General features: G+C 68.4%; 62 protein-coding genes and 1 pseudogene (1 of these 63 only partly in view). 13 read left to right on the top strand and 50 right to left on the bottom strand.

Annotated elements, in window-relative coordinates; all coding sequences use genetic code 11:
• The 4 genes from msrP to ABD927_RS16265 all read right to left on the bottom strand — a co-directional run.
• On the bottom strand, nucleotides 1-269 hold the beginning of the coding sequence (gene msrP, locus ABD927_RS16280; RefSeq protein WP_345250888.1) for a protein-methionine-sulfoxide reductase catalytic subunit MsrP. 712 nt of this gene lie to the left of the window's left edge; the window shows 269 of its 981 coding nt (coding positions 1-269); its start codon is at nucleotides 267-269; its stop codon lies off the left edge, out of view.
• Between the two features lie 137 nt (nucleotides 270-406).
• Nucleotides 407-1,738 carry a c-type cytochrome biogenesis protein CcsB gene (gene ccsB / locus ABD927_RS16275; protein ID WP_425570276.1) on the bottom strand — a complete coding sequence of 444 codons (1,332 nt, stop codon included), beginning with the start codon at nucleotides 1,736-1,738 and terminating at the stop codon, nucleotides 407-409.
• On the bottom strand, nucleotides 1,738-3,870 hold the full coding sequence (locus ABD927_RS16270; RefSeq protein ID WP_425570275.1) for a cytochrome c biogenesis protein ResB: 2,133 nt from the start codon (nucleotides 3,868-3,870) through the stop codon (nucleotides 1,738-1,740). Before ABD927_RS16270 ends, ccsB begins: the two co-directional genes overlap by 1 nt.
• Nucleotides 3,871-4,012: 142 nt before the next feature.
• Nucleotides 4,013-4,699, bottom strand: coding sequence for a c-type cytochrome (locus ABD927_RS16265; protein ID WP_345250887.1), 687 nt, complete (start codon nucleotides 4,697-4,699; stop codon nucleotides 4,013-4,015).
• Nucleotides 4,700-4,862: 163 nt separating this feature from the next.
• Here ABD927_RS16265 and ABD927_RS16260 point away from each other — a divergent pair, with 163 nt between their 5' ends.
• The gene (locus tag ABD927_RS16260; protein WP_345250886.1) at nucleotides 4,863-5,387 is read left to right on the top strand and encodes a gamma carbonic anhydrase family protein; all 525 of its coding nucleotides are present in this window, start codon (nucleotides 4,863-4,865) and stop codon (nucleotides 5,385-5,387) included.
• A 79-nt stretch (nucleotides 5,388-5,466) separates the two neighbouring features.
• Here ABD927_RS16260 and azu read toward each other — a convergent pair whose 3' ends face one another.
• The 4 genes from azu to ABD927_RS16240 all read right to left on the bottom strand — a co-directional run bounded on the left by azu (nucleotide 5,467) and on the right by ABD927_RS16240 (nucleotide 8,611).
• Nucleotides 5,467-5,922, bottom strand: a complete 456-nt coding sequence (gene azu, locus ABD927_RS16255; RefSeq protein WP_345250885.1) for an azurin — start codon at nucleotides 5,920-5,922, stop codon at nucleotides 5,467-5,469.
• Between the two features lie 54 nt (nucleotides 5,923-5,976).
• Entirely contained in the window at nucleotides 5,977-6,558 is a 582-nt protein-coding gene (locus tag ABD927_RS16250) for a c-type cytochrome (protein ID WP_345250884.1), read from the bottom strand.
• Nucleotides 6,545-7,876, bottom strand: coding sequence for a sulfite dehydrogenase (gene soxC, locus ABD927_RS16245; RefSeq protein ID WP_425570280.1), 1,332 nt, complete (start codon nucleotides 7,874-7,876; stop codon nucleotides 6,545-6,547). Before soxC ends, ABD927_RS16250 begins: the two co-directional genes overlap by 14 nt.
• A 144-nt stretch (nucleotides 7,877-8,020) precedes the next feature.
• Complete coding sequence (locus ABD927_RS16240) at nucleotides 8,021-8,611, bottom strand: TetR/AcrR family transcriptional regulator (RefSeq protein WP_345250882.1); 591 nt, start codon at nucleotides 8,609-8,611, stop codon at nucleotides 8,021-8,023.
• Nucleotides 8,612-8,752: 141 nt separating this feature from the next.
• Here ABD927_RS16240 and yihA point away from each other — a divergent pair, with 141 nt between their 5' ends.
• Genes yihA through ABD927_RS16225 form a run of 3 tightly spaced genes read left to right on the top strand, consistent with a single transcriptional unit; the run spans nucleotide 8,753 to nucleotide 11,650 of the window.
• Entirely contained in the window at nucleotides 8,753-9,376 is a 624-nt protein-coding gene (yihA, locus tag ABD927_RS16235; protein WP_345250881.1) for a ribosome biogenesis GTP-binding protein YihA/YsxC, read from the top strand.
• A 34-nt stretch (nucleotides 9,377-9,410) separates the two neighbouring features.
• Nucleotides 9,411-10,424, top strand: coding sequence for a porphobilinogen synthase (hemB, locus tag ABD927_RS16230; protein ID WP_345250880.1), 1,014 nt, complete (start codon nucleotides 9,411-9,413; stop codon nucleotides 10,422-10,424).
• Nucleotides 10,425-10,459: 35 nt separating this feature from the next.
• Complete coding sequence (locus tag ABD927_RS16225; RefSeq protein ID WP_345250879.1) at nucleotides 10,460-11,650, top strand: magnesium transporter CorA family protein; 1,191 nt, start codon at nucleotides 10,460-10,462, stop codon at nucleotides 11,648-11,650.
• A 166-nt stretch (nucleotides 11,651-11,816) separates the two neighbouring features.
• Here the strand turns inward: ABD927_RS16225 and dsbD are convergent, their stop codons facing one another.
• The 4 genes from dsbD to nodI are packed head-to-tail and all read right to left on the bottom strand — an operon-like array spanning nucleotide 11,817 to nucleotide 16,067.
• Nucleotides 11,817-13,955, bottom strand: coding sequence for a protein-disulfide reductase DsbD (gene dsbD / locus ABD927_RS16220; RefSeq protein WP_345250878.1), 2,139 nt, complete (start codon nucleotides 13,953-13,955; stop codon nucleotides 11,817-11,819).
• Nucleotides 13,952-14,281 carry a divalent-cation tolerance protein CutA gene (gene cutA / locus ABD927_RS16215; RefSeq protein WP_345250944.1) on the bottom strand — a complete coding sequence of 110 codons (330 nt, stop codon included), beginning with the start codon at nucleotides 14,279-14,281 and terminating at the stop codon, nucleotides 13,952-13,954. Before cutA ends, dsbD begins: the two co-directional genes overlap by 4 nt.
• A gap of 11 nt (nucleotides 14,282-14,292) precedes the next feature.
• Nucleotides 14,293-15,096, bottom strand: coding sequence for an ABC transporter permease (locus ABD927_RS16210; protein WP_345250877.1), 804 nt, complete (start codon nucleotides 15,094-15,096; stop codon nucleotides 14,293-14,295).
• Entirely contained in the window at nucleotides 15,096-16,067 is a 972-nt protein-coding gene (nodI, locus tag ABD927_RS16205) for a nodulation factor ABC transporter ATP-binding protein NodI (protein ID WP_345250876.1), read from the bottom strand. The genes ABD927_RS16210 and nodI overlap by 1 nt, the downstream gene beginning before the upstream one ends.
• Before the next feature lie 123 nt (nucleotides 16,068-16,190).
• On the opposite strand from nodI, the gene vapB reads away from it, so the two are divergent.
• Nucleotides 16,191-16,424 (top strand): type II toxin-antitoxin system VapB family antitoxin, encoded by a 234-nt coding sequence (gene vapB / locus ABD927_RS16200; protein ID WP_345250875.1) that lies wholly within the window; start codon nucleotides 16,191-16,193, stop codon nucleotides 16,422-16,424.
• Nucleotides 16,425-16,433: 9 nt separating this feature from the next.
• Nucleotides 16,434-16,841: a type II toxin-antitoxin system tRNA(fMet)-specific endonuclease VapC gene (gene vapC, locus ABD927_RS16195; RefSeq protein ID WP_345250874.1), complete on the top strand. Its 408-nt coding sequence runs from the start codon at nucleotides 16,434-16,436 to the stop codon at nucleotides 16,839-16,841.
• 52 nt (nucleotides 16,842-16,893) lie between these two features.
• Here vapC and rplQ read toward each other — a convergent pair whose 3' ends face one another.
• The 34 genes and pseudogenes from rplQ to ABD927_RS16025 all read right to left on the bottom strand — a co-directional run.
• Nucleotides 16,894-17,280: a 50S ribosomal protein L17 gene (gene rplQ / locus ABD927_RS16190; RefSeq protein WP_345250873.1), complete on the bottom strand. Its 387-nt coding sequence runs from the start codon at nucleotides 17,278-17,280 to the stop codon at nucleotides 16,894-16,896.
• Between the two features lie 229 nt (nucleotides 17,281-17,509).
• Nucleotides 17,510-18,496, bottom strand: coding sequence for a DNA-directed RNA polymerase subunit alpha (locus ABD927_RS16185; protein WP_345250872.1), 987 nt, complete (start codon nucleotides 18,494-18,496; stop codon nucleotides 17,510-17,512).
• A gap of 243 nt (nucleotides 18,497-18,739) precedes the next feature.
• On the bottom strand, nucleotides 18,740-19,363 hold the full coding sequence (gene rpsD / locus ABD927_RS16180) for a 30S ribosomal protein S4 (RefSeq protein WP_345250871.1): 624 nt from the start codon (nucleotides 19,361-19,363) through the stop codon (nucleotides 18,740-18,742).
• 236 nt (nucleotides 19,364-19,599) lie between these two features.
• Nucleotides 19,600-20,004, bottom strand: a complete 405-nt coding sequence (gene rpsK / locus ABD927_RS16175) for a 30S ribosomal protein S11 (RefSeq protein ID WP_345250870.1) — start codon at nucleotides 20,002-20,004, stop codon at nucleotides 19,600-19,602.
• A gap of 29 nt (nucleotides 20,005-20,033) precedes the next feature.
• Complete coding sequence (gene rpsM, locus ABD927_RS16170; protein ID WP_345250869.1) at nucleotides 20,034-20,399, bottom strand: 30S ribosomal protein S13; 366 nt, start codon at nucleotides 20,397-20,399, stop codon at nucleotides 20,034-20,036.
• A gap of 38 nt (nucleotides 20,400-20,437) precedes the next feature.
• Nucleotides 20,438-20,551, bottom strand: a complete 114-nt coding sequence (gene rpmJ, locus ABD927_RS16165; RefSeq protein WP_345250868.1) for a 50S ribosomal protein L36 — start codon at nucleotides 20,549-20,551, stop codon at nucleotides 20,438-20,440.
• A gap of 35 nt (nucleotides 20,552-20,586) precedes the next feature.
• A complete protein-coding gene (gene infA, locus ABD927_RS16160; RefSeq protein WP_345250867.1) occupies nucleotides 20,587-20,805 on the bottom strand; it encodes a translation initiation factor IF-1 in 219 nt (72 codons plus the stop codon).
• A gap of 9 nt (nucleotides 20,806-20,814) precedes the next feature.
• The gene (secY, locus tag ABD927_RS16155) at nucleotides 20,815-22,143 is read right to left on the bottom strand and encodes a preprotein translocase subunit SecY (RefSeq protein WP_345250866.1); all 1,329 of its coding nucleotides are present in this window, start codon (nucleotides 22,141-22,143) and stop codon (nucleotides 20,815-20,817) included.
• 14 nt (nucleotides 22,144-22,157) lie between these two features.
• Nucleotides 22,158-22,589, bottom strand: coding sequence for a 50S ribosomal protein L15 (gene rplO, locus ABD927_RS16150; protein WP_345250865.1), 432 nt, complete (start codon nucleotides 22,587-22,589; stop codon nucleotides 22,158-22,160).
• Between the two features lie 9 nt (nucleotides 22,590-22,598).
• Nucleotides 22,599-22,790, bottom strand: a complete 192-nt coding sequence (gene rpmD, locus ABD927_RS16145; protein WP_345250864.1) for a 50S ribosomal protein L30 — start codon at nucleotides 22,788-22,790, stop codon at nucleotides 22,599-22,601.
• A 3-nt stretch (nucleotides 22,791-22,793) separates the two neighbouring features.
• A complete protein-coding gene (gene rpsE, locus ABD927_RS16140) occupies nucleotides 22,794-23,315 on the bottom strand; it encodes a 30S ribosomal protein S5 (protein WP_345250863.1) in 522 nt (173 codons plus the stop codon).
• Nucleotides 23,316-23,326: 11 nt separating this feature from the next.
• Nucleotides 23,327-23,692 (bottom strand): 50S ribosomal protein L18, encoded by a 366-nt coding sequence (gene rplR / locus ABD927_RS16135; RefSeq protein WP_345250862.1) that lies wholly within the window; start codon nucleotides 23,690-23,692, stop codon nucleotides 23,327-23,329.
• Nucleotides 23,693-23,713: 21 nt separating this feature from the next.
• Complete coding sequence (gene rplF / locus ABD927_RS16130) at nucleotides 23,714-24,247, bottom strand: 50S ribosomal protein L6 (RefSeq protein WP_345250861.1); 534 nt, start codon at nucleotides 24,245-24,247, stop codon at nucleotides 23,714-23,716.
• Between the two features lie 10 nt (nucleotides 24,248-24,257).
• Nucleotides 24,258-24,653 (bottom strand): 30S ribosomal protein S8, encoded by a 396-nt coding sequence (gene rpsH / locus ABD927_RS16125; RefSeq protein WP_345250860.1) that lies wholly within the window; start codon nucleotides 24,651-24,653, stop codon nucleotides 24,258-24,260.
• An 11-nt stretch (nucleotides 24,654-24,664) separates the two neighbouring features.
• Nucleotides 24,665-24,970: a 30S ribosomal protein S14 gene (rpsN, locus tag ABD927_RS16120; protein ID WP_345250859.1), complete on the bottom strand. Its 306-nt coding sequence runs from the start codon at nucleotides 24,968-24,970 to the stop codon at nucleotides 24,665-24,667.
• A gap of 11 nt (nucleotides 24,971-24,981) precedes the next feature.
• Complete coding sequence (rplE, locus tag ABD927_RS16115; RefSeq protein WP_345250858.1) at nucleotides 24,982-25,521, bottom strand: 50S ribosomal protein L5; 540 nt, start codon at nucleotides 25,519-25,521, stop codon at nucleotides 24,982-24,984.
• A 15-nt stretch (nucleotides 25,522-25,536) separates the two neighbouring features.
• Entirely contained in the window at nucleotides 25,537-25,857 is a 321-nt protein-coding gene (gene rplX / locus ABD927_RS16110; RefSeq protein WP_345250857.1) for a 50S ribosomal protein L24, read from the bottom strand.
• A gap of 10 nt (nucleotides 25,858-25,867) precedes the next feature.
• Nucleotides 25,868-26,236: a 50S ribosomal protein L14 gene (gene rplN, locus ABD927_RS16105; protein WP_345250856.1), complete on the bottom strand. Its 369-nt coding sequence runs from the start codon at nucleotides 26,234-26,236 to the stop codon at nucleotides 25,868-25,870.
• Nucleotides 26,237-26,448: 212 nt separating this feature from the next.
• Nucleotides 26,449-26,721 (bottom strand): 30S ribosomal protein S17, encoded by a 273-nt coding sequence (gene rpsQ, locus ABD927_RS16100; protein WP_345250855.1) that lies wholly within the window; start codon nucleotides 26,719-26,721, stop codon nucleotides 26,449-26,451.
• Nucleotides 26,722-26,724: 3 nt separating this feature from the next.
• Nucleotides 26,725-26,916, bottom strand: a complete 192-nt coding sequence (gene rpmC, locus ABD927_RS16095; protein ID WP_345250854.1) for a 50S ribosomal protein L29 — start codon at nucleotides 26,914-26,916, stop codon at nucleotides 26,725-26,727.
• An 11-nt stretch (nucleotides 26,917-26,927) separates the two neighbouring features.
• Entirely contained in the window at nucleotides 26,928-27,344 is a 417-nt protein-coding gene (rplP, locus tag ABD927_RS16090) for a 50S ribosomal protein L16 (protein ID WP_345250853.1), read from the bottom strand.
• Nucleotides 27,345-27,346: 2 nt separating this feature from the next.
• Nucleotides 27,347-28,222, bottom strand: a complete 876-nt coding sequence (gene rpsC, locus ABD927_RS16085; protein ID WP_345250852.1) for a 30S ribosomal protein S3 — start codon at nucleotides 28,220-28,222, stop codon at nucleotides 27,347-27,349.
• 9 nt (nucleotides 28,223-28,231) lie between these two features.
• Complete coding sequence (gene rplV, locus ABD927_RS16080) at nucleotides 28,232-28,561, bottom strand: 50S ribosomal protein L22 (RefSeq protein ID WP_345250851.1); 330 nt, start codon at nucleotides 28,559-28,561, stop codon at nucleotides 28,232-28,234.
• A gap of 3 nt (nucleotides 28,562-28,564) precedes the next feature.
• Nucleotides 28,565-28,840 (bottom strand): 30S ribosomal protein S19, encoded by a 276-nt coding sequence (rpsS, locus tag ABD927_RS16075; RefSeq protein WP_345250850.1) that lies wholly within the window; start codon nucleotides 28,838-28,840, stop codon nucleotides 28,565-28,567.
• 12 nt (nucleotides 28,841-28,852) lie between these two features.
• On the bottom strand, nucleotides 28,853-29,680 hold the full coding sequence (rplB, locus tag ABD927_RS16070; protein ID WP_345250849.1) for a 50S ribosomal protein L2: 828 nt from the start codon (nucleotides 29,678-29,680) through the stop codon (nucleotides 28,853-28,855).
• Nucleotides 29,681-29,980, bottom strand: coding sequence for a 50S ribosomal protein L23 (gene rplW, locus ABD927_RS16065; protein WP_345250848.1), 300 nt, complete (start codon nucleotides 29,978-29,980; stop codon nucleotides 29,681-29,683).
• Nucleotides 29,977-30,597 carry a 50S ribosomal protein L4 gene (gene rplD, locus ABD927_RS16060; protein WP_345250847.1) on the bottom strand — a complete coding sequence of 207 codons (621 nt, stop codon included), beginning with the start codon at nucleotides 30,595-30,597 and terminating at the stop codon, nucleotides 29,977-29,979. Before rplD ends, rplW begins: the two co-directional genes overlap by 4 nt.
• 2 nt (nucleotides 30,598-30,599) lie before the next feature.
• Complete coding sequence (gene rplC / locus ABD927_RS16055) at nucleotides 30,600-31,280, bottom strand: 50S ribosomal protein L3 (protein ID WP_345250846.1); 681 nt, start codon at nucleotides 31,278-31,280, stop codon at nucleotides 30,600-30,602.
• A 134-nt stretch (nucleotides 31,281-31,414) separates the two neighbouring features.
• Nucleotides 31,415-31,726 carry a 30S ribosomal protein S10 gene (rpsJ, locus tag ABD927_RS16050; protein WP_087779994.1) on the bottom strand — a complete coding sequence of 104 codons (312 nt, stop codon included), beginning with the start codon at nucleotides 31,724-31,726 and terminating at the stop codon, nucleotides 31,415-31,417.
• Between the two features lie 127 nt (nucleotides 31,727-31,853).
• Nucleotides 31,854-33,044: an elongation factor Tu gene (tuf, locus tag ABD927_RS16045; RefSeq protein ID WP_345250845.1), complete on the bottom strand. Its 1,191-nt coding sequence runs from the start codon at nucleotides 33,042-33,044 to the stop codon at nucleotides 31,854-31,856.
• Between the two features lie 57 nt (nucleotides 33,045-33,101).
• Entirely contained in the window at nucleotides 33,102-35,204 is a 2,103-nt protein-coding gene (gene fusA / locus ABD927_RS16040; protein WP_345250844.1) for an elongation factor G, read from the bottom strand.
• Nucleotides 35,205-35,350: 146 nt separating this feature from the next.
• A complete protein-coding gene (rpsG, locus tag ABD927_RS16035; protein ID WP_345250843.1) occupies nucleotides 35,351-35,821 on the bottom strand; it encodes a 30S ribosomal protein S7 in 471 nt (156 codons plus the stop codon).
• Nucleotides 35,822-35,966: 145 nt separating this feature from the next.
• Nucleotides 35,967-36,347 carry a 30S ribosomal protein S12 gene (rpsL, locus tag ABD927_RS16030; protein ID WP_345250842.1) on the bottom strand — a complete coding sequence of 127 codons (381 nt, stop codon included), beginning with the start codon at nucleotides 36,345-36,347 and terminating at the stop codon, nucleotides 35,967-35,969.
• A 416-nt stretch (nucleotides 36,348-36,763) separates the two neighbouring features.
• Nucleotides 36,764-37,498: pseudogene (locus tag ABD927_RS16025) on the bottom strand (class II aldolase/adducin family protein); the annotation flags it as partial.
• Between the two features lie 164 nt (nucleotides 37,499-37,662).
• Between ABD927_RS16025 and ABD927_RS16020 the strand changes: the two are divergent.
• Both ABD927_RS16020 and ABD927_RS16015 read left to right on the top strand, forming a co-directional pair.
• Complete coding sequence (locus ABD927_RS16020) at nucleotides 37,663-39,471, top strand: thiamine pyrophosphate-binding protein (protein ID WP_345250841.1); 1,809 nt, start codon at nucleotides 37,663-37,665, stop codon at nucleotides 39,469-39,471.
• 21 nt (nucleotides 39,472-39,492) lie between these two features.
• The gene (locus tag ABD927_RS16015) at nucleotides 39,493-40,968 is read left to right on the top strand and encodes an aldehyde dehydrogenase family protein (protein WP_345250840.1); all 1,476 of its coding nucleotides are present in this window, start codon (nucleotides 39,493-39,495) and stop codon (nucleotides 40,966-40,968) included.
• Nucleotides 40,969-41,089: 121 nt separating this feature from the next.
• Here the strand turns inward: ABD927_RS16015 and ABD927_RS16010 are convergent, their stop codons facing one another.
• From ABD927_RS16010 to ABD927_RS15995, 4 genes are all read right to left on the bottom strand, one after another.
• A complete protein-coding gene (locus tag ABD927_RS16010) occupies nucleotides 41,090-44,167 on the bottom strand; it encodes a c-type cytochrome (protein ID WP_345250839.1) in 3,078 nt (1,025 codons plus the stop codon).
• Nucleotides 44,164-44,643, bottom strand: coding sequence for a (2Fe-2S)-binding protein (locus ABD927_RS16005; RefSeq protein ID WP_345250838.1), 480 nt, complete (start codon nucleotides 44,641-44,643; stop codon nucleotides 44,164-44,166). Before ABD927_RS16005 ends, ABD927_RS16010 begins: the two co-directional genes overlap by 4 nt.
• Nucleotides 44,644-44,654: 11 nt before the next feature.
• Entirely contained in the window at nucleotides 44,655-46,820 is a 2,166-nt protein-coding gene (locus tag ABD927_RS16000) for a xanthine dehydrogenase family protein molybdopterin-binding subunit (RefSeq protein ID WP_425570279.1), read from the bottom strand.
• 282 nt (nucleotides 46,821-47,102) lie between these two features.
• Nucleotides 47,103-48,005, bottom strand: coding sequence for a polysaccharide deacetylase family protein (locus tag ABD927_RS15995; RefSeq protein ID WP_345250836.1), 903 nt, complete (start codon nucleotides 48,003-48,005; stop codon nucleotides 47,103-47,105).
• Between the two features lie 118 nt (nucleotides 48,006-48,123).
• Between ABD927_RS15995 and ABD927_RS15990 the strand changes: the two genes are divergently transcribed.
• From ABD927_RS15990 to ABD927_RS15970, 5 genes are all read left to right on the top strand, one after another.
• Nucleotides 48,124-48,984 (top strand): FAD binding domain-containing protein, encoded by an 861-nt coding sequence (locus tag ABD927_RS15990; protein WP_345250835.1) that lies wholly within the window; start codon nucleotides 48,124-48,126, stop codon nucleotides 48,982-48,984.
• Between the two features lie 15 nt (nucleotides 48,985-48,999).
• On the top strand, nucleotides 49,000-49,491 hold the full coding sequence (locus ABD927_RS15985; protein WP_345250834.1) for a (2Fe-2S)-binding protein: 492 nt from the start codon (nucleotides 49,000-49,002) through the stop codon (nucleotides 49,489-49,491).
• Nucleotides 49,488-51,860 carry a xanthine dehydrogenase family protein molybdopterin-binding subunit gene (locus ABD927_RS15980; protein WP_345250833.1) on the top strand — a complete coding sequence of 791 codons (2,373 nt, stop codon included), beginning with the start codon at nucleotides 49,488-49,490 and terminating at the stop codon, nucleotides 51,858-51,860. Before ABD927_RS15985 ends, ABD927_RS15980 begins: the two co-directional genes overlap by 4 nt.
• Nucleotides 51,841-53,154, top strand: coding sequence for an amidase (locus tag ABD927_RS15975; protein WP_345250832.1), 1,314 nt, complete (start codon nucleotides 51,841-51,843; stop codon nucleotides 53,152-53,154). The genes ABD927_RS15980 and ABD927_RS15975 overlap by 20 nt, the downstream gene beginning before the upstream one ends.
• Nucleotides 53,155-53,194: 40 nt before the next feature.
• On the top strand, nucleotides 53,195-53,868 hold a 674-nt coding region (locus tag ABD927_RS15970; RefSeq protein WP_345250831.1), incomplete at its 3' end, for an SRPBCC family protein.

The raw sequence follows: 53,868 nt of genomic DNA, 5'->3' as shown, positions 1-53,868 counted from the left end.
AATTCGTAGAAGTTGTTATAGGAAGAGATGTCTTTGAACGGGGTGACCTTGTCCATCACCACGTAGTTGGCATTGCGGGTGGCGGCCAGCTTGACGCCAGTGGTGCGGGGGGCGGCTTCGGCGGCGAACGCGCGGCGCCCGGCCCAGCCGGACATCCCCAGCGCCGAGGCGGCCAGGCCGGCTTGCAGCATGAGCCGGCGGCGGTCGCGGTAGACCGCTTCGGGGGTGATGTCGGACGGCAGCACATCGGACGGCTTGCGGATCAGCATGACAGGCTCCAGTAAGGCACCGGCGGCCGCAAGGCCGGGCGCGGCGGCGCTCCGGATAGACCGGGCCGGCCCGGGCAAGTTTCAGCAGGCCGGCCGCGGCGGAGCGTCAGCGCGCCCGCGCCCTACGGCCGGAGCGATCAGAGCTCGCCGTACGAATGCAGGCCCGACAGGAACATGTTTACGCCGAGGAAGGCAAAACCCGTGACCAGCAGCCCGACCAGCGCCCAGTAGGCCGCCGCGTTGCCGCGCAGGCCCTTGATGAGCCGCATGTGCAGCCACGCGGCGTAGTTGAGCCAGACGATCAGCGCCCAGGTTTCCTTCGGATCCCACTGCCAGTAGGCGCCCCAGGCGTCGGCCGCCCACAGCGCGCCCAGCACGGTGGCCACCGTGAAGAAGGCGAAGCCGACCGCGATGGCCTTGTACATGATGTCGTCGAGCACTTCGAGCGACGGCAGGCGTTCGGCCAGCGCGCGGCGGCCGAGCAGGATGCCGGCCACGATCAGCGCCGCCACGCCGGCGTAGGTGGTCCAGTAGGCGGGCAGGCCGCTCTGGCGGAACACCATGGGCTCGACGGCCAGCAGCACGCCCAGCACGAACAGCGGCGCCAGCGCGGCCGCCGAGCGGGTCTGGCCGTGAGCCTTGACCAGGTAGGCGAAGGCCACCATGGCCGATAGCGAGAACGTGCCGTAGCCGATGAAATTGGCGGGCACGTGCAGCTTCATCCACCAGCTTTGCAGCGCCGGCACCAGCGGCTGGATCTGCTGCGCGTTGCGGTCGAAGGTGTACCAGAGCAGGAAGGCCACGGCCGAGGAAATGACCAGCAGCACGAAGCCGCCCAGCGCGCGGGTGTCGTATTTCTGTTCGAAATACAGGTAGAACAGCGAGGTGATCAGCGAGAACAGCACGAATACTTCGTACAGGTTGCTGACCGGGATGTAGCCGATGTCGGGGCTGAGCAGGTAGCTTTCGTGCCAGCGCACCAGCAGGCCCGTAAGGCCGGCGAATACCGCGCTCCAGCACAGCGCCGTGCCCAGCCAGGCGCCGGTGGCGCTGCGGAACACCAGGCCGATCCAGTAGCAGGCGGTGGCCAGGAAGAACAGCGAGCACATCCACAGGATGGCCGATTGCGACGACAGCAGGTATTTCAGCAGGAAGGCCTGGTCGGCGCGCGCCAGGTCGCCGTGGTAGGACATGACGGCCAGGCCGGCGGCCAGCGCCACCGCCACCATCAGGGCGCGCAGCGGCCGCCACAGCCAGCCCAGCCAGGCCAGCACCGGCACGGCGCCCACCAGGATGGCCTTGTCGTAGTAGGTCATGATGCCGCCGACGCGCATCATCGCGAAGGCGGCCCCGGCCGCCAGCAGCAGCAGGAAGACGGGATCGGTCCAGTCGACCTTGCGGCCGCCGGTTTCGAAGCGCGACAGGCGGGGCGAGAGGCCCTGCGGGGATTCGGTCGAAGTCAGTTCCATTACGTACCACCCTTGGCGGCCCCGAGCAGCGCGGCGACGTCTGCCCTGAGCCGTTCGAATTCGCGGTTGAAGTCCAGCGTGCGGCGCTGGGAGGTCATCGCCATCATCGCATGCGCGCCTGGCTGGCCGTTCGCGGGCCGGACCCAGATCCAGACCCGGCGCTCGCGGATGTAGAACATCGAGAACACCCCGGCGATCAGCAGCAGGCAGCCCAGGTATACCGCATTTTTCCCCGGCGTGCGGCTGACCTGGAACACGCTGGCCTGGACCTGCTTGAAATCGGTCAGCGACAACAGCACCGGCGCCGGGTACACGGTCAGGTCGGACAGCGCGGCGATCGACAGTTGCAGCCAGTTGGCGGCCTGCCGGGCTTCGGGGCCGGTGCGCGGCAGCGGCGGCCGGCCGGTGCGCTCGCGCTCGACGGCGCGGACGTCGTCCATCGCGCCGCCCAGCAGCTTGATGACCACGTCGGCGGCGCGCTGCTGCTCGTCGGCCGCCACGCTGTTTTCCAGGAAGCGGGCGATGGCCTGCAGGCCGCCGCTGGCGAAGGTGTCGAGCGCCCGCCGGGCCGAGGCCTCCAGCTGCGAGACGAGCTCGTCGGAGGCGGCGCCCGAGCCGGTGGCGGCGCGGTTGGCTTGGGCGAAGCGGCGCGCGGCCTCGGCGCGCACGGCCGGATCCTGCAGCGCGGCGCGCAGGGCCAGGAATTCCTTCACCGAATGGTCGGCATCGGCGGGGATCCGCATGTAGCGGAATTCATCGTCGGGGTTGGCGCGCGCGCCGGCCAGGAAGACTTCGTTGCCGTCGATCGCCACCGGCAGCATGTAGTTGTGGAATTCGTAGGCCTGGCCGCTGGCGTCGCGCAGCTTGTACTGCACGCTGGGGCCGACGTTGCGGAAATCCTTGTCGTGCCCGGGCCGCGCCGCGCTGCCGGCCACGGAGGCCACGTGTTCGCGGAAGTTCTGCGGCTGAGCGGCGCCGGGGCTGCCGGCGGCGAAGTTTTCGACGTTGATGGGGCGGAAACCGCTGAATTCGACCGTGAGGTCCTTCAGCTCGGGCGGCGCGCCGTCGGCCTGCAACGCCGCGGTGCCGCCCACCGTCCCATGCACCGGGAAGGCGTAATCCTGGCTTCCGCGCAGCGTATGGCCGACAAGTTGCAGCGAACTGCCGCCATCGTCGAAACTGGACTGGTAGACCGTCACGCCCTTGTAGCGCAGCGGTTCGTTGACCTTGATGGTGGCGGGGAAGACCTTGCCGGTGTCGGGATCGGTGACTTCGACTTCGCTGGCGAACAGGCGCGGCATGCCGGTCGAGTAGTACTCGACGATGAACTTCTTCAGCCGCAGCGTGAACGGCAGCGGCTGCACCATGGCGCCATCGTCCACCATCACGATGGCATTGCGCGTCTGGCCGCCTTCGGGCACCAGCACATTGGCGCGGAAGCTGGGGTTGGCCAGCCCCAGGCGGCCCGACGGCGGCACGTCGGCAATCGCCATGTTGTCGAACAGGGGATGCTTGCCGCCGAACCAGATCTGCAGCCGCACCGGCAGTTCGCTGTCGAGCAGGCCGCCGATGCAGATGATGACGATGGCCGAGTGGGCGAAGATGTAACCCAGCCGGTTGCCGGTGCCCGTCTTGGCGGACAGCAGTGTGGCCTCGCCATCGCTGCGTTCGCGCACGGCGTAGCCGCGGGCCCGCAGCAGGCCGCCCAGGGCCGCCGCGGCCTGCGGGGCGGGTTGGGCGGAATTGAATTCACCGCGGTGGTGGAACGATCTCAAGCTGCTTTCGCGCACATTCTGCCGGAAAGACCGCATATCGCGCAGCATCTTCGGCGAAGTGCGCAGCAGACAGAGCGTGGTGGAAACCACCAGGAAACCCATGATGAGCAGAAACCACCACGCGTTGTAGACGTGGTAAAGCGAGAATTTGTCGAACAATTCGTACCAGAACGGGCCGAACTGGTTGATGTAGTTGTTCGACGGCTGGTTCTGCACCAGCACCGTCCCGACGACGCTGGCCAGGCAGATAAAGCTCAGCAGGCTCACCGCGAACCGCATCGAGCAGAGCAGTTCGACGAAATCGTTGCCGAGCCTTTGCACGGTCAGGGGGCGGCGGTCGGGGATGATGGCTGTCATGGTGGCGGTTGGAGGCCGGTTGCGCTGCAGGCCGATGGCGGCGGCCGGCTACCGTGTTTGCGCCGTGGCGCCGGAAAAATGAAAGGGGCGCGGCTGCGCCCCTTCAAAGACCGTTGCCGGCGGCGGTGGTTCCGGCCGGCGGTCAGCGCAGGCCGGCCACGTAGTCGGACACCGCCTTGATCTCTGCATCGGACAGGCGGCCGGCGATGGTGGCCATCGGCGCGTTGTTGTGGCGCGCGCCGCTGCGGAAGGCCACCAGCTGGGCTTCGGTGTACTCGGGGAATTGGCCGCCGATGTGCGGATATTGCGACGGAATGCCGGCGCCGTTGGCGCCGTGGCACGACGCGCAGGCCGGCACGCCCTTGGCGGCCACGCCGCCGCGGTAGATGCGCTGGCCGAGCTCGACCGTGTCCTTGTTCTTGGCCACGGCAGGCTTCAGCGTTTGCGCGCCCAGGTAGGCGGCGATGTTGCGCTTGTCTTCCTCGGTAAGCGGGGCGGCCAGCGCGCTCATGACGGGGCTGGGCCGGTCGGCCGTCTTGGCGCCCTGCTGGACCTGGAAGTTGGTGAGTTGCTTGTAGATGTATTCGGGATGCTGGCCGGCCAGTTTCGGGTTGGCCGCGGCAGCGCTATTGCCGCCCGGGCCATGGCAGCTCGCACAGGCGATGATGTTGCGAGAAGCATCGCCGTTGTTGAACAGCTGGTCGCCCTTGGCGGCATCGACCTTCGGCCTGGCCGGGGCCGCCGCGTCGGCAGCGAGGGACGGAGTAACGGCCGACGCGCCCAGCATCACACCGCTTGCGACCAGCATCAGGGACAGCACATGCTTCATGAACACCTCGACCTAATTTTTCTCGCGCAGGCGGCAACGCTCGCCCCGCCGATTGCCCCGACGCGCAACCGATCCTCCCCGGCTACGTGTCTTCTACGAGTTTTCAGAAAACCTCTTATTATAGCAAGCCCGGTCCGCCGGGTAACCATCGCAGAGGAACACCATGGCCATATACCAGCTGGACGACCTTGTGCCGACCATTCCCGACAGCGCCTACGTGGCCGAAACCGCCACCGTCATCGGCCGGGTGGTGCTGGGCGAGGACGCCAGCGTATGGCATGGCGCGGCCATCCGCGGCGATAACGAAGAGATCCGCCTCGGCCGCGGCAGCAACGTGCAGGAAAACGCAGTGCTACATACCGACCGCGGCTTCCCGCTGCGGATCGGCGACGGCGTCACCGTGGGCCACCAGGCCATGCTGCACGGCTGTACCATCGGCGACGGCTCGCTGGTCGGCATCCAGGCGGTGGTGCTCAACGGCGCGGTGATCGGCCGCGAAAGCCTGGTCGGCGCCGGCGCGGTGGTGACCGAAGGCAAGACCTTCCCCGACCGCTCGCTGATCCTCGGCGCGCCGGCCCGCGTGGCGCGCCAGCTCACCGACGACGACGTGGCCCGCCTGCGCCAGAGCGCCGAAGGCTACGTGCGCCACCAGCGCCACGCGAAGGCAACGTTGAAGCGCATCGGGTAGTAGAGGCCCAGCCGACGACGAAACCCTGTCCAGCGTGGTCGCCCGGCGGGGCGGCGGAAGAAAGCCGGAAAAGTCCGCTTCAGGGCGCCAGCGTGACGGTGCCCTTCATCAGCGCGACGTGGCCCGGGAACGAGCAGAAGAACGCGTACTGCCCGCCCGCCTGCAGCTTGGCGACGTCGAACTCGACGGTATCGCTCTGGCCGCCGCCGATCACCTTGGTGGCGGCGATCACGCGTGCGTCGCCGGGCTTCAGGTAGTTCTTGTCGAGCCCGGCGGCCATGCCGTCGTTGACGATGGGCTGCATGTCGGCCGCCTTCGACAGCACCCAGTTGTGGCCCATCACGTTGCGCGCCATCGTGCCGCTGTGCTTGAGCGTGACCTTGAAGGTCTTGCAGCTCTTGGGAACGCTGATGTCTTTCTTGTCGAACTGCATCTGGTCGTTGCCGGTGATCGTGGCCGAGCAGTCGGCGGCGAGCGCCGCCGCGGGCGCCACCGCGGCGAATGCGGCGGCCAGCAGGAAAGGCTTGAGTTTCATCGAATCATTACTCCGTTATGCCATTGAAAAGCCGCGAGCGTCCAGCTTCGCGGCTCAGCGCTTCGACGCCGAAAGGCAGTGCTCCATACAGCGCACGTTGCGTGCGTCGGGCCTGTCGTCAAGATAGAAGCCATTGCGATTGGGCATCTTGACCGACATCAGCGTCTTGGCGTTTACCTCGGCGTCCGCCGGCAACAGTCCGTTCATGTGCAGGACGTATCCGGTCACGCTGTAGACCTGCTCATTGGTCAGCGACTGCGGGGCCTGAAACGGCATGGCCCGGCGGATGTAGTCGAACAGCGTGGTCGCATAGGGCCAGTAGCTGCCCACCGTCTTGACCGGCTTGTCGGAGGCGAGCGTACCCTGGCCGCCAACCAGCGCCGGGCCGAGCCCGCCCTCCAGCTTCATGCCGTGACACGACACGCACATCGTCTGGTATATCTTCTGCCCCCCGGCGACCGTGCCGCCGCCCTTGGGCAACGCGGTGCCCGACGGATCGACGTCGATGTTCCATCCCGCGATCTCGGCGGCGGTAGGGGCGCGGCCGAGGCCGTCGTAGCCGGCGTGCGCGGTGCACGACAGCATGCAACCCAACGCAATGCCCGCGTAGCGCGCGGTCGTCTTAGCTGCGTCCATTGGTCACCTCCCCGTTCGAAGCGATGCGCCATGGCTGGATGGCGTTGTTGTGATAGAAGGACACCTTGCCGCGGGCGTCGATCAGCTGCTGCAGGGTGGGCTGCACGTAGCCGGTTTCGTCCACCGCCCGGCTCATGATCATGAGTTCTTCGCCATGCCATTCGAATGGCGCCCGGAATGCCGTCAGGGCCTTGCTGAACACCGGGTCCTGCAGCGCCGCCGGCTTCCAGGTATCCCCGCCATCCACCGAAACATCGACGTGAGTGATCTTTCCCCGGCCGCTCCAGGCGATGCCGCGCATCTCGTGCGTGCCCTTGCGCGTCAGCTTGTGGGTACCCGACGGCGAGGTGATCAGCGACTTGCATTCCATCACGAACGAGAACTGCCGCGCCCGGCCGTCCGCCATCAGATCGGTATATTTGGCCGTTTCCTCCCGGGTATGGCCGGGCGCCTCGGTAACGTGCAGGCGGCGCAGCCATTTGATGTTCATGTTGCCTTCGTAGCCCGGCACAAGAAGGCGCAGCGGATAGCCCTGTTCCGGGCGCAGGCGCTCGCCGTTCTGGCTGTATGCGAGCATCGCGTCATCCAGGCACTTCTCGATCGGAATGCTGCGCGTCATCGACGCGCCATCGGCGCCTTCGGCCACGATCCATTTCGCATTCTTGTGCAGGCCCACGCGCTGCAGGATGGTCTTCAGCGGCACGCCGGTCCATTGCGCGCAGCTCACCAATCCCGCCACCTCGGCCGCGGTCTTGCCGTAGGGCGGCAGGAACGAGGGATTGCCCGAGCATTCCAGGAAGTAGATGTGGGACTCGCTCGGAAACTGGCGGATCTCCTCCATATCGAATATCAGGGGCCGTTCGACGAGGCCGTGCACCATCAGCCGATGCTGGGCGGGATCGATTTGCGGCACGCCGGCATGGTGCCGCTCGTAAAAAAGGCCGTTCGGGGTGATCGAACCGTCGAGTTCCTGCAGGGGGCTGGTACTGTAGGCCGACATCGGCTCCGTCAGCCCCGGGTACAGCCGCCGGATCGCGTCTTTCTCGAACTTCGACGGCATGCCGTAGGGCGACGCCGTCGGCGCGCCGAGCGAACGCTCCCACTCGGGCACGTTGGGCGGCAGGTTCGCGGCGCCGGCCGCAGGCGCCGGCGTATTCTGGGCCGCGGCGCCTTCGCCCGGCACCAGCGATGCCAGTGCAGTCGTCGCCAGGGCGCCGCCCTGGGCCAGGAAGCGCCGGCGGGCCGGCGCCGCGCCGTTAGCGGACCCGCCTGGCCTGGCGGGCAAGGAGGGTTTGCCGAAGTGATCATTGGCACCCATGTTCTTCTCCTGTTGTGGCTGGATTCCGGTGTCGAACCGCCCGGCCCTGACAGACCGAACGGTCGGTCGAGTGTACGACCAACGATCAGTGATGCCTAGTCGACATTGCCCTGCCATCGAATCAAGGGCTCACACCGCAGCGATTCAGCCGGTGATGGTGGCTGCCTTCACGATACCGCGAAAGACTTCCCGGGCGTCGTCGACACAGCCGGGCCGGCTCGGGTCCAGCCACAGGTAGCTGTAATAGTGCATGCCCAGCAGCGCCTTCAGGCGCGCGCGCGAAAACGGCAGAAACACGCCGGCTCGCTGGCCCTCCAGCAGCGTCTCTTTCCAGACGTTCTCATACGCGGCGTGCAGGGCGAGCACTCTTTTCCGCCGTTCGGCGCCCAGCGCATGGGTTTCGCGGAAGCACACGGCCAATTCCGCGCGGCTGGCGGCGATCACATCGATGAGCTCGCTGCCCAGCCGCTCCAGGCGGCGCACCGGGTCGGGCTCTTCGGCCGCCGCAAGGCGAGCCTTCTCGCCCAGATCCGCCATGTAGCGCATGCAGATATCCTCCAGCAGATCCTCCTTGCTGCGGATATGGTGGTACAACGCGCCGCGGCTGACCCCCAGGGCACGGCACAGGTCCTCGATGCCGATGCCGTGATAGCCGCGCTCGGCGAACAGCCGCGCCGCCGCCTTGAGGATTTTCTCCTTTGGCGCGGAAGTGTTCGGGGCGGCCGACGCTGTCATCGATGCTTTTCGGAAGGGAGTCAGGGGAGATCCGGATTCTATCGGACTGCGGCCGATACACAGCGCCGCCCGCGGCCCCCCGCTGGAGCGGAGCCGTACAATAGGCTACTGCCATCCGGCGCCTCCCCTCGCCCGCCTCTTGTGTCGATTCTCCATCAAGTCCGCTTCACCACGTCGGCCGCACGGCTCGACCAGTTGCCGCCGCCCGGCCCGGCCGAAGTCTGCTTCGTCGGCCGCTCCAACGCCGGCAAGTCGTCCGCGATCAACGTGTTGACGCAGCAGCGCCGGCTGGCCTTCTCCAGCAAGACGCCGGGCCGCACGCGGCTGATCAATATGTTCGGCATCCCCGACCGGCTCGACCCCGAGCAGGACATCGGCTACCTGGTCGACCTGCCCGGCTACGGCTACGCGTCGGTCGCGCGCGAAGACCAGAGCAAATGGGCCGACGTGCTGGGCGGCTACCTGCGCAGCCGCGCGTCGCTGGCCGGCGTGGTGCTGCTGATCGACATCCGCCGCGGCGTGACCGAGCTGGACCGCAAGCTGTCCGAATGGCTGGCGCCCACCGGCACGCCGGTGCTGGCCCTGCTGACCAAGGCCGACAAGCTGCCCTACGGCCAGCGGATCAAGGCCCAGGCCGCCGTCAGGAAGGAACTGGCGGCCATCGGCGCGCTGACCACGGTGCCGTTTTCGGCCACGCACCGGATCGGCATCGAAGAAGCCGCGGCGCACATCGAAAACTGGATCCTCCCCAAGGTGGCGCCATGAGCGCGCACGGGGGCGGCCTCTTCCGGAGCCCTTCATGAGCCAACACGAAGTATTCGCCGATTTCCCCGCCGGACGCCCGCGCCGGCTGCGCCGCGACGATTTCACGCGCCGCCTGGTGCGCGAGAACCGCCTGGCGGCCGACGACCTGATCTACCCGGTGTTCGTGGCCGAAGGCAGCGGCCTGCGCCAGCCGGTGCCTTCCATGCCCGGCGTCGAGCGCTACAGCCTGGACACCCTGCTGCCGGTGGCCGAGCAATGCGTGGAGCTGGGCATCCCGGTGCTCGCGCTGTTTCCGGTGATCGACCCGGCGCTGAAAACCCCCGACGGCGTGGCCGCCACGCACGCCGACGGCCTGATCCCGCGCGTGGTGGGAGAGCTCAAGCGGCGCTTCCCGCAACTGGGCGTGATGACCGACGTGGCGCTCGATCCCTACACCAGCCACGGCCAGGACGGCGTGATCGACGACGACGGCTACGTCATCAACGAGATCACGACCGAGATCCTGGTCCGGCAGGCGCTGACCCAGGCCGCGGCCGGCGTCGACATCGTCGCCCCCAGCGACATGATGGACGGCCGCATCGGCGCGATCCGCACCGCGCTCGAAGGCGCGGGCCACATCCACACCCGCATCATGGCCTACTCGGCCAAGTACGCCAGCGCCTTCTACGGCCCGTTCCGCGACGCCGTCGGCTCGGCCGCCAACCTGGGCAAGTCCAACAAGGCGGCCTACCAGATGGACCCGGGCAACATCGACGAGGCGCTGCGCGAGGTCGCGCTCGACCTGCGCGAGGGTGCCGACATGGTCATGGTCAAGCCGGGCATGCCCTATCTGGACGTGCTGCGCCGGGTGAAGGACACCTTCCGCGTGCCGACCTTCGCCTACCAGGTCAGCGGTGAATACGCGATGCTGAAGGCGGCCGCCGCCAACGGCTGGCTCGACCACGACCGGGTGGTGATGGAATCGCTGCTGGCCTTCAAGCGCGCCGGCGCCGACGGCGTGCTCACCTATTTCGCGCTCGACGCCGCCCGCATGCTGCGCGCCGGCTGACGCTCTCTTTCGCTACGCAACGCAGACGCGCGACCATGGACGTATTGTGGATCTCCGAACCGGGCGTGCCGCGCCCGGCCCAGCCCTCGTTCCGCGCCGAGGGCGGCTTCCTGTGGCTGGACAGCCCGGCAGAGGAATTGATCGCCAATCCGGAGGCGTGGCGCGACACGGTGGAGCGGCTGGCCGGCATCCGGCTGCATGACCTGCACCTGCAGGACGCCGCCAACCCGGCCCATCCGTCCTACTTCGACAATACCGTCAGCTACGAGATGATCGTGTTCCGGCGCCTGGTCAACGACCTGCGCGACTTCTCGGCGCCGGGCGCCGGCGCGGCAGGCGGGGCGCTGACCAGCCTCGATACGCAGCCGGTGACGTTCTTCGTGCTGCCGCGCGCGCTGGTTACCGTCCGCCACGGCGCCAGCGCCACCTGCGACGACATGAAGCGCCGGCTGGCGAGCCTGCAGCAGCCCGGGGCGCCGGGCGATGCCGTGGCCGAGCTGCGGGCGCGGGGCATGGGCGGGATCGGCGGCCTGGGCCGCACGCCCGCCGGGCCGGCCGAGCTGATGCTGCGGCTGCTCAACGGCCTGGTGGACCGCTACCTGGCGCTGCGGCAGCCGCTCACGCGCCACCTGGACCGCTGGCAGCGCGAACTGCTGAATCCCAGCGGGCGCTTCCGCAACTGGCTGGCGCTGCTGGACGCGCGCATCGTGCTGCGGCGGCTCGAAGACATCTGCGAAGAGCAATACGACGCGCTGGGCGAGCTGCGCGACGCCACGCTGGACCGCGACGAAGGCTCTGCCGGTTCGGGCGCCTTCGACGTGCGCTCCGACACGCTGCTGCTGCGGCTCAACGACGTGATGGAACATGTGTCGCGGGTGCTGAACCACGCGCGCCGCATGGAATCGTCGGTGGAAACGGCGGTGCAGCTGCATTTCTCCGCCACCGCCCACCGCACCAACGAGATCATGCGGATCCTGACGGTCGTCACCGTCATCTTCATGCCTTTGACGCTGGTAACCGGCATCTTCGGCATGAACTTCGAAGACATGCCCATGCTGCGCGACCGTGGCGCCTTCTGGTGGACCATCGCCGGCATGGTTGCGCTGGCGCTGGCGCTATGGAGCTGGTTCTCGGCCCGGCGCTTCCTGGAAACGCGGCCCTACCGGGTGGCGGAGGCGCTGGCGCGCAAGGCCCTGCTGCGCAACACCCCCGACCGGGAAGAATAACCCCCTACGCGCTTCGCGCGCCCCCCAGGGGGCGACACCGGCGGACCGGAGGGAAAGCCCACCCCCGCGCGCTTCGCGCACCCCCTCAAGGGGGCGACGCTGGCGGACCGGCGGAGCCGGATCCGCGGCGTCCTGGGGATGGCGGTGGGTTCGTGCGGTGTGGGGCTCAGCCGCCTACTAGCACCTTGTCGAGCGTTTCGGCGAAGCGGGCGGGGCCCTGGTAGCCGATCACGCGCGCGCCGGCGATCGGACGGCCGCCCGGCTCGAAAAAGACGATGCCGGGCGGGCCGAACAGGCGAAAGCGCTTCAGCAGCGCGCGGTCATCGGCATTGTTGGCCGTGACGTCGGCCTGCACGAGGCGAAGACGCGCCAGCCGCTGCGCCACCTCCGGCCTGGGGAAGGTCAGCCGCTCCATTTCCTTGCACGACACGCACCAGTCGGCATAGAAGTCGAGCATCACGGGACGGTCGCTGGCGGCCAGCAATGCGTCGAGCTCGGCCACCGTGCGGATGCGCTGGAAGACCGGGCGGCCGTCCGTCGGGGCGCGGGCGGATGGCGCCGACGCCGGGCCGGCATTGCCCGGCATGCCGGGCGCGGAAGACTCGCCTGGCGCCCCCAATGGGTTGGATGCCGCCGGCGCGCCGATCAACGGCGGCGAACCCGGCGCGCCCGGCGGCATGTCGATCCCTCCGGCCGGCTGCGGGCCGCCGAAGCGGGCGGCCAGGTCGGCGGCCGCCGGCGCCGCCGACATTGCCGGCGGCGGCGCGCCCGCATCGGCCTGCCAAGGCGACGCAGCTTCCGCGGCGCCCCCGGACGGCGCTCCGCCGGCTTCGGCCAGTCCGTCCATCCGGCCGCCGGGCGCCAGATGCGCCAGCGGCTGCAGCGGATCGTCGCCGCCGCTGGCCAGCCCGACCGCCTGCAGCACGCCGGCCAGCGCCAGCAACATGCCGAACCCTTTGAGCACCAGCCGGCCGGGGCGGGCATCGCCCGGCAGCGAATCGAAGGCGCGCAGCAGCGCCGCGGCCACCACGGCCAACGCCGCCCAGCCGGCCATCTGCACCCAGCCCGGCAGCACCGGCGCCAGCATCCACCACGCCACCGCGAACAGCAGCATGCCGAAGAAACGCTTGACGCCGTCCATCCACGGCCCGGCCTTGGGCAGCAGCGCGCCGGCCGAGGCGCCCGCCGCCAGCAGCGGCACGCCCATGCCCCAGGCCAGCGCGAACAAGGCCAACGCCCCCAGCGCCACGTCGCCCGTCTGCGAGATGTACAACAGCGCGCCGGCCAGCGGCGCCGCCACGCAGGGGCCGACGATCAAGGCCGACACCGCCCCCATTCCCAGCGCGCCGGCCGCGCGGCCGCCCGGCAGGCGGGCGGCGCGGGCCGACAGCGCGCCCTGCCACGAGGCCGGCAACTGCAGCGTGAAAACGTCGAACATGGCCAGCGCCAGCACCGCCAGCAAGGCCGCGAACAGGCCCAGCACCCACGGCGTCTGCAGCGACGCCGCCAGGCTGACGCCGCTCAGCCCCGCCAGCACGCCGGCGACGGTGTAGACCACCGACATGCCCGCCACGTACAGCGCCGCCAGCCCCAGCCCGCGCAGCCGCGGCCGCGCGGCCGCCGACGTGTCGCCGGCGACGATGGCCGACAGGATCGGCACCATGGGCAGCACGCAAGGCGTGAGCGACAGCAGGATGCCGAGCGCGAAGAAAACCAGCACCGTCTGCGCCACGCTGCCGCCCGACAGCATGTCGGCCAGGCCGACGTCATCGGCCTTGAACAGCCCCGTCCAGCCGCCGGCGCCGCTGTCGACCCGCAGCTCGCCGCCCGCCGCCGACGCCGGCACGATGCGGGCGCGATACTGCGTAGGCGGATAGCACAGCCCCGCATCGGCGCAGCCCTGCCCGGTGGCGATCAGGGCGAACGCCGGCGCGCCGGCCGGCACCGGGATGCGGATGGCGACCGTATCGCGATAGGTCTCGACTTCCTTCTGGAAGGTCTGGTCGAACTTCACATGCCCGGGCGGAATGGCCGGCTCGCCCAGTTCGATGCCCGCCGGCTCGGTGGCGAAGCGGAATTGCTCGCGGTACATGTAGTAGCCGGGCGCGATGCGCCAGTTCAGCTCCACCATGTCGGGCCCGACGGCGTGGGCCTCGAAGTGGAAAGCCTGCTCGGGCGGCAGGAAATCCGGGTCGGCCGCGTGCCCGGCGCGCGGCAGCGCCAGGCAGGCCGCCGCCAGCCACGCGGCCAGCAGCCACGCCAGCCAGCGGCAGGCATTCTGTGATTCGATACGTGCGGACTTCACTCTTTCACTTCCTGTCGGACCCACTCCAGGTAGGCGGGCAACCCGTCTACTGCCGGCAGCGCCAAGGCCTCGGGCACGTCGTACGGATGCAGTTCCGCCAGGGCCTGCATCAACGCCTGCCGGCGGGCCGCGGTGGTCTTGATCCACAGCGGGAACTCCTGCGCCTGCTCGATCGCGCCCTGCCAGCGATACACGGACCACACCGGCGCGCCGACGTTCACGCAGGCCGCCAGCCGGCGTTCGACCAGGGCCTGCGCGATGCGGCGGGCGGTCGCCTCGTCGGGCGCGGTACTGGCCACCAGCAGCACGGCATCGTCTTCCATTATCCGCCTCCGCGTCAACGCAAAAGCCGGCGCCGCATCAGCGCGGTCGCCAGCCAGGCCGCCGCCAGCGCGGTAGCGGCCAGTTGCAGCACATTCAGCCAGGGGTGCTCGGGCAGCCGGCCCAGCACCAGCGGCCGCACCAGTTCGATCGCCGGCGCCAGCGGCAGCCAGCGCAGCGCGCCCACCAGCGCAGCCGGCAGCTGGGTCACCGGAAAGAACACGCCCGACAGGAACACCATCGGCGTCACTACCAGCGTGAAGTAGTACAGGAAGAAATCGAAGCCTTTGGCGATGGCCGTCACCACCAGCGCCAGCGACGCGAACGTGACGGCCAGCAGGACCAGCACCAGCGGCACCCACAGCAGCGTCTGCTCGCGCGACACGCCCAGCAGCGCCACCACCAGCAGGATGGCCAGCCCGCTTTTCATGCTCTTGGCGCCCGCCCACAGGATCTCGGCCGCCACCACGTCATCCAGCGACAGCGGGGTGTTCAGCATCGCATCCCAGGTGCGCTGCAAGTGCAGCCGCGAGAACGCGCTGTAGGTGGCCTCGAAGGTGGCCGCGTACAGCGCGCCCATGCAGATCGAGCCGGCCGACAGGAAGGTGATGTAGGGGGCGCCGTCGATGCCCGGCAGCAGGCTGCCCAGGCCGAAGCCCAGCGCCAGCAGCGCCACCATCGGGTCCATCACGTCGCCCAGCACGGTGGTGATGGCGGTCTTGCGCCAGACCAGGAAGTGGCGGCGCAGGATGGGGATGCTGCCGCGGCCCGGGCGCGGCGGGCCCCAGGGAGAACGGAGCCGGGAAGGGGCGGCGGCCATCACGACTCCTCGCGCAGGTCGCGCCCGGCGATGCGCAGGAACAGGTCTTCCAGGTTGGCCGGCCGGTGTAGGTAGCGCAGCCCGCGGCGGTCGCGCAGGCTGGCGATGACGGGGTCGGGCGTGTCGGTGTAGCAGAACACGGTCTCGCCGCTGACCTCGATGCGGCCGGGCAGCCGCGGCCGGTTCTCGGCCAGCCAGCCGGCCGCGCCGTCGCCGTAGACCTCGACCACCTCGGCCTCCACGTGGCGCGCGATCAGTTCCTGCGGCGAGCCCTCGGCGATCGCGCGGCCGCGGTCGACCACGATCAGCCGGTCGCACAGGCGCTCGGCCTCGTCCATGAAATGCGTGGTCAGCAGGATGGTCTTGCCTTGCGCCAGCAGCGCCTTCAGCCGCTCCCAGATCAGGTGGCGCGCCTGCGGATCGAGCCCGGTGGTGGGCTCGTCCATCACGATCAGGTCGGGGTCGTTGACCAGCGCGCGCGCCAGCGTCAGGCGCCGCTTCATGCCGCCCGACAGCTCGCCGATGCGCGCGCGGCGCTTGGCCGACAGCGACGCGAATTCCAGCAGGCCCGGGATCCGCTGGCGGATCTCGGCGTCGCGCAGGCCGAAATAGCGGCCGAACACCAGCAGGTTCTCTTCCACGGTGAAGTCGGGATCGAGATTGTCCATCTGCGGCACCACGCCGATGCGGGCCCGGGCCTGCGGCGCCTGGGCCGGGATGTCGCGGTCCAGCACGCGGATCCGTCCGCCGTCGATCGGCGTCAGCCCGAGCAGCGCGCGCAGCGTGGTGGTCTTGCCCGCGCCGTTGGGCCCCAGCAGGCCGAAACACTCGCCGCGCGCGATCTCGAACGACAGGCCGTCGACGATCTGGCGGTCGCCATAACGTTTGTCGAGCCGTTCTACCCGCAGGGCGGGGCCGGCACCCGGGGGCGCCAAGGGCCGCGGCCCGGTGCGCAGCGAAGTGGTTGTCATGCCGGAATAGTACCCCGGACGGCCCGGCCGCCCGGGGTGCCATGTCAAGCGGGGCGCACGCCTTGCGCACACCCATACGCATGTATATAGTTAATGTATATAGCACCGGCAACGGAGGAAATCATGGCGATCAGCACCGTGTTCACCAACAACCGCACCCAGGCCGTCAGGCTTCCTGCCGAGTCGCGCTTTCCGGCGCATGTGAAAAAGGTAACGGTACGCACCGTGGGCGTGGAGCGCATCATCGCGCCCGCCGAATCGACCTGGGACAGCTTCTTCCTTGGCGAAAACGCCGCCACCGAAGACTTCATGGCGGAACGCGCCAGCCAGCATCAGGACGAGCGCGAAGCCCTGTAGCCAGAAGCCATGCTGCGCTATCTGCTGGATACCAATATCGCCATTTACGTCATCAAGCGCCGGCCTGTCTCGGTGCTGCATAGGTTCAACCAGCAGCACGAACGCATGGCGCTCTCTGTCATCACGCTGGCGGAATTGCTGCACGGGGCCGAGAAAAGCAGCGACCCGCCGCGCAACCTGAGGGTGGTGGAAGATTTCTGCAGCCGCCTCGTAATCCTGCCCTATGACATGGACGCCGCCGCCCACTACGGCGACATCCGCGCCGCGCTCGAAAGGCAGGGCCGGCCCATCGGCGTGAACGATCTGCACATCGCCGGCCATGCCCGCAGCCGCGGGCTGACACTGGTCAGCAACAAGCTGCGCGAGTTCGAGCGGGTGCCCGGCCTGCTGCTCGAGAACTGGATTCCGGATGCCTGAAAAGCAAAGGCCGGCATGAGCCGGCCTTCGTTGCGATACGCGGTGCGATGCCTTATTCGGCGTCGGCGGCCTCGGCCGGATCGGCGCGGTCGACCAGTTCCATGTAGGCCATCGGGGCGTTGTCGCCCTGGCGGAAGCCCATCTTCAGGATGCGGGTGTAGCCGCCGTTGCGGGCGGCGAAGCGGGGGCCGATGTCGCCGAACAGCTTGACCACCACGTCGCGGTCGCGCAGGCGGGCGAAGGCCAGGCGCTTGTTAGCCAGCGTGGGTTCCTTGCCCAGGGTGATCAGCGGCTCGACGATGCGGCGCAGTTCCTTGGCCTTGGGCACGGTGGTCTTGATGGCTTCGTGGGTCAGCAGCGACACGGCCATGTTGCGGAACATGGCGAGGCGGTGGCTGCTGGTGCGGTTCAGTTTACGGAGACCGTGACGGTGACGCATGATGCTTTCCTTTCGAATCTAGGTGCGGGGGATTCCGCGGGTTGTCCAGCTCTTCTATCGGCCTGCCCTCATGGACAGATCGCGGGCCGGTGGAATCAAAATCTCAATCCAAGGCACAGCGGATCCGGCTCCGCCGGTCCGCCAGTGCCGCCCCCTTGAGGGGGCGCGCGAAGCGCGTAGGGGGTGGCCTCCCCCGGGGCGCGCGAAGCGCGTAGGGGGTGGGCTTCCCTCAGGGACGCTCGAGGCCCAGGGGCGGCCAGTTTTCCAGCTTCATGCCGAGCGTGAGGCCGCGCGCGGCCAGGACTTCCTTGATCTCGTTGAGCGACTTGCGGCCCAGGTTCGGGGTCTTGAGCAGTTCGTTCTCGGTACGCTGGATCAGGTCGCCGATGTAGTAGATGTTCTCGGCCTTCAGGCAGTTGGCCGAACGCACCGTCAGTTCCAGATCGTCGACCGGGCGCAGCAGGATCGGATCGATCTGCGGCGTGCCGCGGGCCGGCGCCTCGATGGTTTCGGTCGAGCCTTCCAGCGCGGCGAACACCGACAGCTGGTCCATCAGGATGCGGGCCGACTGGCGCACCGCTTCTTCCGGCGAGATCACGCCGTTGGTTTCGATGTCGAGCACCAGCTTGTCGAGGTCGGTGCGCTGTTCCACGCGGGCGCTCTCGACCGTGTAGCTGACGCGGCGGATCGGGCTGTACGAGGCGTCGAGCACGATGCGGCCCACGGTGCGGGCGTGGTCGTCGGCGAAGCTGCGCAGGTTGCCCGGCACGTAGCCGCGGCCCTTCTCGACCTTGAGCTGCATTTCCAGGCGGCCGTTGTCGGTCAGGTGCGCGATCACGTGGTTCGGGTTGATGATCTCGACGTCGTGCGACAGTTCGATGTCGCCGGCGGTAACCACGCCCGGGCCTTGCTTGCGCAGCGTCAGCGCGACTTCGTCGCGGTTGTGCAGCTTGAACACGACGCCCTTCAGGTTCAGCAGGATGTCGACCACGTCTTCGCGCACGCCGTCGATGGCGGAGTACTCGTGCACGACGCCGGTGATCTGCACTTCGGTCGGCGCGTAGCCGGCCATCGAAGAGAGCAGGATGCGGCGCAGCGCGTTGCCGAGCGTGTGGCCGTAGCCTCGCTCGAAGGGCTCCATGATCACCTTGGCGTGATTGGCCCCGATGCTTTCGACATCGATGTTGCGCGGCTTGAGAAATGCGGCATTAGCCATGATTGATTTCCTTATCAATACCCTCGGCTCGTTACACCGATAAGGCTGGTGGAAAAAGCGCTCTGAAGCGCGGTGCTGCAAGGTACTGCTTCATCCAGGATGCGGCGGATCCGGCTTCGCCGGTCCGCCCGCATCGCCCCCTTGAGGGGGTGCGGCCACAGGCCGCGCGGGGGTGGATCTCCCTTCCGGTCCGCTCGCATCGCCCCCTGGGGGGCGCGCGTAAGCGCGTAGGGGGGCCTTCTATCAGCGGGAATAGAGTTCCACGACCATCGATTCGTTGATGTCGCGGGCGACATCGGCGCGGTCGGGCGCCTGCTTGAAGGTGCCTTCCAGCTTGGTGGTGTCGACGCTGACCCACTGCGGCATGCCCTGGCTGGAGGCCAGTTGCAGCGATTCCTGGATGCGGGCCTGCTTCTTGGCCTTTTCGCGCACCGTGATGATGTCGCCCGCCTTGACCAGAATCGACGGCACGTTGGCGGTGTGGCCGTTCAGCGCCAGCGCCTTGTGGCTGACCAGCTGGCGCGCTTCAGCGCGGGTCGAGCCGAAGCCCATGCGGTACACCACATTGTCGAGGCGCGATTCGAGCAGCTGGATCAGGTTTTCGCCCGTGTTGCCCTTGCGGCGCTCGGCTTCCTCGAAGTACTTGCGGAACTGCTTCTCCAGCACGCCGTACATGCGCTTGAGCTTTTGCTTCTCGCGCAGCTGCAGGCCGTAGTCGGAGGTACGCGAGCCGGAGGTGCGGCCGTGCTGGCCGGGCTTGCTTTCCAGCTTGCACTTGGAATCGAGCGAACGGCGGGCGCTCTTCAGGAAGAGGTCCGTGCCTTCGCGGCGGGACAGCTTGCACTTGGGACCGATATAACGTGCCACGATGAATCCTTTCTCTGTCGGGCCGCACGGCGAATGCCGGCGGCGAGGAGTCTGCCTTTGCTATGACGTTGCCGGATGGCAAACGGGCAGACGCTGATACTTCAATCGAAAACTACGGCAAAACCACAGAACCCAACTCTCCGCATCCCGCCGCCCCATCCAGAGTGCCACCGATCCGGCTCCGCCGGTCGGTCGGCACTGCCCCCTGGGGGGCGCGCGTAAGCGCGTAGGGGGGGTCAAATCCTCCGGCGCTTCGGGGGGCGGCAGCCGTTGTGGGGCACCGGCGTGATGTCCGCGATGCTCGAAATCTTGATGCCCAGCGCATTCAGCGCGCGCACCGACGATTCGCGGCCGGGGCCGGGGCCCTTGATCCGCACTTCGAGCGTCTTGATGCCGTATTCCAGCGCCACCCGGCCGGCCGATTCGGCAGCCACCTGCGCGGCGAACGGCGTGGACTTGCGCGAGCCCTTGAAGCCCGCGCCGCCCGACGTCGCCCACGACAGCGCGTTGCCCTGGCGGTCGGTGATGGTGATGATGGTGTTGTTGAAGGACGCATGGACGTGCGCAATGCCGTCCGACACGCTCTTCTTGACTTTCTTGCGAACACGCTGCGAAGCGTTGTTGTTCGGGGATTTCGCCATTTCTGGATCCTTGAGCGGCGGTCAGCCGTTTATTTCTTGAGCGACGCGGCGGCGCGACGCGGACCCTTGCGGGTACGGGCATTGGTGCGGGTACGCTGGCCGCGCACCGGCAGGCCGCGCTTGTGGCGCAGGCCGCGATAGGAGCCCAGGTCGATCAGGCGCTTGATCGACAGCTGGATTTCGCGGCGCAGGTCGCCTTCGACCGTGAAGACGTTCACGTGCTCGCGAATGCGCTCGAGCTCGGCGTCGTTCAGGTCCTTGACCTTCTTGTCGGCGGGCACACCGGCGGCTTCGCAGATTTTGCGCGCGCGGGTGGAGCCGATGCCGAAGATCGCCGTCAGACCGATCACGGTGTGCTGATGCGGCGGAATGTTGATGCCAGCGATACGGGCCATAACGTTTCCTTGAATACCTTGTTAGGGGTGAGCGCGGCTCAGCCCTGACGTTGCTTGTGGCGCGGATCGGTGCAGATGACGCGCACCACGCCCTTGCGCTTGATGATCTTGCAGTTGCGGCAGATCTGCTTTACTGATGCCATTACTTTCATGTTGGACTCCTAGTCTTTCAGCCGGCGGGCCGGGCTCATTTCGAGCGGAATACGATTCTGGCCCGCGACAGATCGTAGGGCGTCAGTTCGACGGTTACACGATCCCCCGGCAGAATCCGGATGTAATTCATCCGCATCTTTCCCGAGATATGTCCAAGCACGATATGGCCATTCTCGAGCTTTACGCGGAACGTCGCATTGGGCAAGTTTTCCAAGACCTCGCCCTGCATCTGGATAACGTCGTCTTTGGACATACATTCTCGTCAACGCACCGGTAGATTATTGCCCTTGAAGTTGGCCTTCTTGAGCAGCGAATCGTACTGGTGCGACATCACGTAGGCCTGCACCTGAGCCATGAAATCCATCGTGACCACCACGATGATCAGCAGCGACGTACCGCCGAAATAGAACGGCACGTTCCACCGCAGAACCAGGAATTCCGGCAGCAGGCAGACCAGCGTGATGTAGATCGCGCCCGAGAAGGTCAGCCGCATCAGGATCCGGTCGATGTACCGCGCCGTCTGCTCGCCCGGACGGATGCCCGGCACGAACGCTCCGCTCTTCTTCAGGTTGTCGGCGGTCTCGCGGCTGTTGAACACGAGCGCCGTGTAGAAGAAGCAGAAGAAAACGATCGCGATGGCATACAACGTGATGTAGAGCGGCTGCCCCGGCGACAACGCGCCGGCGATGTCGCGCAGCCAGCGCGTGCCTTCCCCGCTCGAGAACCACGTGGCGACCGTGGCCGGGAACAGGATGATCGACGACGCGAAGATCGGCGGGATCACGCCGGCCATGTTCAGCTTCAGCGGCAGGTGCGAGCTTTGCCCGCCGTACACGCGATTGCCGACCTGGCGCTTGGCGTAGTTGACGACGATCTTGCGCTGGCCGCGCTCGACGAACACGACGAAGGCCGTGACCAGCGCCACCAGCACGATGATGAACAGCGCCGTCAGCACCGACATCGCTCCGGTGTTGACCAGCTCGAACAGCCCCGCGATGGCGTGCGGCAGCCCCGCCGCGATGCCCGAGAAGATGATGATCGAGATGCCGTTGCCCAGCCCGCGCTCGGTGATCTGCTCGCCCAGCCACATCAGGAACATGGTGCCGGTGACCAGCGAAATCATCGTCGTGATGCGGAACACGAAGCCCGGGTCGATCACCAGCCCGGGCTGGGATTCCAGCACGGTGGCGATGCTCACCGCCTGCACGATGGCCAGCGCCAGCGTGCCGTAGCGGGTGTACTGCGTGATCTTGCGCCGCCCGGCCTCGCCTTCCTTCTTGATCGCTTCCAGCGACGGCACGATGACCGTCATCAGCTGCATGATGATCGATGCCGAGATGTACGGCATGATCCCCAGCGCGAAGATCGAGAAGCGCGAAAGCGCGCCGCCCGAGAACATGTTGAACAGGCCCAGGATGCCGCCCGAGTTCTGGTTGAACAGGGACGCGAGCTGGACCGGATCGATGCCCGGGACGGGGATGTGCGTACCGATCCGGTACACCACCAGGGCGAGCAGCAGGAAGACCAGCCGGCGCTTCAGGTCGCCGAACTTGCCGCCGGTCTTGCCCAGTGCTGCGTTCGCGGTTGCCAAAGCCTAGCCCCTGCTCAGGCCAGCGAGCCGCCGGCGGCCTCGATCGCCGCCTTGGCGCCCGCCGTGGCGGACAGCCCCTTCAGCGACACCTTGCGCGACAGTTCGCCCGACTTGATCACCTTGACGTAGCGCACCGGCTGGCCGACCACGCCGGCCTGCTTGAGCGCCTGCACGTCGATGTCGTCGACGGGCAGGGCCTGCAGGTCGGACAGGCGGACCTCGGCGTACAGGTGCTGGCCGAGCGGCTTGAAGCCACGCTTGGGCAGGCGGCGCTGCAGCGGCATCTGGCCGCCCTCGAAGCCGACCTTGTGGAAGCCGCCCGAACGCGACTTCTGGCCCTTGTGGCCGCGGCCGGCGGTCTTGCCGAGGCCGGAGCCGATGCCACGGCCCACGCGGCGCTTGGCGTGCTTGCTGCCGGGACCCGGCTTGAGCGTATTGAGTTGCATGTCAGTTCCTCACGCTTCCGCGACCGTGACCAGGTAGGCCACCTTGCGGATCATTCCGCGCACTTCCGGCGTGTCGACCAGGACGCGGCTGCTGTTGACGCCGCGCAGGCCCAGGCCGCGCACCGTGGCGCGATGCGACTCGGGCGTCCCGATGGGGGAGCGCACCAGCGTCACCTTGACGTTCTTGCTTGCGTTTGCCATGGCTTACCCCAGGATCTCTTCGACCGTCTTGCCGCGCTTGGCGGCGATGTCGGCCGGGGTCGAGCTGTTGCGCAGGCCGTTCAGGGTCGCGCGCACCAGGTTGTACGGGTTGGTGGAGCCGAGGCTCTTGGCCACCACGTTGCGCACGCCCAGCACGTCGAAGATCGCGCGCATCGGGCCGCCGGCGATCACGCCGGTACCTTCGACCGCGGGCGAGATCAGCACCGTCGAGGCGCCGTGCTTGCCGACCACCACGTGATGCAGCGTGCCGTTCTTGAGCGGCACCTTGATCATCTTGCGGCGGGCTTCTTCCATCGCCTTCTGCACCGCGACCGGCACTTCGCGCGACTTGCCCTTGCCCATGCCGACGCGGCCATCGCCGTCGCCGACCACCGTCAGCGCCGCGAAACCGAGGATACGGCCGCCCTTGACGACCTTGGTGACGCGGTTGACCGCGATCATCTTTTCGCGAAGACCGTCGTCGCGCTCCTCAGCCGCAGCGTTCTTGCCTTGCATCTTGGCCATATGATCCTCGCTTAAAACTTCAGGCCGGCTTCACGCGCGGCGTCGGCCAGCGCCTTGACGCGGCCGTGATAGCGGAAACCGCTGCGATCGAACGCGACGGTCTCGATGCCGGCAGCCTTGGCCTTCTCGGCCACGCGCTTGCCCACCAGGGTGGCGGCGGCGACGTTGCCGCCCTTGCCCTCGGTGCCCGCCAGCTGCTGGCGCACTTCCGGCTCCAGCGTGGAGGCGCTGACCAGCACCGCGTCGCCTTCCGGCGAAATGATGTTTGCGTAGATGTGCAGATTCGAGCGGAACACCGACAGGCGATGCACGCGCAACTCGGCGATCTTCCGGCGGGTTGGCACCGCGCGACGCAAACGAGCTTGCTTCTTATCCATGATTCGTCCTTGCCAGCGGCCTTATTTCTTCTTGGTCTCTTTGATGACGACCTTCTCGCCGGCGTAGCGCACGCCCTTGCCCTTGTAGGGCTCGGGGGAGCGATAAGCGCGGATCTCGGCCGCCACCTGTCCGACGCGCTGCTTGTCGGACCCCTTGAGAACCACTTCGGTCTGGCTCGGGCACTCGACCTTCACGCCGGCGGGCATCGCGTGCACGATGTCGTGCGAGAAGCCCAGCTGCAGCTTGACCGAGTCGCCCTGCGCCTGCGCGCGGTAACCCACGCCGACCAGCGTCAGGCGGCGCTCGAAGCCCTTGCTGACGCCGGTGACCATGTTGGCCACCAGGGCGCGCACGGTGCCCGACATGGCCTTCGCCTCGCGGCTTTCGTCGGCGGCGGCGAAGGTGAGCTGGTTGGCGCTCTGTTCGATCTTCACGTGGCCGGTCAGCGGCTGCACCAGCGTGCCCAGCGGGCCCTTGACGGTGATCTGCTCGGGCGCGATCGTGGCCTCGACGCCTTTCGGCAGCTCGACCGGATACTTGGCGATGCGTGACATCTCGCGCTCCTTAGGCCACGTAGCAGAGGACTTCGCCGCCCACGCCGGTGGCGCGGGCCTTGCGGTCGGTCATCACGCCACGCGAGGTGGAAACGATCGCCACGCCCAGGCCGTTGAGCACCTGGGGAATGGCGTTGCGGCCCTTGTAGATGCGCAGGCCGGGCTTCGACACGCGTTCGATGCGCTCGATGACCGGGCGGCCGGCGTAGTACTTCAGGTTGATGACGAGTTCGGGCTTGCCGTCGTTGGCCTGCACTTCGAAACCGTCGATATAGCCCTCGTCCTTCAGCACGGTGGCGATGGCCACCTTCAGCTTGGAGGAGGGCATGGTCACGGTCGACTTGTCGACGCGTTGCGCATTGCGGATGCGCGTCAGCATATCGGCGATCGGATCGCTCATGCTCATGTTTGGTTCTCCTACCAGCTGGCCTTGGTCATGCCCGGCACTTCGCCGCGCATGGCCATCTCGCGCAGCTTGTTGCGCGCGAGACCGAACTTGCTGAACACGCCGCGGGGGCGGCCCGTGACCGCGCAGCGGTTGCGCTGGCGGGTGGGGTTGGCGTTGCGGGGCAGCTGCTGAATCTTCAGCCGCGCCTGGTAGCGCTCTTCGTCGGACTTGGAAGCGTCGTCGACGATCGCCTGCAGCGCGGCGCGCTTGGCGGCGAACTTGTTCGCCAGCTTGACGCGCTTGACGTTGCGATTGATGAGTGAAAGCTTGGCCATCTACTCCACCCTTAGTTGCGGAACGGGAAGCGGAACGCCGACAGCAGCGCCTTGGCTTCATCGTCGGTTTTTGCCGTGGTCGTGATGCTGATGTTCAGCCCACGAAGCGTGTCGATCTTGTCGTACTCGATCTCGGGAAAGATGATCTGTTCTTTCACGCCGATGTTGTAGTTGCCGCGGCCGTCGAAGGCGCGGCCCGACACGCCGCGGAAATCGCGCACGCGCGGCAGCGCGACGCTGATCAGGCGATCGAGGAATTCATACATGCGCGCGCCGCGCAGGGTGACCATGCAGCCGATCGGGTAGTCCTGACGGATCTTGAAACCGGCGATGGCCTTGCGCGACTTGGTCACGACGGGCTTCTGGCCGGCGATCTTGGTCAGGTCGCCGGTGGCGTGCTCGATGACCTTCTTGTCGGCGACCGCTTCCGAGACACCCATGTTCAGGGTGATCTTGGTGATGCGCGGCACCTGCATGACGCTCTTGTATTCGAACTTCTTGATCAGGTCGGCAACGACCTGGTCGCGGTAGAAATCTTGGAGACGTGCCATTTTCGTGGTCCCCGCTTACGCCTTGGCGCCGACGGCTTCGCCGTTGGACCGGAAGACGCGAACGTTCTTGCCGTCGACCTGCTTGACGCCCACGCGGTCGGCCTTGCCGGTCGCGGGGTTGTAGATCGCCACGTTGGACACGTGGATAGGCATGGTCTTGTCGATGATGCCGCCCGGCTGGTTGGCCATGGGGTTCGGCTTCACGTTTTTCTTGACGACATTGATGCCCTCGACCACGACGTGGTCGGCGTCGACGCGGCTCAGCACCACGCCACGCTTGGACTTGTCTTTGCCGGTCAGGACGATGACTTCGTCGCCCTTGCGGATCTTGTTCATCGTCGGCTCCTTACAGCACTTCCGGGGCCAGCGACACGATCTTCATGAAGCGCTCCGTGCGCAGTTCGCGCGTGACGGGGCCGAAGATGCGGGTGCCGATGGGCTCGAGCTTGGCGTTCAGCAGCACGGCGGCGTTGCCGCCGAAGCGGATCAGCGAGCCGTCGCGGCGGCGCACGCCCTTGGCGGTGCGGACCACCACGGCGTTGTAGATCTCGCCCTTCTTGACGCGACCGCGCGGCGCGGCGTCCTTGACGCTGACCTTGATCACGTCGCCGATGCCGGCATAGCGGCGCTTGGAGCCGCCGAGCACCTTGATGCACATGACCGAGCGCGCACCGGTGTTGTCGGCCACGCCCAGCGTGGATTGCATTTGAATCATGGGTTTACCCTATTCCAACTTAACCCGAACGACCCGGCAAAAGCCGCCGAGCCTTCCGATCAGTTTTGGTCCCGTCAGGCAACGCGGCTGCTGCCGCCCTGCCCTGGGTTGAAATTCCGAGAGGTGAGCCGGAGATTCTAACCGGCAAACCGACTACATGGCAAGGCCTTTCCCGAAGGAAAGGCCCTGTGGTACCCGTGAGACGCCGTGGATCAGATGATCCGGGCCGCCTCGAGCAGACGGACGACGGACCAGGCCTTGGTCTTGGAAACCGGACGGGTTTCCGCGATCTCGACCAGGTCGCCGGCCTTGTACTGGTTGGTCTCGTCGTGCGCGTGGTACTTGTTGGACCGGACCACGATCTTGCCGTACAGCGGATGCTTGACCCGGCGTTCGACCAGGACCGTCACGGTCTTGTCCATCTTGTCGCTGACCACGCGGCCCGTCAGGGTGCGGGTCAGCTTCGCTTGAGTGGTTTCGCTCATCTGTTACTTCCCGGCCTTCTCGCGCAGCACGGTCCGCACGCGCGCGATATCGCGGCGCACCTTGCCGAGCTGGCTGGTGTTGGAAAGCTGCTGGGTGGCCAGCTGCATGCGCAGGCTGAACTGCGCCTTCAGCAGACCTTCGAGCTCTTTGTTGAGCTCGGCAGCGTCCTTCGAACGGAATTCGCTCGCTTTCATTGCTATTCCCCTTACGCGCCGATGTGACGCGCAACGAAGACGGTCGAGATCGGCAGCTTGGCCGCGGCTAGGCGGAACGCCTCGCGGGCCAGGACTTCGTTGACGCCGTCCATTTCGTACAGGACCTTGCCCGGCTGGATCTCGGCCACCCAGTACTCCGGATTGCCCTTGCCGTTACCCATCCGCACTTCGGCCGGCTTCTGCGAAATCGGCTTGTCGGGGAAGACGCGGATCCAGATCCGGCCGCCACGCTTGATGTGGCGGCTGATCGCGCGGCGCGCGGCCTCGATCTGGCGGGCGGTGAGGCGGCCGCGGCCGGTGGCCTTCAGGCCGAACTCGCCGAACGACACGTTCGCGCCACGCGTGGCCAGGCCCGTGTTGCGGCCTTTCTGTTCCTTGCGGTATTTCCTGCGTGCTGGCTGCAGCATGCTTATTCTCCGTCTTTGGCAGGCGCGGCGCCGGCGGGCGCGGCGTCAGCCGGCTTGCGCGGGGCGCCACGGCGCGCGCCACCCTCGGGGGCGGCAGCGGCCGCCTCGCCTTCGGGGCGGCGGCCGCCGCGGCCACGGCCGGGACCGCCGGGGCGGTTGCCCGGGCGATCGCCACGGTCATTGCGCGGGCCGCGGCGCGGCTTGCGCTCTTCGTCCTTGGTCGCTTCCGGCGCGGCCGCCAGTTCGGCCGAGCCCAGGGTGTCGCCCTTGTAGACCCAGACCTTGATGCCGATCAGGCCGTACGTGGTGCCGGCTTCCGAGGTGCCGTAGTCGATGTTGGCGCGCAGGGTGTGCAGCGGCACGCGGCCCTCGCGATACCATTCTGTCCGGGCGATCTCGATGCCGTTCAGGCGGCCGGCGCTCATGATCTTGATGCCTTGCGCGCCCAGGCGCATCGCGTTCTGCATGGCGCGCTTCATCGCGCGGCGGAACATGATGCGCTTTTCCAGCTGCTGCGAGATCGAATCGGCGATCAGCTGCGCGTCGATTTCCGGCTTGCGGATCTCTTCGATGTTGACGTGCACCGGCACGCCCATCAGGCGCTGCAGGTCGGACTTGAGGATTTCGATGTCCTCGCCCTTCTTGCCGATCACCACGCCCGGCCGCGCCGAGTACACCGTGACGCGCGCGTTCTTGGCCGGCCGTTCGATCACGACGCGGCCCACCGAGGCGCCCTTGAGCTTCTTCTTCAGATACTCGCGGACCTTGATGTCTTCGGCAAGCATGCCGGAGTAGGCCGAGCCGCTCGCGAACCAGCGCGACGCCCAGTTGCGGCTGACCGAGAGACGGAACCCGGTCGGATGAATCTTCTGTCCCATCGTGGCTCCTTAGCTGCCGACCGTGACCACGATGTGGCAGGTCTGCTTCTCGATCTTGACGCCGCGGCCCTTGGCGCGCGCGTCGAAACGCTTCAGCGAGGCGCCCTTGTCGACGGTGATGGCCTTGACCTTCAGTTCGTCGATGTCGGCGCCGTCGTTGTGCTCGGCGTTGGCGATGGCGGACTCGACCGCCTTCTTGATGATGTCGGCGGACTTCTTCGGCGAGAACGTCAGGATGCTGAGCGCCTGGGACACGGGCTTGCCGCGGACCAGATCCGCCACCAGGCGGGCCTTCTGGGCCGAGACGCGCACGCCCCGTACTTTCGCAGTGGTTGCCATCGCTTACCTCTTGGCCTTCTTGTCGGCGGCGTGACCCTTGAACGTGCGGGTCAGCGCGAATTCGCCGAGTTTGTGACCGACCATGTTCTCGTTCACATAAACGGGAACATGCTGGCGACCGTTGTGCACCGCGATCGTCAGCCCGATGAATTCGGGCAGGATCGTGGAACGACGCGACCAGGTCTTGATCGGCCTCTTGTCTTTTCCGGCCGTCGCCGTCTCGACCTTCTTCAGAAGGTGCAGATCGACGAACGGGCCTTTCTTGATCGAACGTGACATGGCTCGCCTCGCTTACTTCTTCTTGCGCCGCTGGACGATCATATTGCTCGTCCGCTTGTTGCGGCGGGTCTTGAATCCCTTGGACGGGGTGCCCCAGGGGCTCACCGGTTCGCGGGCTTCGCCGGTCCGACCTTCACCACCGCCGTGCGGGTGATCGATCGGGTTCATCGCCACGCCGCGCACGGTCGGGCGGATGCCGCGCCAGCGCGTCGCGCCGGCCTTGCCGATCTGGCGCAGGCCATGCTCTTCGTTGCTGACTTCGCCGATGGTGGCGCGGCACTCGATGTGCACCTTGCGGACTTCGCCGGAGCGCAGGCGGACCTGCGCGTAGGTGCCTTCGCGGGCCAGCAGCACCGCCGAGCCGCCGGCCGAGCGCACCATCTGCGCGCCCTTGCCGGGAATCATCTCGACGCAGTGGATCGTGCTGCCCACCGGGATGTTGCGGATCGGCAGCGTGTTGCCGGCGCGGATCGGCGCTTCGCTGCCGGACAGCAGCGTGGCGCCCACCTCGACGCCGCGCGGCGCCACGATGTAGCGGCGCTCGCCGTCGGCATAGCACAGCAGCGCGATGTGGGCGGTGCGGTTCGGGTCGTATTCGATGCGCTCGACCTTGGCCGGGATGCCGTCCTTGTTGCGGCGGAAATCGACGACGCGATAGTGCTGCTTGTGGCCGCCGCCGCGATGGCGGGTGGTCACGTGGCCGTTGTTGTTGCGGCCGGCGTTCTGGATCTGCTTTTCGAGCAGCGGGGCGTACGGGTCGCCTTTGTGCAGGTGGGGGTGCACCACCTTCACCATCGCGCGCCGGCCGGCGGAGGTCGGCTTCAGCTTGACGAGGGGCATTTACTTCACCTCCTGCGCAAAGTCGATTTCCTGGCCCGGCTTGAGCGAGACGTACGCCTTCTTTTCATTGCGGCGACGGCCCACGAAGCGGCCAAAACGCTTGACTTTGCCCTTGGTGTTGAGCATCTGCACGGACTCGACCTGCACCTTGAAGAGCAGTTCGACGGCAGCCTTGACTTCGGGCTTGGTGGCGTCTTGCAGAACGCGGAAGGCCACCTGTTCGTTCTTGTCGGCGATGAACGTGCTCTTTTCGGACACGATCGGCGCCAGCAGAACCTGCATCAGACGTTGGTTGTTCATCCCAGCATCTCCTCGAGCTGAGCGATCGCCGGCTTGGTGATCAGCACTTGCTTGTAGTGGATCAGCGACAGCGGATCGGCGTAGCGGGACTCGACCACGGCCACGTGCGGCAGGTTGCGCGTGGCCAGGTACAGGTTCTCGTCCACCGCATCGGTGATGATCAGCACGGAATCCAGGCCCAGGCTCTTGAGCTTGTCGGCGGCCAGCTTGGTCTTGGGCGAATCGACGGCGAACGCTTCCACGATCGCGATGCGGTCTTCGCGGGCCAGCTGCGACAGGATCGAGCGCATGCCGGCGCGGTACATCTTCTTGTTGACCTTCTGGCTGAAGTTTTCTTCAGGCGAGTTCGGGAAGATGCGGCCGCCGCCACGCCACAGCGGCGACGAGCTCATGCCGGCGCGCGCGCGGCCGGTACCCTTCTGCCGCCAGGGCTTCTTGGTGGTGTGCTTGACTTCGGCACGGTCTTTCTGCGCGCGGTTGCCGCTGCGGGCGTTGGCCTGGTAGGCCACCACGACCTGGTGCACCAGCGCTTCGTTGAATTCGCGGCCGAATACGGTGTCGGGCGCGCTGACGGTGGCCGACGATTGGCCCTGGTCGTTCAGGAGCTTCAGTTCCATCTTCAGGCTCCCTTCACGGCAGGACGCACGATGATGTTGGCGCCGGCGTGGCCCGGAACGGCGCCGCGCACCAGCAGCAGGCCGCGCTCGGCGTCGACGCGGATCACGTCGAGGTTCTGCACCGTGCGCTGGACGTCGCCATAGTGGCCGGCCATCTTCTTGCCGGGGAACACCCGGCCCGGATCCTGCGCCATGCCGATCGAGCCCGCCGAATTGTGCGAGACCGAGTTGCCGTGCGAAGCGCGGTTCGACGAGAAGTTGTGCCGCTTGATGGCGCCCGAGAAGCCCTTGCCGATGGTGGTGCCGGTGACGTCGACCTTCTGGCCGACGGCGAACACCGATTCCACGGCGACCACGGCGCCGGGCGTGAACTCGGCGGCCTTGGCGGGATCGAGACGGAATTCCTTGAGCACGCTGCCGGCTTCGGCACCCGCCTTGGCGAAGTGGCCGGTGAGCGGCTTGGTCACGCGCGAGGCGCGGCGCGTGCCATAGGTGACCTGCACGGCGGCATAGCCGTCGGTTTGCGGGGATTTGACCTGGGTCACGCGGTTGTTCGACACGTCCAGCACGGTCACGGGGATGGATTCGCCTTCATCCGTGAAAATGCGGGTCATGCCAACCTTGCGACCCACCAGGCCGAGCCGGAACGCGGCTGGCGTGGAGGCCGTCGATTGGGTCGACATCGTTTTCTCCGTTCCCGACTACGATTGGTCGGGGTTGTAAATTGGCGCGGCATGAGGTATGTCCATGCCGGCAAGCCAGACAGTATAGCGGGCGCGCAACCGCCATGGCAAGCGGTTGCGCGCGAATACCACAATTACTGCAGAGCGATTTCCACGTCCACGCCGGCCGGCAGGTCGAGGCGCATCAGCGCGTCGACGGTCTTGTCGGTCGGATCGACGATGTCCATCAGGCGCTGGTGGGTGCGGATCTCGAACTGGTCGCGCGACGTCTTGTTGACGTGGGGCGAACGCAGCAGATCGTACCGGCGGATGCGGGTCGGCAGCGGCACGGGGCCGCGCACGACGGCGCCGGTCCGCTTGGCGGTTTCGACGATTTCGGCGGCCGATTGGTCGATCAGCTTGTAGTCGAACGCCTTCAGGCGGATACGGATCTTTTGCTTTTTCATGATGAACAATTCCTAAAGAACGAGTGTCCCGCACGCCGCTGCTCCATCCAGGGTGCCGCGGATCCGGCTTTGCCGGTCCGCCAGCACCGCCCCTGGGGGACGCGCGCAGCGCGTAGGGGGGGCCTTATCAGGCGATGATCTTGGCGACGACGCCGGCGCCGACGGTGCGGCCACCTTCACGGATGGCGAAGCGCAGGCCTTCTTCCATCGCGATCGGGGCCAGCAGCTTGACCGTGATCGACACGTTGTCGCCCGGCAGCACCATTTCCTTGTCCTTCGGCAGCTCAATCGTGCCCGTCACGTCCGTCGTGCGGAAGTAGAACTGCGGACGATAGCCGTTGAAGAACGGAGTATGGCGGCCGCCTTCTTCCTTCGACAGCACGTACACCTCGGCCGTGAATTCCGTATGCGGCTTGATCGAACCCGGCTTGCACAGCACCTGGCCACGCTCGACGTCTTCGCGCTTGGTGCCGCGCAGCAGGATGCCGACGTTGTCGCCCGCCTGGCCCTGGTCCAGCAGCTTGCGGAACATTTCCACGCCCGTGCAGGTCGTCTTGGCCGTGTCCTTGATGCCGACGATTTCGATTTCCTCGCCGACCTTGATCACGCCGCGCTCGATACGGCCCGTCACCACCGTGCCGCGGCCCGAGATCGAGAACACGTCTTCCACCGGCATCAGGAACGCCCCGTCGACCGCGCGCTCCGGCGTCGGGATGTACGTGTCCAGCGCCGCGGCCAGTTGCAGGATGGCCTGCTCACCCAGCTCGCCCTTGTCGCCTTCCAGCGCCATCCGGGCCGAGCCCTTCACGATCGGGGTGTCGTCGCCCGGGAAGTCGTACTTGGAGAGCAGCTCGCGCACTTCCATTTCCACCAGTTCCAGCAGCTCGGCGTCGTCCACCAGGTCGGCCTTGTTCAGGAACACGATGATGTAAGGCACGCCCACCTGGCGCGACAGCAGGATGTGCTCGCGCGTTTGCGGCATCGGGCCGTCGGCGGCCGACACCACCAGGATCGCCCCGTCCATCTGCGCCGCGCCGGTGATCATGTTCTTCACGTAGTCGGCGTGGCCCGGGCAGTCCACGTGCGCGTAGTGCCGCGTTTCGGTCTCGTATTCCACGTGCGCGGTGTTGATCGTGATCCCGCGCGCCTTTTCTTCGGGCGCCGCGTCGATCTGGTCGTAAGCCTTGGCCTCGCCGCCGAACTTGTTCGACAGCACCGTCGTGATCGCCGCCGTCAGCGTCGTCTTGCCGTGGTCGACGTGCCCGATCGTGCCCACGTTCACGTGCGGTTTCGTGCGTTCAAACTTGCCTTTTGCCATGATTCTCTGTTCCTGGAGTCAGTCAAACTGGTTCAGGTTTATCCGTTGCCCGGCCGCTTACTTGGCGCGGGCGCTGATGATCGCGTCGGCGACGTTCTTCGGCGCTTCGGCGTAGTGCTTGAATTCCATCGTGTAGGTGGCGCGGCCCTGGGTGGCCGAACGCAGCGTGGTGGAATAGCCGAACATCTCGGCCAGCGGAACCTCGGCCTTGATGATCTTGCCGCCGCCGACCATGTCGTCCATGCCCTGCACCATGCCGCGCCGCGACGACAGGTCGCCCATCACCGTGCCGGCGTAGTCTTCGGGCGTTTCCACCTCGACCGCCATCATCGGTTCGAGCAGTACCGGGCTCGCCTTGCGCATGCCGTCCTTGAAAGCCATCGAGGCGGCCATCTTGAACGCGTTTTCGTTCGAGTCCACGTCGTGGTACGAACCGAAGAACAGCGTGACCTTGACGTCGACCACCGGGTAGCCGGCCATCACGCCCGCCGACAAGGTGTCGATGCAGCCCTTTTCCACCGCCGGAATGAACTCGCGCGGCACCACGCCGCCCTTGATGGCGTCGACGAACTCGAAGCCCTTGCCGGGCTCCAGCGGTTCGATCTTCAGCACCACGTGGCCGTACTGGCCGCGGCCGCCCGACTGCTTGACGAACTTGCCTTCGGACTCTTCGCAGACCTTGCGGATCGTTTCGCGGTAGGCCACCTGCGGCTTGCCGACGTTGGCCTCGACGCCGAATTCGCGCTTCATGCGGTCGACGATGATTTCCAGGTGCAGCTCGCCCATGCCGGAGATGATGGTCTGGCCCGATTCTTCGTCGGTGCGCACGCGGAACGACGGGTCTTCCTGGGCCAGGCGGCCCAGCGCGATGCCCATCTTTTCCTGGTCGGCCTTGGTCTTGGGCTCCACCGCCTGCGAGATCACGGGCTCGGGGAATTCCATCCGCTCCAGCGTGACGATCGCTTCCGGATCGCACAGCGTTTCGCCGGTGGTGACTTCCTTCAGGCCCACGGCCGCGGCGATGTCGCCGGCCAGCACTTCCTTGATTTCGTCGCGCTGGTTGGCGTGCATCTGCAGCAGGCGGCCGATGCGTTCCTTCTTGCCCTTGACCGGGTTGTAGACGGTATCGCCCGACGACAGCACGCCCGAGTACACGCGGATGAACGTCAGCTGGCCGACGAACGGGTCCGTCATCAGCTTGAACGCCAGGGCCGAGAACTTTTCCTTGTCGTCGGCCTTGCGGGTGACGGGCTGGTCGTCTTCGTCGGTGCCTTCGACCGGCGGGATGTCGGTGGGCGAGGGCAGGAACTCGATGACGGCATCGAGCATGGCCTGCACGCCCTTGTTCTTGAAGGCCGAGCCGCACAGCATCGGCTGGATCTCGCCGGCGATGGTGCGCTGGCGGATCGCGCCCTTGATCTCGTCTTCGGTCAGCTCTCCCGATTCGAGGTACTTGTCCATCAGCGTCTCGGACGACTCGGCGGCCGCCTCGACGAGCTTCTCGCGCCACTCGGTGCAGGTGTCGGCGAGTTCGGCCGGGATGTCGGCGTACTCGAACTTGGTGCCCTGGCTGGCCTCGTCCCAGACGATGGCCTTCATCTTGATCAGGTCGACCACGCCCCGGAAGGTGTCTTCGGCGCCGATCGGCACTTGCAGCGGGATCGGGTTGGCCTTCAGGCGCGCGCGCATCTGCTCGTACACCTTGAAGAAGTTGGCGCCGGTGCGGTCCATCTTGTTGACGAAGGCCAGGCGCGGCACGCCGTACTTGTTGGCCTGGCGCCACACGGTTTCCGATTGCGGCTGCACGCCGCCCACGGCGCAGTACACCATGCAGGCGCCGTCGAGCACGCGCATCGAGCGTTCGACTTCGATGGTGAAGTCGACGTGCCCCGGGGTGTCGATGATGTTGATGCGATGTTCCGGGAAATTGCCGGCCATGCCCTTCCAGAAGCAAGTGGTGGCGGCCGACGTGATCGTGATGCCGCGCTCCTGTTCCTGCTCCATCCAGTCCATCGTGGCGGCGCCGTCGTGCACTTCGCCGATCTTGTGGTTGACGCCCGTGTAGAACAGGATGCGTTCGGTAGTGGTGGTCTTCCCTGCGTCGATGTGCGCAGAGATGCCGATGTTGCGATAACGCTCGATCGGGGTCTTGCGGGCCATGATCGGTTCCTTCGTGACTGAACGAGTCAGCCCGCCGCGACAGGCGGCGGGAATGTGAAAAACAAACGGGCGCTGCCGGCCGCCTGCCGGCCATCGCGCCGATAACGCGCCGCCATTGATACCAGCGGCTTGTTACCGGCAGCGTCTTACCAGCGGAAGTGGCTGAAGGCCTTGTTGGCCTCGGCCATCTTGTGCGTGTCGTCGCGCTTCTTGACGGCGCCGCCGCGGCCTTCGGCCGCGTCCATCAGTTCGCCGGCCAGGCGCAGGTCCATCGACTTCTCGCCGCGCTTCTTGGCGGCCTCGCGCACCCAGCGCATGGCCAGGGCCAGGCGGCGCACCGGGCGGACCTCGACCGGAACCTGGTAGTTCGCGCCGCCCACGCGGCGGCTCTTGACCTCGACGATCGGCTTGACATTGCCGATCGCCTGACCGAACACCTCGATGGGGTCTTTGCCGGTCTTGGCCTTGATCTGGTCGAGGGCGCCGTAGACGATCCGCTCTGCAACGGCCTTCTTGCCGGAGAGCATGATGACGTTCATGAATTTGGCGAGATCGACACTTGCGAACTTGGGATCCGGGAGGATTTCACGCTTGGGTACTTCGCGACGACGCGGCATTTCTTGCTTCCTGAGTCGGTTCAGTTGAACCGCGAACACGGGTTCGCGGCCATGGCGGCCAGTCGGGCACGATGCCCCGGCCGCCCCTTACTCGCGCGGCATCCGGCCAGGCCGGACGCCGCCGCGGGACAAAACGGCGGCTGGCTTACTTGCCGCCCTTCGGGCGCTTGGCGCCGTACTTCGAACGGGACTGCTTGCGATCCTTCACGCCTTGCAGGTCGAGCGAACCGCGCACGATGTGGTAGCGCACGCCGGGCAGATCCTTCACCCGGCCGCCGCGCACCAGCACCACCGAGTGCTCCTGCAGGTTGTGGCCCTCGCCGCCGATGTACGAGATGATCTCGAAACCGTTGGTGAGACGCACCTTGGCGACCTTCCGCAGCGCCGAGTTCGGCTTCTTCGGGGTCGTGGTGTACACGCGGGTGCAGACGCCGCGACGCTGCGGGCTGCTTTCAAGAGCGGGCGACTTGCTCTTGGCGTGGCTGGATTCGCGCGGCTTGCGCACGAGCTGGCTGATTGTAGGCATGGCCCTCTTCCGTAACTTCGGGGTCTCGGGGGCCGGCTGGCGATGCCTGGCCCCGGTCTACTGCGACGGACCGCCCGGCCCGCGGCTCGCGCAGGAAGCCGCCGCCGGGATCGCCGGAAGGGAAACATGCGCGGGCCGCACGATCGTGCGGCATGAAATCTACGCTGGGGGAAGGTACGCCGCGATGCGGCTCTTAAGAGACAGGTTTTTCGCGGCGCATCCGGGCCGGACATCTGCCGGATGCTGCAACCTGCAATCAAAGAACGCGCGGCCCGGGCGAGCCGACTCTCCAGGGAGCTTGCAATAATAGCCCGGAAAAAGCCGGGGAGTCAAACCCATGGAGACCGAACCTGTGGAGGCCCTGCCACAACGGCGGCGGACCCATGCGGCGGACGGGCCCGCCGGCGGCGGCCGCATCAGTCGGCGAAACCGGGGTCCAGCCGGTAAGCCAGCCGCATGCAGGCGGCCCAGTCCTTGGCCCCCGTCTGGGCCGGGTCGTCGTAGTTTATCTGCGACGCCCCGTAGGCCGCCACGTCGTCCGGAATCAGCGTGACCTCGGCGCCGCCGGCCAGCGCGGCCACCTGGCCGCGGCAGGCCATTTCCAGGTAATGCTGGTCGACGAAGGCTTCCGGCAGGTTGCGGCCGCACACCAGCGCGCCGTGGTTGCGCAGCAACGCCGCGCGATGGCGGCCCAGGCTGGCGATCAGCGGCTCGCGCTGCGACATGTTGAACTCGAAGCCGCCGAAGGTGTGGTAGGCCAGGCGGTCGTAGAACTTGACCGCATGCTGGTTCACCATCAGCAGCCCGTGCTTCTGGGCCGACACGCCCATGTTGGCCGGCGTGTGCGTATGGAAGACGGCGTTGATGTCGGGCCGGGCCTGCAGGATGCCCGCGTGGATGACCAGCGCGCCGCCCGCCAGCGGCGGGCCGCCCTCGAGCGGCGAACCGTCGAAACGGTATTTGCGCAGCGACGACGCGGTCACCTCGCCGAACATTTCGGTGGTCTGCTTGATCAGCATGGCGTCGGGCTCGCCCGGCACGCGCGCCGACAGGTGGTTGTACGTCAGGTCATCGACGCCCAGGTGGTACAGCAGCCGGTAACAGGCCGCCAGCTGGATGCGCGCCTCGCGCTCTTCAGGAGTCATGCCGGACCCTCGGGTGAGTTGGGTGAAAGAATGGGCTCCATTCTAGGCCCTCAATCTTATTTTGCAACTTATACCGTTTTTAGAACAAAATAGCGGCAAAGAGCCAATATTGAAACACTGCGAAACACTGCGCCTCCGGGCTGGCGCCATCCCCGTCACAAGGATCCTCGATGACCTCACCCCACCTCCCGCGCGCCGCAGCCCGCGTGGACAGGCCCGTCTCCGTTTCCGGCGCCGCCCCGCAGTGGGGCAGCGATTATTTCGCCGAACTGATCCGGGCCACCGGCATCGAGTATCTCGCGCTCAACCCCGGCGCCAGCTTCCGCGGCCTGCACGATTCGCTGGTCAACCACCTGGGCAACCGCGATCCTTCCATGCTGCTGTGCCTGCACGAAGAGCACGCGGTGGCCATCGCCCAGGGCTACGCCAAGGCAAGCGGCCGGCCGATGGGCGTGTTCCTGCACAGCAACGTGGGGCTGATGCACGCTTCGATGGCGGTCTTCAACGCCTGGTGCGACCGGGTGCCGATGCTGCTGTTCGGCGCCACGGGGCCGGTCGACGCCGCCGAGCGGCGGCCGTGGATCGATTGGCTGCACACGGCCAAGGACCAGGGCTCGCTGGTGCGCGACTTCATCAAGTGGGACGACCAGCCCGCCTCGCTGGCGGCGGCGGCCGAATCGGTGATGCGCGCCCGGGCCCTGGCGCAGGCGGCGCCCTGCGGCCCCACCTATGTGTGCTTCGACGTTGGTCTGCAGGAAAAGCGCGTAGAGGCCATGCCGCCGCTGCCGGATCCCGCGCGCTACGCGCAGCCCGCCGATCCGGTGCCGCCGGCGGCCGCGATCGAGGCTGCCGCCGACGCGCTGGCGGCGGCCGAACGGCCGCTGATCCTGGTGGGGCGGGTGTCGCGCTCGGAAGCGGCCTGGAACGACCGCATCGCGCTGGCCGAGCTGCTCGGCGCCCGGGTGCTGACCGACCTGAAGACCGCGGCCGGCTTTCCGCCCGAGCATCCGCTGCACGTGGGGCCGCCGGGCGCCTTCCTGTCGCCGCCGCAGGTGGAGGCGCTGCGCGATGCCGACGTGGTGCTGGCCTTCGACTGGATCGCGCTGGAAGGCGCGCTGCGCACCGCGGTGCCGCAGTCGGCCCACCCCGCGCGCGTGATCAACGTCTCGCTCGACAGCTATATCCACGGCAGCTGGAGCATGGACCACCAGGGACTGGCGCCGGTCGACATCGGGCTGGCCGGCCAGCCCGACGACGTGCTGCCGATGCTGCTGGCGGCCCTGCGCCGCCGGATCGCCCGGCCGCGCTCGGCGGCCCGCCTGCCGGCCGCCGAACCCACGCCCCTGCCGGCCGGGCCGAAGCTGGACAACGCCACCTTCGCCGCCACGGTGCGCCACGCGCTCGAAGGCCGACACGTGACCGTGACCCGGCTCAACCTGGGCTGGCCCGGCGACGGCCTGCGGCCGCGCCATCCGCTGGACTATCTGGGCAACGACGGCGGCGCCGGCGTCGGCTCGGGCCCGGGCAATGCGATCGGTTCGGCGCTGGCGCTGCAGGGCAGCGGCCGCGCGGCGGTGGCGGTGATCGGCGACGGCGATTTCCTGATGGGCAATTCGGCCCTCTGGACCGCCGCCCACTACCGGATTCCGCTGCTGATCGTCATCGCCAACAACCAGTCGTTCTACAACGACGAGCTGCACCAGGAACGGATGGCCGTGCAGCGCGGCCGCCCGGTCGAGAACAAATGGATCGGGCAGGCCATCCGCGAACCCGCCGTCGACCTGCTGGCGATCGCCGCCGCGCAGGGCGCACGCGCCATCGGGCCGGTGTCGGAGCCGGCCGCGCTGGCCGCGGCGATCGCCGATGGGCTGGAGCAGGTGCGCGCCGGCGCGCTGTGCGTGATCGACGCGCGCGTCGAACCCGAATACGACCCCAGCATGAAACGCGGCATGGCCGTCAACACCGAACCGGGCCGCTGAGCGGCCGTCTGGAGAACAGCGATGAATGCTCGAGCGACGTCTTCCCAGGTCATGCCGGCGCACGACGGCCATTTCTACGGCGGCCAATGGCGCGCGCCGCTGGCGGGCCGTTATTTCGACGTGGTCAACCCGGCCACCCAGGCAGTGCTGGGCCGGGTGGCCGACGGCTGCGCGCAGGACGCCGACGCCGCCATGCGCGCGGCGCGCGCCGCCTTCCCGGCCTGGCGCGCCCTGCCCATCTTCCGGCGCGCGGCCATCCTGCGCCAGGCGGCCGAGGTGCTGCGCGCCCACGACAAGGAGCTGGCGCTGCTGGACGCGCTGAACTGCGGCAACCCCGTCAGCGAAATGGTGCACGACGTGCACGCCTCGGCCGCGATGCTGGAATACTTCGCCGGCCTGATCCCCGAGCTCAAGGGCGACACGATCCCGATGAACAACGGCTCGTTCGACTTCACGCTGCGCGAGCCGCTAGGCGTGGTGGTGCGCATCTACCCGTCGAACCATCCGCTGCTGTTCGCGGCGTCGCGCATCGCCGCCGCGCTGGCGGCCGGCAACACCGTAGTCATCAAGCCGCCGGAGCAGGCGCCGCTGTCGTCGATCCGGATGATGGAGCTGCTGGGCGAGGTGTTCCCGGCCGGCGTGCTGAACTGCGTGAACGGCGGCCGCGACACCGGCGCCGCGCTGGTTTCGCATCCGCTGGTGGCCAAGATCGCGTTGACCGGCGGCGAGAACGCCGGCAAGGCGGTGCTGCGCGCGGCCGCCGAACAGATCAAGCCGGCGCTGCTGGAACTGGGCGGCAAGAACGCGCTGCTGGTCTATCCCGATGCCGACCTGGAAGCCGCCGTGGGCGGCGCGGTGCGCGGCATGAATTTCCTGTGGGCCGGCCAGTCCTGCGGCTCGACCAGCCGCATCTACGTGCACGAAGACCTGTACGACGCCTTCGTCGACAAGCTGGCGCAAGGTATCGCCGCCGCCCACAAACCCGGCCTGCCGGAAGACCCGGAAACCACCATGGGCTGCCTGGGCAGCAAGGCCGCGTTCGACAAGACCATGCACTACATCGACGCCGCGCTGCAGGAAGGCGCGCGGCTGGTGACCGGCGGCAAGCGGCCGGACGACCCGGCGCTGGCCAAGGGCTGGTTCGTCGAACCCACCGTGTTCGCCGACGTGCGGTCCGACATGCGCGTGGCGCGCGAGGAAATCTTCGGGCCGGTGGTGGTGGTGATCAGGTGGCGCGACGAGGGCGCGATGATGGAAGAAGTCAACGCGCTCGACTACGGGCTGACGTGCTCCATCTGGACCCGCGACCTCGACACCGCGCTGAATGCCGCCCACCGCGTCGAAGCGGGCTATGTGTGGATCAACGGCTCGAGCTCGCACGCGATCGGCGCGCCGTTCGGCGGCTACAAGCGCTCGGGGCTGGGGCGAGAAGAATGCCTGGAAGAGCTGCTGGCGTTCACCCAGGTGAAGAACGTCAACGTGGCGCGCATGACGTAATGTGAAAGGCCTCGGGGAAGTAAGCTCTCCAGGTTGCAAATATCTCAAAATCGGTGCCGGCCGGTTTCATGTGAGCCCCGCCGTGTTCGTGGCTTGCTTCATTCCTCCAGGCCAGCAGACATCAAGGCCGCTGCGAGACCGGCACGTGGCCGGCGGCGCCGTGTTGCCGCCGCACCTGGGCTGCGCTGCTCCGCAAGTCTTCCCAGGCCGGCTTGTCGCCGGCGAAGCGGGTGCGCAGGTAGGCGGCCAGGGCGGCGATCTGGTCGTCGCTGAAGCTGTCGGCGAAGCCGGGCATGTAGCCGAGTTCGCCGTGGGCGGGGTTGTCGATGCCTTGCAGGATGACTTGCAGCAGGTTGTCGGGGCGGTCGCTGTGGAGATTCGTGTTGAAGGCCAGCGCAGGACGCGCCCCCAGTAGCGCCGGGCCTTTGCCTGCTTCGTGGCAGGCGGCGCAGGCGCCGTGGTAGATGCGGGCGCCCAGGCCATTCAGGCGCAGGTCCTGCGCCGCGCCGCGGCGTTCCAGCGCCTGCACGTCGGCGGGTTGGGCGGATTGCGCGTCGGGGTTCAGCGAAGCCAGGTAGATGGCCATGGCACGGACGTCGCTGTCGGGCAGTTCGGCCAGGCCTTGGATGACCGGGGCCATGGGGCCGGCAGCCACGCCGTGCAGCGGCGCGTGGCCGGTGCGCAGGTACTGGTAGAAGTCCTGTTCGGTCCAGGCCAGCGGCGCGCGTGAGGCGCCGGTCAGCGCGGGGGCTTCCCAGCCTTCGGCTTCGCCGCCGGCCAGGAAGGCGGTGCCGGACTTTTCCGCGCCCAGCGCGTTGCGTGGCGTGTGGCAGGCGCCGCAATGGCCGGCTCCCTGCACCAGGTAGGCGCCGCGGTTCCAGGCCGATGACCGGGCGGGATCGGACTCGTAGGGGCGGGCGTCGTGGAACAGCGCGTTCCAGCCGGCCATCAGCGGCCGCGCGCCATAGGGGAACGGCAGTTCGGTGGGCGGCGGGCGGTGCGCCACGGGCTCGCGCGTCATCAGGTAGGCGTACAGCGATTGCATGTCGGCTTCCGACAGCCTGGCGAACGCGGTGTACGGAAAGGCCGGGTACAGGTGGCGGCCGTCGCGGTGGATGCCCTGGCGCATCGCGCGGTCGAAGGCGGCGAACGACCAGTTGCCGATGCCGGTTTGCGGATCGGGGGTGATGTTGGTGGTGTAGACGGTGCCGAACGGCGTTTCCAGCGGCAGGCCGCCGGCGTTGGGCTTGCCGCCGGGGGCGGTGTGGCAGACCACGCAGTCGCCGGCCGCGGCCACCAGGCGGCCGCGTTCGAGGGTGGCTTCGGCGTACACGCTCAGGTCGGGCGTGGCGGGGGCGATCGCGCCGCGCCACGGCAGCGCCGCCAGGATCAGTCCGGCCGCCGCGGCGCCCAGGCCGCCGAGCCAGGCAAAGGCGCGCAGCCGGTCGCTGCGGCGCGGTGGCTCGGCGGCCAACAGGCGCATCGATTCGGGGCTCTGGAAGGCCGGCGAACGCAGGCGCACGCCGGTCGCGTCGAAGATGGCGTTGGCGATCGCGGCGGCGGCGGGCACGGCGGCGGTTGCGCTCCACGACAGGCCCATGGGTGGCGGCTCGCCGGGATGGGCCGGGGTCGCGGTGGCGGCAGATGCGGGTGCGGGCGTTGGAGCGGGTGCGGCAACCAGCTCCACCTGAAGCTCGGGCCCGGCGTTGCGCTTCTGCAATTGGCTGCTGCGCGATGCTTGTAGCGCCGAACCGGAGGCGGCCCCATGTCCTGCCGCGGCGGGCCAGCCGTCGAAGCCGGGCGGCGCTTCCAGCAGGCCGGCCGTGGCATCGCGAATCAAGGCTTCGCCGGCCTCGGCGTCGGCGACGGCACTGGCCGCCACGGCTTCGCTGTCATGGCCGGCCACAACACGCGTCAACTGCACGGCCCCGCGGCGGTCGACCTCGACGTCCACCACCCAGGCCGCCCAGGTCCGCTGCGGCGGCACGATGGCATCGTCGACCATGGCGGCGTAGGCCAAGCCTCGGCCCCGGCGCAGAGGGCCGCGCGTGCCGTCGCTGGCGCCAGACGCCGTATTCCACGATGCCTGCCGCGCCACGTTGCGGATCAGTTGCGCGCCGCGGCTGTCGTCCAGGTGGGCGAGCCGGAATTCGATCGGCGAAATGCCGGACTCGTGTGCCGCCTCGTCCATGAAGGATTCGTAGGCGAACACGCGGGCCTGGGCCAATGCGGCGTCGGAGGTATCGGCGGGCGCCGCGGCGATGGCATGCGGCAGGTCGACGGCGACCGCCTGGAAGCGGTAGGGCGGCAGCGCGGCAAGGCCTGCCTGTCGCGGGCCGGCCGCCGCGCCATGGCGGGCCAGCAGCCGGGCCAGCGAGGGCCGGCGCCACGGCGCGCGGTCGAAAGCCATTTCGCTGTCGATGAGCCGGCCCTGGGCATCGCGGCCGGCCCGCAGCTGCATCGACTGCAATACCGGCTCGCCGCCGCCGTCGGCCTGCACGCGCACAGGGCGGCCGACCGCGCGTGACAGCAGCGCGGCATCCGCTGCCGCATCGCAGGCGAGCGCGCTGGCCGGCAGCCCGTTGCCGTGCAGGCGGACGCTGCCGGCCGGCAAGTCGAGGCAGGCCTCCAGTTCCGCCGCCAATGCCGCCGGCGTGTCGGTGGCAGCCCACGCCGTCAGCGCGCCGTCGTGATGCCAGGCAACGGCCCAGGTGCCGTCGGCCGGCGTGGCTATCGGCCATTGGTAGCTGCGAGCAATGACAGCGCCAGCGCCGGGTGCGCCGGGTGCGCCGGGTGCGCCGGGCTGATCCGGCTTGGCAGCGAAAGTTCGCGAGGCAGGCGCCGGATCTGCCGCGCAGGCAGCCTCCTCGCCCAGCGCCTGCCTCAGCACCGTCCGCGTGGACGCGGCGCGCCGCGGCAGGTCGGACGGCGTTTCCCAGCGCGCGTCCAGCCGCGCCAGCGCGTCGCGGGCATAGATGGCGTTGAGCGCGACGATGCCGACGAAGTCGCCTTCGCGCACCACGCGCACGACGCCCGGCATCGCTTCGGCCGCCGCCGCGTCGAGCGACGCCAGGCGCGGCCCGGCGTACTGCAACCCGTTCCACGCCGCGCCCGGCGGGCGCAGCACCATGCCTTCGAGCACGCCTGCCGGCGCCTGGACGCCGTGCGCGCCGTCCGGCGCGAAAGAAGGATCCGTCATTTGGATTGCGCGGCGCGGCAGGCCGCGCGGAGGATTTCGATGTGCGTGCCGCAGCGGCACAGGTTGTATTGGAGTTCGCTGCGGATGCGGGCTTCGCTGGCATGCGGTTCGCGTTCCAGCAGCGCGTGCACCGTCATGATCATGCCGTTCAGGCAGTAGCCGCACTGCGCCGCCTGTTCGTCGATGAAGGCCTGCTGCACCGGACCCGGGCTGCCGTCGGCGCGGCACAGGCCTTCCAGCGTGGTCACGCGCCGGCCGCGCACGCCGCCCAGCGGCAGCACGCAGGAGCGCGCGGCCACGCCGTCGACCAGCACCGTACAGGCGCCGCATTCGCCCAGCCCGCAGCCGTACTTGGGGCCGTTCAGCGCAAGGTCGTTGCGCAGCACGTATAGCAAGGGCGTGTCGGGGGCGGCGTCGACGGTCGCCGGCTGGCCGTTGACCGTGAGCGCGACGGGCTCGTCGGGCGCGTGCTGCATGCTGTCTCCGTTCATTCGTGGCGTGCCGCCGCCAGTGCCGCCAGCACGCGGTCGGGCGTGAACGGCACTTCGCGCAGGCGAATGCCGGCGGCGTCGTAGACGGCGTTGGCGATGGCGGCGGCGCTGGGTACCGATGCCGATTCGCCGGCGCCCAGCGGCGGGTTGCCGTTGGCCGGCATGATAAGCACGTCGATCTCCGGGATCTCGGTAAACGACAGGATCGGATAGGCGCCCCACTCCACGCTGGCCACGCCTTGCGCATCGAACAGCACGCGCTCCTTCAGCACGCGGCTGCACGACTGGATGACGTTGCCGTGGATCTGGTGGCGCACGCCGTCGGGGTTGATGACCTGGCCGCAGTCGTAGCCGACCCACACTTTGCGCACCGCGATCTTGCCGGTTTCGGTATCGACCTCGACCTCGCAGGCCCAGGCGCACCAGGCCGCGCCGGTGCCGGGATAGGAGCCGTGCACGTACTGGTGCTGCGCGAAGCCGCGCCCGCGCAGCAGGCGGCCGGCGGGCCGGCGCGCCGGGCGAGGCGCGGGCTGCCGGCCGGCGCGCGCGGCCACCGCGCGGGTCAGTGCGATGGCGCGTTCGTCGTCCATCAGGCGCAGGCGGAATTCGACCGGATCGGCCCGGTGGCGCGCGGCCAGCTCGTCGATGAAGGACTCGTGCGCGAACACGTTGGGCATGGCCGAGACGCCGCGCATCCAGGCCGCGCGCACGATGGTGTGCATGTCGCACACGCGCACCCGCAGGCGGCCGCAGCGGTACTGCGGCACCGCGGTGCGGTCGCCCTTGTGCTCGAACGGCGAATGCGGATCGCCGCGGCCGGTGTAGGCCAGCGCCAGGATGGGCGCGTTGTTGGACGGATAGCGCACCGAGAAGTCGTAGACCAGGCCGCCGCTTTCGTCGAGCCCGCCACGCACTTCCAGCAGCTGCGCCGTGCCCTTGGGTTCCCAGGCGTGCTCTTCGTCGCGCATCAGCTGGACCCGGACGGGGCGGCCCAGTTCATAGGCCAGCAGCGCGGCCTCGGCCGCCGCGTCGTCGGCGCAGTTGCGGCCGTAGCAGCCGGAGGCCTCCATGCGGACCAGGCGGACGCGGTCCGCCGGCAGGCCGACCAGCGCCGCGATGTCGCCGTGCAGGACGTGCGGCAGCTGGGTGCCGCTCCAGACGGTGAGCATGCCGTCTTCGTAGCGCGCCACGCCGCACGAAGGCCCGATCGAGCCGTGCATCTGGTAGGGCCAAAGATAAGTGGCTTGCAAGGGGCCGGCGGCATCGAAGGGCGCGTCGTCGACGTCGCCGCTGTCTTTGAGCGGGCGCACGCGCGCGGGGTTGTCGCGCAGCGCGGCGGCCAGGTCATTCATGTCGGGCAGCGCGGGCCAGGGGCGCCAGCGCAGCTTGAGCGCGCGCGCCGCCTTGATGGCCACTTCCTCGCGCGTGGCGACCACGGCCACGAAATCGCGGATCGCCACCACCTTGACGATGCCGGGCAGATGGGCGACCGAATCGGGGTCGATCCACTCCAGGCTGGAACCGGCCAGCGGGCCGATGTCGCGGCCGGCGTAGGGCGGGCGCACCACGCGGGCGTGCAGCATGCCCGGCAGCCGCAGGTCGTGCACATAGGTGAGCCGGCCGGTGGCCTTGGCGGGGATGTCGACCCGCGGCTGCGGCTTGCCGACGATGCGGTAGTCGCACGGATCCTTGACCGCGGCGTCGGCAGCCAGCCGCATTTCGAAACGCCTGCCTTCGAGCAGCCGGCCATAGTGCCAGTCGGTCGGGCGGCCCGCATGCCAGATCGTGCCGTCGCGCACCTCCAGTCCGGCGGCCGGCACGCCCAGGCGCTCGGCGGCCTGCGCCACCAGGAAGGCGCGCGCCTGGGCGGCGGCGCGCCGCATCGGCACGGCGGCCGACTGGATCGAGGCGCTGGCCGTGGTGCCGCCCTGGTCGGGCGTGAGGCCGGTGTCGCCCAGCACCATCGTCACGTCGTCGAAGCGCACGTCGAGCTCTTCGGCCACGATCTGGCCGAGCGCGGTGCGCAGCCCGGTGCCCAGATCGACGTGGCCGTTGAAAGCGGTCACCTTGCCGTGGTCGTCCACCGCGATGAAGGAATCGACCTGGTCGTGCGGCACCAGCCCCACGCCCACCAGCGGCGCCGGCTTCTCCGGCCCGGGCATGGGATTGCGCTGCGCCCCGGGGGCCGGCGCCGCCGGCTCGCCGCGCCAGCGCGGGAACAGGATCCGCAGGAAGCCGGTCTGCGATGCCGGACGGCGAACCGCATCGGCGGATGGAAACGGCAGGAGGTGTCGCATGAAATCGATCCGCAGCTCAGTTGTCACCACGCTTCGCGCCCAACGCCCGACCTTGCGCCTCGCCCCTCCAGGACGCGGCGGATCCGGCTCCGCCGGTCCGCTCGCGTCGCCCCTTGAGGGGGCGCGCGCAGCGCGTAGGGGTGGGGCTCATCCGCCCGTCACGGTGCCGGCGGGCAGCGCCACGCAATGATCATAGATCGCCCCCGGCCGCGTGAACCAGACGCGATCGCGCTGCGGATGGTCGACGATGTGCCTGAGCGCGCGGCGCAGCGCGCGCAGCCGGTAGGGCTGGCCGACCACCATCGCGTGCAGGGCCAGGCCGCACACCAGGGGCTGGCGCTCGCTCTGCGCCAGCATTTCCTCGAACTGGTCGATGATCATCTGTTCGAATTCGGACGGCGTCGACGCGCGCACCAGCATCTGCGGGGAGTCGTTCAGTTCCAGCGGATAAGGCACCGACATGATCCGGCCCTTGCGCGTCTTCATCCAGACCGGCTGGTCGTCGGCCGGCCAGTCCATCAGGAACTTGAAGCCGGCTTCGTCCAGCAGGTCGGGCGTGACGTGGCTGACCGACATCCACGGCGCCATCCACCCGCGCACGTCCTGCCCCGCCTTCTCGGCGATGGCGTCGCGCACCTCGGCCAGGAAGCGCGCTTCGTCGGCCTCCCACATATAGCCGTGGCGTTCGGCGTTGGTGCGGCCATGTCCGATGATTTCATCGCCGCGGCGGTTGATGCCGGCCACGATGTCCGGCGCGTAGTCGAACAGCGTGGTGTTGATCAGGTGCGAGGCCGGCAGCCCCAGGCTGTCGAACAGGTCGAACAGGCGGAACACGCCCACGCGATTGCCGTAGTCGGTCCATGAGAACGAACGCTGGTCGGGCGCCGGGATCGGCACCGTGGGCGTGTGGGTCAGGCCGGCGCCGAACGCGAAGTGTTCGATGTTCAGGCCGATGTAGAAGGCCAGCCGCTTGCCCTCGGGCCAGCTGTAGTCGGAGCGGGCATTGATCGAGCTGTACGGATACCGGTTATGGTGGGGCAGCAGAAGCATGAAGCGACTCCGGATCGGTCGGGGGGAAGAGGGACGCGCTGCATTGCGGTTGTTCCAAAAATAATTATAATTCCATTACTGCAACACTTCGACCCTTTCTTGCGAGGGAATGCGGCATATGAAGCCTGGGCCTTTCACGCACCACGAACCGCAAACGCTCGAAGAAGCAGTGCAAATGCTGGCCGAAGTCGCGCCCGACGAAGGCCGCGTGCTGGCTGGCGGCCAGACGCTGATTCCCGCGATGGCGCTGCGCCTGGCCCGGCCCGCGCACCTGGTGGACATCAACCGCATCGAATCGCTGCAGCGACTGCAAGCCGAAAACGGTTTCCTGCACATCGGCGCCTGCGTGCGCCACGCGGCCTTCCACCGGCCGCCGGTGGAAGGGCCGCTGGGCGAACTGCTGGCCGCCGTGGTGCGCCACATCGCCCACCTGCCGATCCGCAACCGCGGCACCTTCTGCGGCAGCGTGGCCAATGCCGACGGCGCCTCCGAATGGTGCCTGGCCGCGGTCACGCTCGATGCCGTGCTGGTGGCCGACAGCGTGCGCGGCCGGCGCGAGATCCCGGCCGGCGAATTTTTCCTGGGCTACATGATGACCGCGCTCGAACCCGACGAACTGCTCAGCGCGGTGCGGCTGCCGCTGCTGCCGGCCGGCGCCCGCTTCGGCTTCGAGGAATACAGCCGGCGCGCCGGCGACTTCGCGCAGGCGATGTGCCTGGCGGTGTTCGAGCTGCGCGACGGCGCGATGGCCCGCGTCCGCATCGGCGTGGGCGGCGTGGCCGGCAGCGTGCTGCGCCTGCCGGCGGCCGAGGCGGCCTGCGAAGGCCGGCTGCCCGATCCGGCGGTATTCGCGCAGGCGTCCGCGGCGGCGGCGGCCGCCATCGAACCGGCCGACGCCACCGAGGAAGAACAGGACTACCGCCGCGCCCTCACCCATACCGTGGTCAGCCGGGCGCTCGCACGCGCGGCCGGCTGCTGACCGGCCGGAGCCGCCATGCTGCCCAAACGCGATCTGATCCTCGACATCAACGGCGAATCGTTCGCCATCCGCATCGAACCGCGGCGCACGCTGGCCGACGCCATCCGCGACGACTGCGGCCAGACCGGTACCCATCTCGGCTGCGAGCACGGCGTGTGCGGCGCCTGTACCGTATTGGTGGACGACCAGCCGGTGCGTTCCTGTCTGATGCTGGCGGTACAGGCCGAAGGCAGCCGCGTGCGCACCGTCGAAGGCCTGGCGCGCGACGGCGAGCCGTCGCCGCTGCAGCAGGCCTTCATGGAGGAACACGCGCTGCAGTGCGGCTTCTGCACGGCGGGCTTCCTGATGCTGGCCACCGGCGTGCTGGAGCAGAACCCCGCGGCCACCGACGAGGAACTGCTGGACGCCCTGTCTTCCAATCTGTGCCGCTGCACCGGCTACAAGAACATCGTGACCGCGGTGAAGCGCGTGCGCGACGGCGCCGTCCCTGTTTCCGAAACGCCATGAACATCCACAGCTACCACGAAGTCCTGACCGACGATCCGGACACCGAGCAGGCCCGCCACATCGGCCGCTCGGTCAAGCGGCTGGAAGACCCGCCGCTGGTGCAGGGCCAGGCCCGCTTCGCCGGCGACGTCAACTTCCCGCACCAGCTGCACATGCGCGTGGTGCGGGCGCAGGTGGCGCACGGCCGCATCATGGCGATCGACACCGAGTTCGCGCGCGCGCTGCCCGGCGTGGTGGCGGTGTGGACCGGCGCCGACGTGGCCGACGTGCCGCCCATTCCGTTCCGCGCCACCACGGTCAAGGGGCTCGAACCCTATTGCCAGCCCATCCTGGCCCAGGAGCGCGTGCGCTACGTGGGCGAGCCGGTGGCGGCCGTGTTCGCCACCGACCCGTACGTGGCCGAAGACGCGGCCGACATGGTGTGGCCCGAGATCGAGCCGCTGCCGGTGGTGCTCGACGCCTCGGCGCCGGTGGGCGAGTTCGCGCCCGGCCGTTCGACCGAGCCCACCGTGATCCGCAAGGGCTACGGCGACGTCGACCAGGCCTTCGCCCAGGCGCATGCCATCGTCGAGCTCGATCTTTCCATCGGCCGGCATTCCGGCGTGCCGCTCGAATGCCGCGGCGCGATCGGCCGCTACGACGCGGCGCGCGACGTGCTGGAGATGTACGGCGGCGCGAAGAAGACGCACTGGAACCGCGACGAGATGGCCAAGATGCTGGGCCGCGCCCCGTCCAAGTTCCACGTATACGAAGACCACGTGGGCGGCGGCTTCGGCGTGCGCGGCGAGATGTACCCGGAAGACGTGCTGGTGTGCCTGGCGGCGATGCGGCTGCGGCGGCCGGTCAAGTGGATCGAGGACCGCCGCGAGAACCTGATGGCCACCAACCATTCGCGCCAGCAGCGGCACCTGGTCAGCGCCGCGGTGGACCGCGACGGCCGCATCCTCGGCATCCGCAACCGCTTCTTCCACGACAACGGCGGCTACGTGCGCACCCACGGGCCGCGCGTGGCCGACATGTCTGCCGGGCTGCTGCTTGGGCCGTACCGGGTGCCGGCCTACGAGGTCCACGCCCACTACCGGCTCACCAACAAGACGCCGTGCGGCACCTACCGCTCGCCCGGCCGCTACGAAACCACCTTCGTGCGCGAGCGCCTGATGGACGCCATCGCGCACGAGGTCGGCATCGACGTGCTCGAAGTGCGGCGCCGCAACCTGATCGGCCCGGAAGAGATGCCCTACCCGCGCCCGCTCGACGCGCTGGGCACCGATGTCGTGCTGGATTCGGGCCGCTACGAGGAATTGCTCGACAAGACCCTGGAACGCGTCGGCTGGCGCGAAGCCAAGGCCGGCATCGCGCGCCGCAAGGCGGCCGGCGAGGCGGCCGGCATCGGTCTGGCGATGTTCGTGGAGAAATCCGGCCTCGGGCCGTCGGACGGCGTGCGCATCACGGTGGACACCACCGGCGCGGTCGAACTGGTGACCGGCGCCGCCTCGGTGGGCCAGGGCATGGAGACCGCGCTGGCGCAGATCTGCGCCGACGGCCTGGGCATCGACTATCGCCGCATCCGCGTGATCCACGGCCGCACCGACCGGATGGAGTTCGGCAATGGCGCGCACGCATCGCGCGTGACGGTGATGTCGGGCTCGGCCACCCAGATCGCGGCGCGCAAGATCCGCGCGAAGGCGCTCGACATCGGCGCCGAGATGCTGTCGGCCCGGCTCGACGAGGTCGAGATGGCCGATGGCAGCGTGTTCCTGAAGGCCGACCCCGAAGGCCGCCGCATCCCGCTGGATGAGATCGCGCGCCATGTGCACGCGGGCTCGCGCACCGTGGGCCGACGCGAGCCGGGGCTGTCGGCCGAAGGCTGGTTCTACAGCGACCACATGAACTACCCCTACGGCATCCACGTGGCGCAGGTCGCGGTCGACCGCGGCACCGGCGCGGTCAGGGTCGAGCGCTACCTGGTGGCCTACGACGTGGGCCGCGCGGTCAACCCGATGCTGATCGACGGCCAGATCGTGGGCGGCCTGGCTCAGGGGCTGGGCGGCGCGCTGTTCGAGGAATTCACCTACGACGAAAGCGGCCAGCCGCTGTCCACCACCTTCGCCGATTACCTGATGGTGACCGCGCACGAGATGCCGGCGTCGATCGACGTGATGATCACCGAAGACGCGCCCAGCCCGCTCAATCCGCTGGGCATGAAGGGCGCCGGCGAAGGCGGCACCAATGCGGTGGGCGCGGCCGTGGCCGCCGCGGTGGACGACGCGCTCGACGCGCCCGGCTTCGTCACCCGCCTGCCCATCAAGCCGATGGCCGTCCACCGCTACCTGTCGGGAAAGACACCCCATGCCCCAGACTCCCCCTAACGCGCTGACCGCCACCGAGGCCGCCGCGGCGATACGCGAAGGCCGCCTGTCGTCGACCGACCTGGTCGAGGCCTGCCTGGCGCGCATCGACGAACGCGAACCGGCGCTGCGCGCCTGGGCCCACCTGGACCCTGAACTGGGCCGCGAACAGGCGCGCCAGCGCGATGCCGACACGCCGGCCGGCCCGCTGCACGGCGTGCCGATCGCCGTGAAAGACGTGATCGACACTGCCGACCAGCCTACGCAGATGGGCTCGCCCATCTACGCGGGCTACCGGCCCGCGGCCGACGCCTCGATCGTGAGCCTGCTGCGCGGCGCGGGCGCCGTCATCCTCGGCAAGACCGCCACCGCGGAATTCGCCGGCACCGCGCCGGCCGCCACCACCAATCCGCACGACCCCACCCGCACGCCGGGCGGCTCGTCGAGCGGTTCGGCAGCCGCCGTGGCCGATCTGATGGTGCCCGTCGCGCTGGGCACGCAGACCGGCGGCTCGGTGCAGCGGCCGGCCTCGTTCTGCGGCGTCTTCGGCTACAAGCCCAGCTATGGGCGGATCAACCGCGCCGGGCTGAAGTTCGCCGCCGAAAGCCTCGACACGCTGGGCTGGATGGCGCGCTCGCTGGACGACCTGGCGCTGCTCGACGCCGTGCTGTCGGGCGAGGCGCCGGCGCCGCTGGAACCGCTAGAAAACCCGCGCATCGGCATCTGCCGCACCTACCTGTGGGAACGCGCCGAGCCGTCCACCCGGCAGGCGCTGCACGACGCCGCCGACGCGCTGCGCCAGGCCGGCCTGCAGGTGACCGAACGCGAGCTGCCGGCCGACTTCGCCGGCCTGTCGCCGGTGCGCGAGGTGCTGAACGACTACGAACGCGCGCGCGCCATGGCCTATGAATGGTCGCACCACCGCGCCCGCATCAGCCCGCAGCTGTCGCGTTCGATCGAGCGCGGCTTCGCCATGCGCCATGCCGACTACCTGCAGGCACAGCGGTTCGCGCACGACACGCGGGTGGCCTTCGACGCCTGGCTGGACGACTGCGACGTGCTGGTCGCGCCGTGCGTGAACGGCGAAGCGCCCAAAGGCCTGGACCATACCGGCGACACCACTTTCCAGTCGCTGTGGACGCTGCTGCACGCGCCCACCGTCGGGCTGCCGACGCACCGCGGCCCGCACGGATTGCCGGTAAGCATCCAGCTGGTGGCGCGGCGCGGCGACGACGCGCGCCTGCTGCGCGCCGCGCTGGCCGCCTGGCGGATCCTCAGCCCGCAGAACCAGCCCGGCTGCCGCAGCGCGGCCTGACCGCGGCGGCAACCCCTCATTGCCCAGGAGGTCGCACCCCATGCAGTTCAAGAATTCGTTCGAGGTCTCCCTGCCGCCCGCGCAGGCCTGGCCCGTGCTGCTCGACGTCGAAGCCATCGTGCCTTGCATGCCGGGGGCGCAGCTGCTGGAGACCATCGACGAGCGCCACTTCAAGGGGCAGATTTCGGTGCGCCTGGGGCCGGTGATGCTGGCCTTCGTCTGCACCGCCGCGTTCGAGGAAGTGGACGACGCCGCCCACCGGGCCACGATCAAGTCGCAGGGCGCCGACTCCAAAGGCCGCGGCGGCGCCAACGCCACCATCCAGCTGCACCTGGAGCCTTCGCCCAAGGGGTCGAAGGTGGAGATCGTGACCGACCTCATCATGAGCGGCGCCGTCGCGCAGTACGGGCGCGGGTCGGGAATGATACAGAGTGTCGCGAATCAGATAATTTCCCAATTTTCGAAAAACCTGGAGGCGCGGATCGCGCAGCTGAAGCAGGCCGATGCGCTGCCGGACGAGACGGCGGCCGCCTCGCCCGCGGCAGGAGCCGGCGCGCCGGCCGGACAGGCTTCCGGCGAACCGGCCACGGGAGCCGCGCCGGCGGCCCCGCCGCCTGCGGCCGCCAGCGGCACAGCAACGACTGGCACGCCAGTTGCGCCCTCGGCGGCAACCGGCGGCGCTCGGCGGCCGGCGCCGGGCACGGCCGGCCCGGG

It is taken from the genome of Pigmentiphaga soli (assembly GCF_039541095.1).
GTDB lineage: Bacteria > Pseudomonadota > Gammaproteobacteria > Burkholderiales > Burkholderiaceae_B > Pigmentiphaga > Pigmentiphaga soli.
The sequence above is the reverse complement of the archived record's forward strand: the minus strand, read 5'-3'. Positions and strand labels throughout refer to the sequence as shown.

Coding starts and splice junctions, on each gene's coding strand:
- ABD927_RS16250 (WP_345250884.1), bottom strand. CDS start 6,558: ATGGACGCAGCTAAGACGACCGCGCGCTACGCGGGCATTGCGTTGGGT.
- ABD927_RS15990 (WP_345250835.1), top strand. CDS start 48,124: ATGAAGCCTGGGCCTTTCACGCACCACGAACCGCAAACGCTCGAAGAA.
- rplW (WP_345250848.1), bottom strand. CDS start 29,980: ATGAACAACCAACGTCTGATGCAGGTTCTGCTGGCGCCGATCGTGTCC.
- ABD927_RS16010 (WP_345250839.1), bottom strand. CDS start 44,167: ATGACGGATCCTTCTTTCGCGCCGGACGGCGCGCACGGCGTCCAGGCG.
- rpsK (WP_345250870.1), bottom strand. CDS start 20,004: ATGGCGAAATCCCCGAACAACAACGCTTCGCAGCGTGTTCGCAAGAAA.
- rpsN (WP_345250859.1), bottom strand. CDS start 24,970: ATGGCCAAGCTTTCACTCATCAATCGCAACGTCAAGCGCGTCAAGCTG.
- rpsL (WP_345250842.1), bottom strand. CDS start 36,347: ATGCCTACAATCAGCCAGCTCGTGCGCAAGCCGCGCGAATCCAGCCAC.
- rplV (WP_345250851.1), bottom strand. CDS start 28,561: ATGGCAACCACTGCGAAAGTACGGGGCGTGCGCGTCTCGGCCCAGAAG.
- rplN (WP_345250856.1), bottom strand. CDS start 26,236: ATGATTCAAATGCAATCCACGCTGGGCGTGGCCGACAACACCGGTGCG.
- rplD (WP_345250847.1), bottom strand. CDS start 30,597: ATGGAACTGAAGCTCCTGAACGACCAGGGCCAATCGTCGGCCACCGTC.
- rpsJ (WP_087779994.1), bottom strand. CDS start 31,726: ATGAAAAAGCAAAAGATCCGTATCCGCCTGAAGGCGTTCGACTACAAG.
- ABD927_RS16240 (WP_345250882.1), bottom strand. CDS start 8,611: ATGACAGCGTCGGCCGCCCCGAACACTTCCGCGCCAAAGGAGAAAATC.
- rpsH (WP_345250860.1), bottom strand. CDS start 24,653: ATGAGCATGAGCGATCCGATCGCCGATATGCTGACGCGCATCCGCAAT.
- soxC (WP_425570280.1), bottom strand. CDS start 7,876: ATGGGTGCCAATGATCACTTCGGCAAACCCTCCTTGCCCGCCAGGCCA.
- ABD927_RS15980 (WP_345250833.1), top strand. CDS start 49,488: ATGAACATCCACAGCTACCACGAAGTCCTGACCGACGATCCGGACACC.
- ABD927_RS16265 (WP_345250887.1), bottom strand. CDS start 4,699: ATGAAGCATGTGCTGTCCCTGATGCTGGTCGCAAGCGGTGTGATGCTG.
- rplO (WP_345250865.1), bottom strand. CDS start 22,589: ATGCAACTCAATACGCTCAAGCCGGGTCCCGGCAGCAAGCACGCCAAG.
- rplF (WP_345250861.1), bottom strand. CDS start 24,247: ATGTCACGCATCGCCAAGTATCCGGTCGAGCTGCCGAAAGGCGTCGAG.
- rpmD (WP_345250864.1), bottom strand. CDS start 22,790: ATGGCAAACGCAAGCAAGAACGTCAAGGTGACGCTGGTGCGCTCCCCC.
- rpsM (WP_345250869.1), bottom strand. CDS start 20,399: ATGGCCCGTATCGCTGGCATCAACATTCCGCCGCATCAGCACACCGTG.
- fusA (WP_345250844.1), bottom strand. CDS start 35,204: ATGGCCCGCAAGACCCCGATCGAGCGTTATCGCAACATCGGCATCTCT.
- ABD927_RS15975 (WP_345250832.1), top strand. CDS start 51,841: ATGCCCCAGACTCCCCCTAACGCGCTGACCGCCACCGAGGCCGCCGCG.
- rplC (WP_345250846.1), bottom strand. CDS start 31,280: ATGTCGACCCAATCGACGGCCTCCACGCCAGCCGCGTTCCGGCTCGGC.
- infA (WP_345250867.1), bottom strand. CDS start 20,805: ATGTCCAAAGACGACGTTATCCAGATGCAGGGCGAGGTCTTGGAAAAC.
- nodI (WP_345250876.1), bottom strand. CDS start 16,067: ATGACAACCACTTCGCTGCGCACCGGGCCGCGGCCCTTGGCGCCCCCG.
- ABD927_RS15985 (WP_345250834.1), top strand. CDS start 49,000: ATGCTGCCCAAACGCGATCTGATCCTCGACATCAACGGCGAATCGTTC.
- azu (WP_345250885.1), bottom strand. CDS start 5,922: ATGAAACTCAAGCCTTTCCTGCTGGCCGCCGCATTCGCCGCGGTGGCG.
- rplX (WP_345250857.1), bottom strand. CDS start 25,857: ATGAACAAGATCCGCAAGGGCGACGAAGTCATCGTCCTGACCGGCAAA.
- rpmC (WP_345250854.1), bottom strand. CDS start 26,916: ATGAAAGCGAGCGAATTCCGTTCGAAGGACGCTGCCGAGCTCAACAAA.
- tuf (WP_345250845.1), bottom strand. CDS start 33,044: ATGGCAAAAGGCAAGTTTGAACGCACGAAACCGCACGTGAACGTGGGC.
- ABD927_RS15995 (WP_345250836.1), bottom strand. CDS start 48,005: ATGCTTCTGCTGCCCCACCATAACCGGTATCCGTACAGCTCGATCAAT.
- ccsB (WP_425570276.1), bottom strand. CDS start 1,738: ATGGAACTGACTTCGACCGAATCCCCGCAGGGCCTCTCGCCCCGCCTG.
- vapB (WP_345250875.1), top strand. CDS start 16,191: ATGGCGATCAGCACCGTGTTCACCAACAACCGCACCCAGGCCGTCAGG.
- ABD927_RS16225 (WP_345250879.1), top strand. CDS start 10,460: ATGGACGTATTGTGGATCTCCGAACCGGGCGTGCCGCGCCCGGCCCAG.
- rpsQ (WP_345250855.1), bottom strand. CDS start 26,721: ATGAGCGAAACCACTCAAGCGAAGCTGACCCGCACCCTGACGGGCCGC.
- rpsG (WP_345250843.1), bottom strand. CDS start 35,821: ATGCCGCGTCGTCGCGAAGTACCCAAGCGTGAAATCCTCCCGGATCCC.
- rpsS (WP_345250850.1), bottom strand. CDS start 28,840: ATGTCACGTTCGATCAAGAAAGGCCCGTTCGTCGATCTGCACCTTCTG.
- ABD927_RS16020 (WP_345250841.1), top strand. CDS start 37,663: ATGACCTCACCCCACCTCCCGCGCGCCGCAGCCCGCGTGGACAGGCCC.
- ABD927_RS16185 (WP_345250872.1), bottom strand. CDS start 18,496: ATGGCTAATGCCGCATTTCTCAAGCCGCGCAACATCGATGTCGAAAGC.
- ABD927_RS16260 (WP_345250886.1), top strand. CDS start 4,863: ATGGCCATATACCAGCTGGACGACCTTGTGCCGACCATTCCCGACAGC.
- rpsC (WP_345250852.1), bottom strand. CDS start 28,222: ATGGGACAGAAGATTCATCCGACCGGGTTCCGTCTCTCGGTCAGCCGC.
- rpsE (WP_345250863.1), bottom strand. CDS start 23,315: ATGGCCAAGATGCAAGGCAAGAACGCTGCGGCTGAGGAGCGCGACGAC.
- ABD927_RS16270 (WP_425570275.1), bottom strand. CDS start 3,870: ATGACAGCCATCATCCCCGACCGCCGCCCCCTGACCGTGCAAAGGCTC.
- ABD927_RS16005 (WP_345250838.1), bottom strand. CDS start 44,643: ATGCAGCACGCGCCCGACGAGCCCGTCGCGCTCACGGTCAACGGCCAG.
- ABD927_RS16210 (WP_345250877.1), bottom strand. CDS start 15,096: ATGGCCGCCGCCCCTTCCCGGCTCCGTTCTCCCTGGGGCCCGCCGCGC.
- rplR (WP_345250862.1), bottom strand. CDS start 23,692: ATGGATAAGAAGCAAGCTCGTTTGCGTCGCGCGGTGCCAACCCGCCGG.
- rplP (WP_345250853.1), bottom strand. CDS start 27,344: ATGCTGCAGCCAGCACGCAGGAAATACCGCAAGGAACAGAAAGGCCGC.
- rplB (WP_345250849.1), bottom strand. CDS start 29,680: ATGCCCCTCGTCAAGCTGAAGCCGACCTCCGCCGGCCGGCGCGCGATG.
- rpmJ (WP_345250868.1), bottom strand. CDS start 20,551: ATGAAAGTAATGGCATCAGTAAAGCAGATCTGCCGCAACTGCAAGATC.
- ABD927_RS16015 (WP_345250840.1), top strand. CDS start 39,493: ATGAATGCTCGAGCGACGTCTTCCCAGGTCATGCCGGCGCACGACGGC.
- hemB (WP_345250880.1), top strand. CDS start 9,411: ATGAGCCAACACGAAGTATTCGCCGATTTCCCCGCCGGACGCCCGCGC.
- ABD927_RS16000 (WP_425570279.1), bottom strand. CDS start 46,820: ATGCCCGGGCCGGAGAAGCCGGCGCCGCTGGTGGGCGTGGGGCTGGTG.
- vapC (WP_345250874.1), top strand. CDS start 16,434: ATGCTGCGCTATCTGCTGGATACCAATATCGCCATTTACGTCATCAAG.
- rplE (WP_345250858.1), bottom strand. CDS start 25,521: ATGGCACGTCTCCAAGATTTCTACCGCGACCAGGTCGTTGCCGACCTG.
- rplQ (WP_345250873.1), bottom strand. CDS start 17,280: ATGCGTCACCGTCACGGTCTCCGTAAACTGAACCGCACCAGCAGCCAC.